Source organism: Arthrobacter sp. SDTb3-6 (genome assembly GCF_013376095.1).
In the GTDB taxonomy this organism is placed as follows: domain Bacteria; phylum Actinomycetota; class Actinomycetes; order Actinomycetales; family Micrococcaceae; genus Specibacter.
The window spans coordinates 1-46,474 of sequence record NZ_JAAMFN010000034.1; the positions used below are offsets into that span (position 1 = coordinate 1).

Sequence of the window (46,474 nt, forward strand, 5' to 3'; positions counted from 1 at the left end):
CACCGGTGTTACATCGGGTGTAGACACAAAAACCCCTCTGGGAAGGAACGAAAAATTTTCTGCCCGCGAACGTGGCATGCCACACGGGTACGCCCATTCTATTCCCGGAAGCGGCCGGCGTTGAAACCCGTGTCAACGCCCCGCGGGCAGATTGCCGTTCAGCGCCTGGCGGCGTACAGTGGCGACCCGCTGGATGATGGTCACCAGGCTGGCGACCGCCAGCAGGACCAGGACGACGGCGAGCACGGCCTGCGGGATGCCCAGGCCCACCAGCCCGGTCGCCACGAGCACCACCACGAGGCGGTCCGAGCGCTCGGCGATGCCGACATTCGCCGTCATGCCCAGGCCCTCGGCGCGCGCCTTGGCGTAGGAAACGATTGAGCCCAGGACCAGGCAGGTGAGGGCCATGGCTGCGATGAAGTGGTTGTGCCCGCCGGTGTAGAACCAGACCACGATCCCGGCAAAGACGGCGCCATCGCCCACCCGGTCAAGGGTGGAATCCAGGAAGGCCCCCCATTTGCCGGACCGGTCCAGCATGCGGGCCATGAGCCCGTCGAGGATGTCGGAGAAGACGAAGACCGTGATGACCACGGTGCCCCAGAACAACTGCCCCATGGGGTACCCGATGAGGGCGCCCGCCGCCACGCCCAGGGTGCCGATGATGGTGACGGCGTCCGGTGACACCTTCAGGCGCACCAGCAGCGCCGCAACCGGTGTAAAGATGGCTGCGAACAGCGCGCGGGCGTACTTGTTCAGCATTGATGGTTCCTCGTCCTGGTAGGTGCCTGCTAGCCGATTCCGCCCCAGGCGCCGGCGATCTGCCCACGCGCGTCTCCGAGGGTCTGGGTGATGGCCTTGGTCCCGGCGATGATGGGCAGGAAGTTTCCGTCCCCGCCCCAGCGCGGCACAATGTGCTGGTGCAGGTGAGAGGCAATGCCTGCACCTCCCGTGACGCCCTGGTTCATCCCCAGGTTGAATCCCGACGGGTTGGACACGGCCCGCAACACGCGCATGGCCTGTTGGGACAGCTCGGCGAACTCCGCCGTCTCGGCCACGGTCAGGTCCGTGTAGTCGGGCACGTGCCGGTACGGGCACACCAGCAGGTGGCCCGGGTTGTACGGAAACAGGTTCAGCACCACATAGGCCAGGCTGCCGCGGTGGACAATGAGGGATTCCTCGTCGCTTCGCCCCGGGGCCTCGCAGAACGGGCAGTTGTGCGTGCCGGTGACCTGCTCCTGCCCGCCCTTGACATAGGCCAGGCGGTGCGGCGTCCAGAGCCGCTGAAAGGCATCCGGCACACCTGGAAGCTCAAAGTCGTCCTGCATGGACGCCACACCCTGTTCACTCACGCCGTGCGGTTCCTGACGGCTTCAACGATGCGGCGCACGGCTTCGTCAACGGCCACGCCGTTGTCCTGGCTGCCGTCGCGGAAGCGGAAGGAGACCGCGTTGGCGTCGGCGTCGTCGCCGCCGGCGATCAGCACAAACGGCACCTTTTCCTTGCTGGCCGTGCGGATCTTCTTGGGGAACCGGTCGCTGGAGGTGTCCACCTCGGCACGGATGCCCTGCTGCTTGAGCTTGGCCACGACGTCGAACATGTAGTCGTTGAATGCCTCGGCAACCGGGATGGCCACCACCTGGACGGGCGAAAGCCAGGCCGGGAAAGCGCCCGCGTAGTGTTCGGTCAACACGCCCATGAAGCGCTCCACCGAGCCAAAGAGGGCGCGGTGGATCATGACCGGGCGCTGGCGGGTGCCGTCGGCCGCCTGGTACTCCAGTTCAAAACGCTCGGGCAGGTTGAAGTCCAGCTGGATGGTGGACATCTGCCAGGTGCGGCCCAGCGCATCCTTGGCCTGGACGGAGATCTTCGGTCCGTAGAACGCCGCGCCGCCGGGATCGGCCACCAGTTCGAGCCCGGAAGCCGTGGCAACGTCGGCCAGCGTCTGGGTGGCTTCCTCCCAGACCTCGTCGGAGCCGACGAACTTTTCCGGGTCCTTGGTGGAGAGCTCCAGGTAGAAGTCGTTCAGCCCGTAGTCCTTCAAGAGGGACAGCACGAAGTTCAGCGTCTCGGTGAGCTCGTCCTTCATCTGCTCCTTGCTGCAGTAGATGTGGGCGTCGTCCTGTGTCATGCCGCGCACGCGGGTGAGGCCGTGGACCACGCCGGACTTCTCGTAGCGGTAGACCGAGCCGAACTCGAACAGGCGCAGCGGCAGTTCGCGGTAGGACCGTCCGCGGGAGCGGAAGATCAGGTTGTGCATGGGGCAGTTCATGGGCTTGAGGTAGTAGTCCTGGCCGGGCTTGCGCACCGTGCCGTCCTCATTGAGTTCGGCGTCCACGTGCATGGGCGGGAACATGCCGTCCTTGTACCAGTCCAGGTGGCCGGACACCTCGTACAGGTGGCCCTTGGTGATGTGGGGGGTGTAGACGAAGTCGTAGCCGGCCTCCACGTGGCGCTTGCGCGAGTAGTCCTCCATCTCCTTGCGGATGATGCCGCCCTTGGGGTGGAAGACGGGCAGGCCGGAGCCCAGCTCGTCGGGGAAAGAGAACAGGTCAAGTTCGACGCCGAGCTTGCGGTGGTCCCGGCGCTCGGCCTCCGCGATGCGTTCCTGGTAGGCCTTCAGCGCCTCCTTGGTGGGCCACGCCGTGCCGTAGATGCGCTGCAGCTGCTGGTTTTTCTGGTTGCCCAGCCAGTACGCGGCGGAGGTGCGTGTCAGGGCAAAGGCGTTGGAGATCAGCTTGGTGTTGGGCAGGTGCGGGCCGCGGCACAGGTCGCACCAGACCTCCTCCCCGCTCTTGCGGTCAATGTTGGAGTAGATGGTGATGTCACCGGCTCCCACCTCGACGTTGACCCCTTCGCCGGCCGTGTCGGCGTCGGAAGCCTTGCCCAGCAGTTCCAGCTTGTAGGGCTCGTTGGCCATGGCTTCGCGGGCCTCGGCCTCGGAGACGACGCGGCGGGCGAACCTTTGGTTTTGGTTGACGATCTTCTGCATCATCTTCTCAAGCGTCTTCAGGTCCTCGGGCGTGAAAGGCTCGGCGACGTCAAAGTCAAAGTAGAAGCCGTCGGTGATGTAGGGGCCGATGCCGAGCTTGGCGTCGGGGCGCAGCTGCTGCACGGCCTGGGCCATGACGTGGGCCGTGGAGTGGCGCAGCACGTTCAGCCCGTCCGGGGAGTCCACAGTGACGGGTTCAACGACGGCGCCGTCGGCCAGCGGGGTGGCCAGGTCCGTCAGGACGCCGTCCACGCGGGCCACGACAACCTCGCGGCGGTCAAAGAACAGTTCCGCACCGGTGGTGCCGGTGGCCACCGTCGTCGTCTCGCCGTCGACTTTAATGGTGATCTGTGTATCCACTGGCACGGGTAACTCCTTGATTTGTCATGTATGGCCCCTTGTCCAAGCAACATACGGGGGTTGCTGTGGGCCTCCTTGATCGTATCGGTTTCGCGCAGCGCCAACCAACCCGGCCGGGCACGCACCTTCCGGCGCCGCTTGGCCGGTCCGGTGGTCCAATCCCTCGGACTCCATGAGCCGGGCCAGGCCGGCGACGGTCGGTTCCGGCTTTCCCGGCGCGGGGTGCCGGGAGTCCTGCGGCCTTCGCGGGTCCTGGAGGCAGCCCGGGCCCGGCAGGGTTTCCGGCCGGCCCAGGTCCCAGGCCTCCAGTGCCTGCAGGCTGATGCCGCGCGGGCCGGTGCGCCGGGTCAGGCCCCGGATCAGCAGCATCCGGGTGCCAAACAGCAAGGGACCGGAGCGGTCCTGGGCTTCATGGAAGAACGTGGCATCAACGCAGCCGGTGCCGTCGTCGATGCTGATGAACACCACGCGCCGCCCGCCGCGCATGGGCGGGGTCTGGGTGGCCACGCGCACCCCGGCCACCAGCACCTCGGAGTTGTTGCGCAGCCCCAGCAGCCGGTCCGAGGTCGTCACGCCAAGTTCGGCCAGCAGCGGGGCATAGCTGTCCATCAGGTGCGCGCTGGCGTCCAGTGCGAGCAGGTCCAGCTCGGTGCGCACGGTCTCCGCCTGGGTGGGTGCGGGAAGCCTGGCCGGCAGGGTGCCCAGCTCCAACTCCCCCAGCGGCAGGTGCAGCTGCCCTTCCATCGGCTCGTTGTGCCTGCCGGATTTCGGTGCCGGCAGGCTGTTGACATGGGCCACCAGGTCCGCCCGGTTGGCCGTGTTGCCGGTGGCCTGCTGGGCGCTGCGCTGCAGGGAGTCCAGGGCACCGAGCTGGGCCAGCCGCTTCAGGACGGGCCGGGACACCCGGGCCCGGCTGCGCAGGTCCGCCAGGGAGTCGTAGGGCTGCCCGGCCACAATCCGCTTCAGTTCCGTGCCGGACAGCCCGTACACGTCCGCCAGGCTCAGCCGGATCCCCGTCACTTCCTCCCCGGCCGCTTCCCTTCCGGCCGTTGCGCAGCCAGTTGCGCCGCCCGTTGCTCCGCCGCTGTTCCCGCCGCTCCCGCCAGGAACGGCCCGCGTGCGTTCGGCCCGGTAGGAGCCGGTGCTGGCGTTCACGTCCAGGGGCAGGATGGGGATGCCCATCCGCCGGGCCTCCGCCACGAGCAGCCGGCGCGGGTACATGCCGGGGTCGTGTTCCCACAGCCCGGCCAAAAACTCCGCCGGGTGGTGGGCCTTCAGCCAGGCCGACTGGTAGGTGGGCATGGCGAAGGCGGCGCCGTGGGCCTTGCAAAAGCCGAAGCTGCCGAAGGCCTTCAGCGTCTCCCACACCTCCTCGATGGTCTCCGGGCCGTATCCCTTGGCGCGGGCGCTGGTGCGGAAGAAGGCCTCCACGGCCGGTTCCTGCTCCGGATTGCCCAGCCGGCGTCGGTGCTCGTCGGCGTGGGACAGGGAGCAGCCCGTCATGACGTGGAAGGTGCGCAGCACCTGCTCGTGGAACACCGTCACCCCGTGCGTTTCGGCCAGGGCGGGCTTGAGATCCGGGTGCGCATAGTGTTCGGGGGCAAAGCCGTGCCGGTTTTCCAGGTAGGGCTTGACCATGTTCGACTTCATGGGGCCGGGGCGGAACAGGGAGATGTCAATGATGAGGTCGTTGAACTCGCGCGGGGCCATCTTGCCCACCAGCTCGCGCTGGCCCGGGGATTCGATCTGGAAGCAGCCCAGCGTGTGGGTGCTGCGGATCAGCTCAAAGGTGGGTTCGTCGTCGAGCGGGACGGCGTCAAGGTCAATCCGGCCGTCCTCCCCCACGTAGTCCGGGCCCCGCCCGTCGGGGCCCGCCGGGTGGCGCCCCGCAGCCACCACCTCCGCCTTGGAGGGGTGCAGCCGGACCACTTCGCGCACAGCGTAGGCCATGGCGCTTTGCATGCGCACGCCCAGCACGTCCAGCTTGAGCATGCCCATCGGGTCCATGTCGTGTTTGTCGAACTGGCTCATCGGCAGGCCCAGCCCGCTGGGCTGCACCGGGGTGCGGTCCAGCAGGGTGGCATCGCCCAGGATCACCCCGCACGGGTGCATGGAAATGTGCCGGGGCAGCCGGTCCAGCCGTTCGGTGAGGTCCACCAGCAGGTCCAGCTGCGTGCCGCCGCCCAGCTCGTGGGCCTGCTCCACCCGGGCGGCAAAGTCGCGCAGCTCCGGCTTTTCCACCAGGGCCTCCCGGAAGGAGCGTGCCGAGAAGCGCCACAACTGCTTGGCGATCCCGTCCACGTCCTCCGGGTCCATGCCCAGGGCCAGCCCGGCGTCGCGCACGGCCCCGCGGGCCCGGTAGCCGTTTTGCATGCTCATCAGCGTCACGCGCCGGGGACCGAACCGTTCAAAGATGCGGTGGTAGACGTTGTGCCGTTCGGCGCTTTCCACATCGAGGTCGATGTCCGGCAGCGTGGAGCGGTCCCGGGAGAGGAAGCGTTCAAAGAGGAGGTCGTTGGCGATGGGGTCCACCGCGCTGATGCCCAACAGGTAGTTCACCAGCGACGACGCCCCGGACCCCCTCGCGGCCCGGCGCACCCCCATGCCGCGGATCATCTCCGAGACCTCGGCCACGGTCAGGAAGTAGGAGGCAAAGCCGAGGTCGTTGATGGTGTCCATTTCCATGGTGAGCCGGTCCCGGACGGCGGCCAGCCTGCCCCCGCCAATTCCGGGGAAGCGCAGGCTTAGCCCGGCCTCGGCCCGCTGCCACAGTTCCCTGGCCGGGGCCTGGGACAGGCCGAGCACGGCCGCCTCGGGGGTGACCGGCCTTTTCCAGCCCAGGTCCGCCGCCGGATCCAGCCGGCACTTGTCCGCCACCTTGAGCGTGTTGGCCCACAGCTGCTCCAGTTCCGCCGTGCCGTAGCCGCCCTGGCCAACAATCTCCCGCCCCGCCCGGTGCATGTCCGCACCGCTTTTCAGCCAGCCCTGCCCCGTGGGCTGGAGGCCGGGCAGCCGGCCCAGGGGGGTGATGGCCCGGGCGGCGTCCAGCACGTCGGCGGTGGGGGCGTCGTCCGCGGTGCAGTACCGCACGGCGTTGGCCAGCACCGCGGGGACGCCAAATTCCTCGGCCAGTTTGAGCATGCGCACCGCGCGGGTGGTGCTCAAGGGTCCCCCGGGCTCGCTGAAGTGGCTCACGACCTCAACGGCCAGGGTGCCGGCCGGCATCGCGTGCAGCCAGGCCGCAAACCTGGTCCGGGGCGCCAGGTACCGCCGCCCGCCCATGGCCCCGGCGACGTCGGAGAACGGGCCCACCAGCACGGTCAGGGCCGGTTCACCGGTTTCCGGGTCCAGCACGCCGCCGGCCAGTTCCGCCAGGGTCAGGCCCACGGGGCCCTGTTGCCGGGCGTGCGCGGCGGAGACCAGCCGGCACAGGGCCGCATACCCCGCACCGGCACGCAGCGCCCGGCCGCCGTGGGCCAGGACCACCACCCGCCCGGTCTCCACGGGCGCCGGGCGGGAACGGGACGGGCCCGCCCCGCTTCCCTGGCCGGCGTCGTCCAGGATGGCGAGGTCGACGCCCAGGATGGGGTCTATCCCGGCAGCCATGCAGGCCTGGACGTGCTTGATGGCACCATAGAGCCCGTCGCGGTCGGTGGCGGCCAGCGCGTCGGCGCCGTCGGCGGCTGCGGCCTGCACCAGGTCATCGGGCCAGGAAACCCCGTAGTGGGCGCTGTAGGCGCTGGCGGCATGCAAATGCACAAACTTAGGCACCGGGTTCCAGCTCTTCCACCGTTTCGGTTAACGCATCGTGAATTTTTATGACCCGCCACCGGCCGGACGGCAGGTACCTGACCAGGTCCAGGGTCAGCAGCGGTGCGTTGCGGGATCCGCCGTCGCGGCGGACCTGCACCCGCCAGATTTCCCTGTCCACCAGGCCCGCCCCCGTTCCCGGGGCGGCGCGGGTTTCCTCATCCCACCAGTTGCGCCGCCGGTACCAGCGCAGGGGCTCGGCGGCGAGCGTGTAGCGCCCGCCGCGCCAGGCCAGGTGCAGCGGCAGCCCGGCGGCGGTCTCCACCACCTCGATGCCTTCACTGAAAGTGCCCATGCGTGCCTGCCACCTCCGCCTGCCACACCACGCGCCATGCAGCATGTACATGGCGCCCGTTTAGTACTAGGAAATATATTCTAATAAATGTAGTGTACGCTCACTTCACGCGGCAAGAAAGTCGCCAATTGGGAAGAATTTCGCCTCGGACGGGCATTTACCGGCCCCGCCGTACGTTAAGCAATTACCTGCCACGGCACCGGCACCGGGGATCCGCCGGATCCCCGGTGCACCTTGCACTGTTGGCCCCGCAACGACATAAGGAGCGTTCCATGACAGACATGGTCACCCTCATCGCCAGGACCACGCCGCTTGAGCGGGAACTCAAAACCGCCTCCCGCACCGTGGAGGATTCCGACCTCCCCCGGCTCGGGGAGCTCTACTTCACCGCCTATGACCCGGGCCTGGCGGGCGAAACGCTGCAGGTTGCCATGGACAACATGCGTGCCTCGCTGGCCGGCAAGTACGGGCAGTTCCTGCCCAAGGCGTCCCACGTGGCGCTGGATGAAAACGACAGGATCGTGGCCGCGGTGCTCGTCGTCGAACGCGCCCTGGGTGACGACACGCCCGAGTCGCCGTTCATCATTGAACTCATTACGGACCGCAACCACCGCCGGCAGGGGCTGGCCGAGGACCTGGTCCTGGCCACGATGGACACCCTGTTCAACGAAGGGCACCAGGAGGTGGCCCTGCGCGTGGAGGAAAGCAACTCGGCCGCACTGGCCCTCTACCTGTCCCTCGACTTCCGCCGGTGGACCCCCGAGGACAGCGACGACTAGGCTGCCGGGACCGTGGAACAACGGCTGAACTTCATCACCCTGGGAGTCCGCGATGTTGCCCGCTCCCGCAGCTTTTACGTGGACGGGCTGGGCTGGACCCCGCGGCTGGAGGTGCCCGGCGACGTCCTCTTCCTGCAGGTCAACCACGGCCTGGTCCTGTCCCTGTGGAAGCGCGCCCAGATGGCCGCCGAGCTCGGGGTCCCGGAAGACGGGCTGCGCGCTGACATTGCCGCCCTCACGCTGAGCCACAATGTGAGCAGTCCCGCCGAGGTCGACGCCGTGGTGGGCCAGGCGCGGGAGGCGGGGGCCGACGTCGCAAGTCCGCCCAGGCAGCAGCCCTGGGGCGGGTACAGCGGCTACTTCGCCGACCCGGACGGCTTCCGCTGGGAAGTGGCCTACAACCCCACCTGGGCCGTGGACGACGCCGGGCACGTGACGGTCTGAGCCCTGCCGCGGCCCGGCCGGTTTTTAGGCCGCTCCCGCCGCGTGCGGGTGCTGCGACGCGGCAGCCTCGCTGCCAAGGTCTGCCAGTGCCAAGGGGAATGCGGGGTGCTCCGGCAGCGGGAACGTTGACGTGACTGCCAGTCCCGCGTCCACCTGGAGCATCTCCCCCGAACCCAGCAGGCGCCAGCCGGGGTCGGCGTCCATGGGCTCGCTGGCAACCACCAGGGACGCCTGGTTGGCGAGGCTTGGGCTGTGGGCATGGATCCGGGGGCTGCCGGCCTGCAGCTGGGCACCGCGCCCGTGGCCGCCGGGGCGGCGCTCCAGGACGTAAAGCCCATGGGTTTCGGGGTAGCGCAGCGCCCACAGGCCGGTGCCGGTCGTGATGATGAGGTTCAGGCTGTACACGGGCAGCGCCGCCACCACCCACGCCATGGCCGCGGCGAGCCCGGCGCCGAGGTCGCCCCCGGCGAGCCGCGTCTCGGCCGTGATGAGGGCGAACAGCCGCTCGCTGTCCGTTTCACCGCGGACAAGCCCCGCCCCGCCCCGTTCAAGAATGCGCGCGTCCAGCCGGTCCAGGCCGTGCACCACCCCGTTGTGCGCGAACAGCCGCCCGTCGAGTTCGAACGGGTGGGTGTTTTCCAGGGTGTGCGCCCCGGTGGACGCGTACCGCACGTGCGCCAGGAAGGTGGTGCCCTCCAGGGTCCGTGCCGACGAGGCAAAGGCGGCATCGTGCCAGGCGGCCATGGGCTGTTTGCTGACCACGGGCGTCCCCGGGCCGTTGAACACGCCGATCCCCGTCCCGTCCGGGGCGCGGTGGCTCTGCGCCTGAAGGCTGTCCGGCGCCTTCAGCAGCCAAAACGTGGCCGTGACGGCGTCCCTGCCTGCATGCAGCCCAAAAAGCCGGCACATGTCCCCCGCCCTCCCCTCCGCAGCGCAGCCACGATGTGTGCGCCCGTGCCTTGAGTATGGCAGGGCGGGCGGGCACCTGTCGGGAACCGCACGCGGCCGTCCCCGGCCGCCCCTGCCCGCGGCTGTGAATCCGCTGGGACTTCCCGGGAAATTGGGCCGTTTGGGCCTGGCCGCCAGGCGCGCCGTGTGACGATGGGAGCCGGGGCCCGGAGCAGTGAGGGCCAAGGATTCACCGGGCGTGGGGCACCGGCAAGGAGCAAAGCCATGGGCCTGTACGAGCAATTGATTCTGCGTGACCGCCGGCGGCTGCGCCGTCGGCGGATCACGCTCGCGGTGCTGGCGGCGGTGGTGGCCGCCGTGATGGTGGCGGTGGCCTTCGTTGTCGCCACCGTGGTCCAGGCCAACGACAACATCCTGCGTTCCCGGGCCCTGGACGGGGCCCAATCGGTGGCAAAGCTGACCAAGGACACCAACATCCTCGTGATGGGCCTCGACTCACGTGTTGACGAAAAGGGCAAACCACTCTCCGCTGCCGTCTACAGCGCCCTGGACGCCGGCAACCAAAGCACCGGAGGCTACAACGCCAACGTGTTGATGCTGGTGCACATTCCGGCCGACGGTTCCAAGGCCACGGCCATGTCGATCCCCCGCGACGACTATGTGCACCTCGCCGGCATTCCCGGCCAGGACCTGCATGCAAAGATCAAGGAAGCCTACGGCTATGGGCTGGCTGCCGAACAGACCGCACTGCTGGCCGCCGGCAAGCCCAACGACCAGGCCACGTACCAGCAGGCCCGGGAGGCCGGGCGCAGGGCCGAGATCGCGACGGTCTCCCAGTTCCTGGGCAGCGTACACATCGACCACTTCGTGGAGGTGACCATGGCGGGCTTCTATGAGGTGGCCCAGGCCGTGGCCCCGATCACTGTCTGCGTCAACCAGGCCACCCAGGACACATACTCGGGCGCCAACTTCGTCAAGGGCGTGCAGCAGATCAACGCCAAGCAGGCCATGGCCTTCGTCCGCCAGCGCCGGGACACCACCAACCCGAACTACAGCTTCACCGACCTGGACCGGGAGCGCCGCCAGCAGGCGTTCATCGTCTCAGTCATCCACCAGCTCAAGCAGGCGGGCACGTTTACGGACATCCCCAAGATGCAGTCGGTGCTGTCCGCCGTCAGCAGCAACCTGGTGGTGGACTCCGGGCTGAACCTGCTGGACATGGCCCGGCAGGCCGGCGCCATCACCTCCGGCAACATTTCCTTCACCACCCTGCCGATCACCGGCTTCGGGACGTCCCCCACGGGGGAATCAATCAACACGGTCGACGTGGCCCAGGTCCAGGCGACCGTCAAGGAACTGCTCTCCCCGGCCCGGAAGCCCGCCGCGAAGGCCGCAACCCCGGGACATTCCAAGCCCGCCGGCAGCGCTTCCTCAGGGTCCGGAGCTTCACACGGGTCCGGCTCCCCGTCCGGAAGCGCCGCAAACGCGCCGTCATCGGGCACTGCCCCCAAGGCAGCCAAGACCCCGGCCACCACCACCTATTCCGACTGGACCGGCGCCCTTCAGGGCGGTTCAGTGACATGCGTCAAGTAAAGGTGCCCACGTGTTGATCCAACTGCTGCTTGCCGCACTGCTTGCCGGGGCCCTGGTGCTGGGCGTCGTGCTGGCCACAGCACCCCGCCGGCTCCCTGCCGGGGGCCGGCCCCCCGGGCGGGCGGCGGCCCGCGTGGATGCGCTGGCCGTGTGGGCAGCCGCGCTCGTTCCGTCCGCAGTGTTCCTCGGCTGGCACGACGCCGGCCTGGCGGTCCTGGTGCCTCTGGGGGCGGTTGCGCTGTGGTTCCTGTACCGTGTGGCCGCCCCGGCGCCGGCCCCCGTTGCCGTCCCTGCGCCCCACGCCGGGGCGGCCTCCCCGGCCGGTCCGGTTGACGGTGCGGCCCCAGGTTCCGGTGCGGGCAGGGGGCGGGCCCTGTACCACCTGATCATCACGGTGGTGGCCACCTGGGCCGCCGTTTCCCTGGCTGGCGCCCTGGGGCCGCACCCGGCCGCCCGGCAGCTGGGCACCCTGATTCAACACGTCATTGCCTGGATCGTGCTGCTGCTGGCCTGCGTGGGCTGGCTGCTGGGTGCTTTCGCGACACCCGGAAAAGCATCGGAGCGGCCATCGCGCGTGCTGGGGGTTTTTGAAGCGTTCCTCGTTGCGGCCCTTGCCGTGTGCTTCTACGCGCTGTCCTGAGTCCCGGCACGCCGGCTAGCTGATGCGTGCCGTCAGTCCAGGCGAATCGTTGCGCACGTTGCCCACGGCCGCACCCACCGGGTCCAACTGCCATCCGGCGGCAATGCCGTAGGCCCCGGACAGGACCGCGTCCAGCAGGGTGGCAGGATCCCCTGCCGCCGGATTGAGCCATTCGGCCAGGCCGTCGCGGCCCAGGGGCACCGGCAATCGGTCATGCAGGGTGGCCAGTTCGCCGTCGGGCGGGGCAGCCATGGTCAGGATGGTGCAGGAGAGCAGCCACTGGTCCCCGTCACCGTCCGCCTTGGCCGGGTCCTTCCACCACTCATAGAGGCCGGCGAAGGTGGTCAGTGCCCCGTCCGGACGGTGAATGAAATAGGGCTGCTTCGTGCCATCCGGCAGCTTCTTCCATTCGTAATAGCCCTCCACCGGCACCCCGCAGCGGCGCTTCCTGGTGGCGGTGCGGAACGTGGGCTTGTCCAGGACGGTCTCGCTGCGGGCATTGAACGAGCGCACCCCGACGGCAGGATCCTTCGCCCAGCCCGGCACCAGGCCCCATTTGGCCACGTGCACCTGCCGGTGGACCGCGCCGTCGAGCAGACGCTCAAGCACTATGGGCACGTCCGTGGTGGGGGCCACGTTCCAGGAGGCGCGCAACTCCAGGTTCGCATCCGCCTCGGCTTCGAGTTCGGCCACGAGGTCGCCCACGGCCCGGGCCATGACGTATCTTCCGCACATGGCTCCATCGTGCCACAGGCCGGGCCCGCCACACCGGGAATACCCCGGACAGGCGGTAGCGTTGTGCCTACTGAAGCCCAGGCGTGGCGCAGCGTGCGCCCGCCCCTCCCCGACCGTCAGGAGCCCGCCTTGCAGTACACGCCCGAATCCGGCACCATCACCATGTTCTCCACCGTCTGGTGCGGCTACTGCAAGCGCCTGAAGAAGCAGCTGGACGCCAAGGGGATCGGCTACACGGAAATCAACATCGAGGACACGCCCGGCACGGCCGAACTCGTTGAAAAGCTCAACGACGGCAACCAGACCGTTCCCACCGTGATCTTCCCGGACGGCTCCTCCGCCACCAATCCCTCGCTCAATGACGTCATGGAAAAACTGGGCGTATAGCCGCCGGGGCGCATCCCCCACCGAGTTTTCCGCTTCGCCGCCGCAATCCCGAATGTCACGGGCCGCGGCGGCGATGGGTTTTTAACGGCCCCCATGATAGACAAGCCATGGCACATTCATCTTTCCCAAGGAGCAAGCAAGTGGTTCACAAAGTTCAAGGCGCCGTGGTCCTGTCAAAGGACGCCCCCGTCACGATCGAGACGATCCTGGTCCCGGATCCCGGCCCGGGGGAAGCCCTCGTGGACATCCTCACGAGCGGTGTGTGCCACACCGACCTGCACTACAAGCAGGGCGGCATCAACGACGACTTTCCGTTCCTGCTGGGGCACGAGGCCACGGGCGTGGTCAGCGCCGTCGGGCCCGATGTGACCAACGTGGCCCCCGGGGACCGGGTGATCCTCAACTGGCGGGCCGTGTGCGGCACCTGCCGCGCATGCGCCAAGGGCCAGCCGCAGTACTGCTTCAACACGGCCAACGCCACCCAGAAGATGACCCTGGAGGACGGCACCGTCCTCTCGCCCGCACTGGGCATCGGCGCGTTCATTGAAAAGACCCTGGTGGCGGCCGGCCAGTGCACCAAGGTGGACGCCGACGTCGATCCCGCGGCGGCCGGGCTGCTGGGCTGCGGCGTCATGGCCGGGCTCGGTGCCGCAATCAACACCGGCGGGGTCAAGCGCGGGGACTCCGTGGCCGTCATTGGCTGCGGCGGCGTGGGTTCGGCGGCGATTGCCGGTGCCGCGCTGGCCGGGGCCACCACGGTCATCGCCGTGGACCGTGATCCGCGGAAGCTGGAGATGGCCAGGACGCTGGGTGCCACGCACACGGTGAACTCGTCGGAGCAGGACGCCGTGGCCGCCGTCCAGGAACTCACCGGCGGCTTCGGCGCCGATGTGGTGATTGACGCCGTCGGGCGCCCGGAAACCTACAAGCAGGCGTTCTATGCACGTGACCTGGCCGGCACCGTGGTCCTGGTGGGCGTGCCCACCCCCGACATGCAGCTGGAGCTGCCGCTGCTGGACGTGTTTGGCCGCGGAGGGTCGCTGAAGTCGTCCTGGTACGGCGACTGCCTGCCCTCGCGTGACTTCCCCATGCTCATTGACCTGTACAAGCAGGGGAAGCTGGACCTGGACGCCTTTGTCACCGAACGCATCACCATCAACGACGTCGAGGCGGCCTTCGCGAAGATGGGCGAAGGGTCCGTGCTGCGGTCGGTCGTGGTGCTCTGATGGCCGCGCGCATTGACCGGCTGGTCACCTCCGGGACATTCTCGCTCGACGGCGGCACCTGGGAGGTGGACAACAACGTCTGGATCGTGGGCGATGACGCCGAGGTGTTCGTGATCGACCCCGCCCACGACCCGCAGGCCGTCCTGGCAGCCGTGGCGGGGCGCACCGTGAAGGCCGTGCTGCTCACGCACGGCCACGACGACCACATCCGCCATGCCCGCGAATTCGCCGCGCTGGCCGGGGCGCCGGTGTTCATGAACCCGGCCGACCAAATGCTGTGGGAAGACATCTATCCGGGCACCACCCCGGACGGCCCCATTGCCGACGGACAGGTGTTCGAGGTTGCCGGCACGCAGCTGACAGCCCTGCACACACCGGGGCACTCCCCCGGTTCCACCTGCTTCTACGCGGGGTCCCTGGCCACGGTGTTCTCCGGCGACACCTTGTTCAACGGCGGGCCCGGGGCCACGGGGCGGTCCTTCAGCGACCACCCGACGATCCTGCGCTCGATTGCCGGGCGCCTGTTGGTGCTGCCGGCCGAAACCGTGGTCAACACCGGCCACGGCGACTCCACGACTGTTGGCGCGGAGGCCGGCCGGATCAGCTGACCGGCTGCTCAGGCAAGCTGGACGTGGGAGCCGTAGGCCGCGAGGACTGCGGCTTCCACGGCGTCGACGGTGGTGCCGGGGACCAGGTCCTCGGCGGCCCCCGCCGTGCGCGGGTCCCAATCCAGGCCCAGTGCGGCATAGGTGTCGACGAGGACCTCCCGGATCGGGGCGGAGTTTTCCACCACAATCACCGAGCTGAACAGCCAGGCGCCGGCAACCACCCGTTGGGCCGTGCCCACCAGCTTCAGGCGGCCGGCCGCCCCCCGGCCGAACACGCTGAACTCCCCGGGACAGTACTCCCCCGGTATCTCTCCGACCCCGGCATCCACGCCGAGGGACCTCAGCGCGTCGGTGAACAGCCCACCGAAGAAACCAAAACGCGCCTTCGCATCGGCGATGGAATCCTCCTGCGGCTGGATGTGGTCCACCACCAGGGTCCCCTGGTGGTACGCGGCAGCGCGCCCGCCGGCCCGACGGACGGCGGGCACAAAGCCGCGGGCCAGGGACGCCTCGCGGGCCTCCGCAAAACGGGGCAGCCGGGTGTCGCGCTGGCCGAAGGCCACGGTGGGTTCCGGGCGGTAGAGCCGCAGCGTGGCGGGCAGGCGCCCGGCCTTCACGTCCGCCAGCAGGTCCAGGCCGCGGTTGAGGTCGGCTTCGGCACCCAGCGACTCCACCTGGCGGTGGACGGCCAGCCGGGGGGCGAGGAAGCGGTTCACTCGGCGTGCGGGATGGGACGCACCGTCAGGATCTGCTCCGCGCGGCCGAACGGGCCCTCCTCGTCGTGCAGCACCGAGGATGTCAGGCCGATGCCGTCGCCGGCAAAGGTGACCTTGGTATCCAGTCCCAGCCATTCCCCTGTGGGCTCCCGGTAGACATGCACGGAAAGGTCCACGTTGGGGAACATGTAGCTGCCCTGTCCCGGGGGCACGCGCGCGGCAATGCCGTTGGCGCTGTCCACCAGGCCCATCAGGCGCACCAGCGCCGAGGTGGGTTCACCGTCGACCATGTCATGGGGGGTGCGCAGCCAGGCTCGCCCGCGGCCGGGCCGGTGGCCTGCAATGTTCCGGCCTTCAAGGGAGGCAATAAAGCCGCCCGGCCACACGTTCAGCCCGTGCCAGCGCTCCGATTCCTCCAGCGAGGGGAAGGGTTCGTCTTCCAGGGCCGCCACGGCCGTGGTGTCCAGGGTGAGCATGCGCCACGCCGTCACGCGCACCGCGGTCCGGCCGCCGGCCACCAGCTCCGCCTGCAGCAGCTCGATGGTGCGCCCGGGACGCAGCACGGTGGTTTCAATGTTGAACTCCCCGGCCGGGATCAAGCCGAGGATGTCAAAGTTGAACCGGGTCAGGCGCATGTCCGCGCGGGGCTGGAACTGCTCCAGCGCCCGGACCATGAGGCCTGTCACGGGGGCCATGTGCTGTTCGTGGTCGTTCCAGGCACCCTGTGCGTGGACGGTGGACGCATAAAGGTTGCCGCCCAAATGCCGGTAGTAAGCCTGTGTTTGGGTGGCCGTGGTGGTTTCCTGCATGGCTAAGACTTTACCGCCGTTACGGTTGGGTCAAAGACCGTGCCGCGCCGGGTTCAGGATTCAGGGCCGGGCAGTCGGCGACGGCGGCGCGGTCCAGCCTGCGCCGGCGGGAAACCCGGAAGAGGTGGATGCCCACCAGCGCGGCGCCGCCGGCCGCCAGCAGGGCAACGAGGGCAACCGGGGAGCCTGCCGCGGCGGCAAGGGCGGCGTCGAAGGCGGCCAGGCCGACAGTGGCGTAGATGGCCGCCCACGCCATGGCGCCCACCACGGTGGCGGGGATGTATCGGCGCAGGGGCATGCGCCCGACCCCGGCTGCGAGGTTGGCGGCCGTTTGGAAGCCGATGGTCAAAAAGCTGGCGCTGACGGCGGGTGCGCCCCACCGGGCGATGGCCTTTTCAGCCCGGGCCACGGAGGGAGAATCAAGGTAGCGTTGCAGCCTGGTCCGGCGGCCCCCGGCGGCGATGCCGCGCCCGGCCCAGTACGTGGCGTTGGAACGGAGCATCACGATGACGAACAACACCAGGTAGGCCCACATGAACGGCAGGGAGCCAATGGTGTCCATCATGCGTGTTCCACCCCCACCAAGCCAGGAAATCGGCCCGGCCCATGTTCGGGACCAGGCGCCACGCCATCAGGATACCCGGGCAAACGTTGGTTCCCCCAATCCACGGGGTCCCTTCGCATCCGGCCAGGGGAAGGACCCCCACAGGGCCGGGGCCCGCCTTTCCGCGAGGCCCACCGGGCAGGCAGACGGGAACAGCGGACGGGGCGCGCCACGGGTCTTCCTGTGGAGGGCAGGCCGGGTTCCGCCGCCTGTAAGCCGGGTTGTCCGCCCTGTTTGGAACGGGCCCCGCGGCGTAGCATACGAAGGACACCGACCGTTTCGCCCAGACCGGAGGCCCCTGATGCAGGAAACCACGCGGGAGACGACGTGTTGCATTGTGGGTGGGGGACCGGCGGGCGTGATGCTGGGGCTGCTGCTGGCCCGGGCAGGGGTGGACGTCACCGTCCTGGAGAAGCACGCCGATTTCTTCCGGGACTTCCGCGGCGACACCATCCATTCCTCCACCCTCGACTTGATCGACGGGCTCGGGCTGCGTGCCATGTTTTTGCGGATTCCCCAAACCAGCATCACCACGCTGGACATCGTGGTGGGCGGCACGCGCCTGACGCTGGTCGACTTCAGGACCCTGCGGGGGCCGAACAGGCGGATTGCGCTGATGCCCCAATGGGACTTTCTGGACCTCCTGGCCCAGGAGGCCCGGACCCTGCCCAACTTCAAGCTGCTCATGGAAACCACGGCCACCGGGCTGCTCCACGACGCCCCGGGTGCCGCCGTCACCGGCGTCCTGGCACAGGGCCCGGGCGGGCCGTTGCGGATCAACGCGACCCTGACCGTGGCAGCCGACGGGCGCGACTCCCTGGCCCGCAGGGCCGCTGGCCTGCAGCCGGAGGGGCTGGGCGTTCCCATCGACGTGTTGTGGTTCCGGCTCCCCACTCCCCCGTCGCCGCCGCCGGACACGCTGGGGTACCTGCGCAACGGCACCCTGCTCATCACCATCCCGCGCACGGACTATTACCAAATGGGCATGTTGATCCCCAAGGGCGGCTTTGAAGCGATCCGGGCCCAGGGGCTGGCGGCCTTCCGCCGGCAGGTCCGCACGAGTGCCCCGTTCCTTTCCCAGGCGGTGGAATCGCTCCACGACTGGGAGGACGTCAAGCTGCTGTCCGTGCAATTGGACCGTCTCAGGCAATGGTCGGCCCCCGGGCTGCTGTGCATCGGCGACGCCGCCCATGCCATGAGCCCGGTCTTCGGCGTGGGTGTCAACTACGCCGTTCAGGACGCCGTTGCTGCCGCCCGGCTGCTGGCCCCGCCCCTGCTGGCGGGCCGGGCCGTGGACCAGGCCATGCGGCAGTTCCAGGGCCGGCGGGAGTGGCCGGTGCGCCTGATGCAGCCGTTGCAGCAGCAGGTCCACAAGGCCATCTCCGGTGCGGCGTCGGCCAAACATGGGGAGATGGCGCCCTGGCAGGCGCGCCTGGCAACGCTCGGCTCAAAGGCCGCCCGCCCGGTCGTGGCCAGGCTGGTGGGTCGCGGCTTCCTGCCCGAGCGGCTGCCCGGTCCTGCGGCCGCGAAAAGTTCCCCAGTGAGTTAGTGCACATTAACCGGTTTCGGGCATTACCATCAAACCATGACCAACGACGTTCAAGCCTCATACACCTCCGGAACCTCCACCATCCCGTTGCTGGGCGACACGATCGGGGCCAACCTTGCCCGCACCGCCGCCCGCTTTCCGGACCGTGAGGCCCTCGTGGACGTGCCGTCCAGCCGCCGCTGGAGCTACGCCCGGCTGGACCACGACGTCGATGCCCTGGCCCGGGGGCTCCTTGCCGCCGGGGTGGCCAAGGGCGACCGTGTGGGCATCTGGGCGCCCAACGTGCCCGAGTGGGTGCTCATCCAGTACGCCACGGCCAAGATTGGCGCCATCCTGGTCAACGTCAACCCGTCCTACCGCCAGCACGAGCTGAAGTACGCCGTGCGGCAGTCCGGGATGCGCATGATCGTGGCGCTGCCGGAATTCCGCAGTTCCGACTATGCGGCCATGATCGACGCCATCCGGCCCGAGTGCCCCGAACTGACGGAGACGGTCTACATTGGCACCGCCTCCTGGGATGCGCTGGTGGCGGGCGGGGAAGTGGTGCCGGCGGACGCCGTCGAACGTGCCATGGCTGGCCTGGGCACCGACGAACCCATCAACATCCAATACACTTCCGGCACCACGGGCTCGCCCAAGGGGGCCACCCTCAGCCACCACAACATCCTGAACAACGGCTACTTCGTCACCGAAACCATCAAGTTCACGCAGGAGGACCGGCTGTGCGTGCCGGTGCCGTTCTACCACTGCTTCGGCATGGTCATGTGCAACCTTGGCGCCACCTCGCACGGGGCGGCGATCGTCATTCCGGCGGCCTCCTTCGACGCGGCCGCAACGCTGCGGGCGGTCCAGGACGAGCGCTGCACCACGCTGTACGGCGTGCCCACCATGTTCATTGCCGAGCAAAATTTGCCCGACTTTGCCTCCTACGACCTCTCCAGCCTGCGCACGGGCATCATGGCCGGCTCGCCCTGCCCCGTGGAGGTCATGAAGCGCTGCATGACGGACATGCACATGGAACAGGTCTCCATCGCCTACGGCATGACGGAGACCTCGCCGGTGTCGATGCAGACCCAGACGGACGACGACGTCGCCCACCGCACCGAGACCGTGGGCCGGGTACACCCGCACCTGGAAGTGAAGATCGTGGATCCGGCGACCGGGCTGACCGTCCCGCGCGGGGAGGCCGGCGAATTTTGCACGCGCGGCTACTCGGTCATGCTGGGCTACTGGAACGATCCTGGGAAGACCGCCGCCACCATCGACCCGGCCCGGTGGATGCACACGGGAGACCTCGCCGTCATGTACGACGACGGCTACGTCAACATTGTGGGCCGGATCAAGGACATGGTGATCAGGGGCGGGGAAAACCTGTACCCGCGCGAGATTGAGGAGTTCCTGTATTCGCACCCGGACATCGCCGACGTCCAGGTGATCGGCGTCCCGGATGAAAAGTACGGCGAGGAGCTGTGCGCCTGGCTGCTGATGAAACCCGGCGCCGCTCCCCTGGATGCGGCCGGCGTGGCCGCCTTCTGCGAGGGGCACCTGTCCCGCCACAAGGTGCCGCGCTATGTGCTGGTGGTGGACGAATTCCCCATGACCGTCACCGGCAAGGTGCGCAAGATGGACATGCGGCAACGGAGTGTTGAACTGCTGGGACTCGGCTAGGATCCCAGACGGCTGCGAAGCCCGGGCCAGGCCCTGCCGAACCCCGGGTGCAGCGGCCGCCGGGCAACATCGTCAAACGAAACCCATTCCAGGGCCAGGCTTTCGGGGTCGCTGATGACCGGCTCAAACGGGACCACCGCGGCCACGGCCACCGTGGTGTAGCGCCAATAGCCGACGTCGTACACGGAGGTGAACAGCAGCTCCACGTTTTCCCGGGGCACGCCGGCTTCCTCCCAGGCTTCGCGCAATGCGCCGTCCACGGCGGCCTCGCCTTCGTGGAGGGCGCCGCCGGGCAGGCCCCACGTGCCGCCGTGGTGCGACCAGACCGCCCGGTGCTGCAGCAGGACGCCGCGTCCGGCGTCGGACACCAGGAGGCCGGCGGAACCAAAGCGGCCCCAGAACTTCCCCTGGTCCCCCTCCACCCAGGCGTCGCCGGGGTCCCGGGGCCCGCTGAGGTGGCCGGGACGCACCACAGCCGCGGCGTCCCGGACGAACCGGGCTGCCGCGGCTGACCAGCCGGGCTGTGGCGGCTCAGGCGTGGACAAGGGCTAGAAGTCCCAGTCGTCGTCTTCGGTGTTGACGGCCTTGCCAATCACGTACGACGAGCCGGAGCCGGAGAAGAAGTCGTGGTTCTCGTCCGCGTTCGGGGACAGGGCCGAGAGGATGGCCGGGTTCACGTCGGTGACGGCGGAGGGGAACATGGCCTCGTAGCCCAGGTTCATCAGGGCCTTGTTGGCGTTGTAGTGCAGGAACTTCTTGACGTCTTCGGCCAGGCCCACGGAGTCGTAGAGGTCGTGCGTGTACTGGACCTCGTTTTCGTACAGCTCGTACATGAGCTCGAAGGTGTAGTCCTTCAGCTCGGCCCTGCGCTCCTCGGAAAGCCCCTCCAGGCCCTTCTGGTACTTGTAGCCGATGTAGTAGCCGTGCACTGCCTCGTCGCGGATGATCAGGCGGATCAGGTCGGCGGTGTTTGTCAGCTTGGCGCGTGAGGACCAGTACATGGGCAGGTAGAAGCCCGAGTAGAACAGGAAGGATTCCAGCAGCGTGGAGGCAATCTTGCGCTTGAGCGGGTCGTCGCCGTAGTAGTACGACTCAATGATCTGCGCCTTCTTCTGCAGGTTCACGTTTTCCACCGACCAGCGGAACGCCTCGTCGATTTCCTTCGTGGAGCACAGCGTGGAGAAGATCGAGGAGTAGCTCTTGGCGTGCACCGACTCCATGAATGCGATGTTCGTGTAGACGGCCTCCTCGTGCGGGGTGATGGCATCCGGGATGAGCGAGACGGCGCCTACGGTGCCCTGCAGCGTGTCCAGCAGGGTCAGGCCCGTGAACACGCGCATGGTCAGCAGCTGCTCGTCCGGGGTCAGCGTGGCCCAGGACTGGATGTCGTTGGACAGCGGCACCTTTTCGGGCAGCCAGAAGTTGTTCACGAGGCGGTTCCAGACTTCCACGTCCTTCTCGTCCTCGATGCGGTTCCAGTTGATGGCCTTCACATGGCTCGCCAACTTCAGCTTCTCCGGTGTCATCGCTCTTCTCTCTCCACTAAATCTTGGGGCCCGGGGGCCTAATCAATCTTAAGCCAAAGGCACGACGGCGGGAGGCGCCCGCCGTCGTGCTCTTCAGTTTTGCTGTTTCAAGCCAGGATCCATCCGATGGCTAGGCACAACGGTTGCTACAGCATGCAGGAAACGCAGCCTTCCACCTCCGTCCCTTCCAGCGCGAGCTGGCGGAGACGGATGTAGTAGATGGTCTTGATGCCCTTGCGCCAGGCGTAGATCTGGGCCTTGTTGATGTCGCGCGTGGTGGCGGTGTCCTTGAAGAACAGCGTCAGGGACAGGCCCTGGTCAACGTGCTGGGTGGCGGCCGCGTACGTGTCGATGATCTTCTCGTAGCCGATCTCGTACGCGTCCTGGTAGTAATCCAGGTTGTCGTTGGTCAGGTACGGGGCCGGGTAGTACACCCGGCCCAGCTTGCCTTCCTTGCGGATTTCGATCTTCGACGCCACCGGGTGGATGGAGGACGTGGAGTTGTTGATGTAGCTGATGGAACCCGTGGGCGGGACGGCCTGCAGGTTCTGGTTGTAGATGCCGTGCTCCATGACGGACGCCTTCAGCTCACGCCAGTCATCCTGGGTGGGGATGTGGATGCCTTCGAACAATCCTGCGACCTTGGCGGTCTGGGGAATCCATTCCTGCTCGGTGTACTTCTCAAAGAACTCGCCGGAGGCGTACTTGGACTTTTCAAAGCCAGCGAAGGTCGAGCCGGTCTCCTTCGCGATCAGGTTCGAGGCCCGGATCGCGTGGTAGAGCACGGAGTAGAAGTAGATGTTGGTGAAGTCCAGGCCCTCTTCGGAGCCGTAGTGGACCCGCTCGCGGGCCAGGTAGCCGTGCAGGTTCATCTGCCCCAGCCCGATGGCGTGCGACTGGTCATTGCCCTTCGCGATGGAGGGGACGGAAGCAATGTGGGACATGTCGGAGACGGCGGTCAGCGTGCGGATGGCCGTTTCGATGGTGCTGCCAAAGTCCGGGGAATCCATCGTCTTGGCGATGTTCAGCGAGCCCAGATTGCAGGAAATGTCCTTGCCGGTCTCGTCATAGGAAAGGTCGTCGTGGTAGCTGGTGGGCGCGGAAACCTGGAGGATTTCCGAGCACAGGTTGCTCATGATGATCTTGCCGTCGATCGGGTTGGCCCGGTTGACGGTGTCTTCAAACATGATGTACGGGTAGCCGGACTCGAACTGGATCTCGGCGAGGGTCTGGAAGAACTCGCGGGCCTTGATCTTGGTCTTCTTGATGCGGGCGTCGTCCACCATCTCGTAGTACTTCTCGGTGACCGAGATGTCGGAGAACGGCACGCCGTAGACCCTTTCGACGTCGTACGGGGAGAACAGGTACATGTCCTCGTCGCGCTTGGCCAGCTCGAAGGTGATGTCCGGAACCACGACGCCCAGCGAGAGGGTCTTGATGCGCACCTTCTCGTCGGCGTTCTCGCGCTTGGTGTCCAGGAAGCGGTTGATGTCCGGGTGGTGGGCGTGCAGATACACGGCCCCGGCACCCTGGCGGGCACCGAGCTGGTTGGCGTAGGAGAAGCTGTCCTCAAGGAGCTTCATGACGGGGATCACGCCCGAGGACTGGTTCTCGATTTGCTTGATGGGGGCGCCCACCTCGCGGATGTTGGTCAGGGCGAAGGCCACGCCGCCGCCGCGCTTGGACAGCTGCAGGGCCGAGTTGATGGAGCGCCCGATGGACTCCATGTTGTCCTCGATGCGCAGCAGGAAGCAGGAGACCAATTCGCCACGCTGCTTCTTGCCGGCGTTCAGGAATGTCGGCGTGGCGGGCTGGAAGCGGCCCTCGATGATTTCGTCCACCATCTTGACGGCCAGCTGCTCGTTTCCGCGGGCCAGGTGCAGGGCCACCATGCAGACGCGGTCCTCGTAGCGCTCCAGGAACCGGTTGCCGTCAAACGTCTTCAAGGTGTAGGACGTGTAGAACTTGAACGCACCCAGGAACGTCTCGAAGCGGAACTTTTTCTTGTAGGCGTGGTTGTAGAGGTCGCGGATGAAGTTCATCGTGTACTGGTCAAGCGTTTCGCGCTCGTAGTATTCGTTCTTGACCAGGTAGTCCAGTTTCTCTTCCAGATCGTGGAAGAACACCGTGTTGTTGTTCACGTGCTGCAGGAAGTACTGGCGGGCGGCGGCGCGGTCGGCGTCGAACTGGATCTTGCCCTCGGAGTTGTACAGGTTGAGCATGGCGTTCAGCTCGTGGTAACCGAGTCCTTCCCATGCTGCCGGCATGTCCTTGTTCGACTTCACGGCTGCGTCTGCTGCTGAGACAATCGTGTCCAAAATTCTTCCAATCCTTCGTGAACGCGGTCCACGTCATCCGACGTGCCCATCAATTCAAAACGGTAGAGATGCGGTACTTGGCATTTGACCGAGATGATGTCCCCGGCCAGACAGTAGGTTTCACCAAAATTTGTGTTGCCGGCGCCGATGACGCCGCGGATCAGTGCCCGGTTGCCGGGTACGTTGAGAAACTTGATGACTTGCTTGGGGACGGCTCCGTGCCCTGAATCCCCGCCGTAGGTGGGCAGGACCAGGACGTATGGCGCATGCGCCACCAGGGTGTCCTCGCGGGTGTGGATCGGCAGGCGCGCCGCCTCCATGTTGAGTTTGCCAACAAAGCGGTGCGTGTTGGCGGAAATTGACGAAAAGTAGATCAGGCTGCTGCCGGTATGCCTTCCGGTTTCCCGGCTCGCAGCTGGTGTTGCTGCAACGGCTGACATGGTCATCGCTTCCTGGTGTGTTTCCTTGCTGTTGTGGGGCCGACCATTCGACGGTCAGCCCCACCCTTGTGCCCATGCGGCACATGAAATTTTGTGGTCCGGGAGGCACCTGGCCCGCCGGAACTCAAGCTACGTTCGACGCTTCGCTCCCACCGGCCTGGGCGATGGCGGCGATCTTGTCCGGACGGAAGCCGGACCAGTGGTCGGCATCCGTAATCACGACGGGCGCCTGCTGGTAGCCCAGGCTGAGCAGGCGTTCCAGCGCCGCGGGATCCTCAGTGATGTCCACGCTTTGGTACGTGATGCCCTTTTTGTCCAGTGCACGGTAGGTGGCGTTGCACTGAACACAGGCGGGTTTGGTGTAAACCGTGACGGTCATGATCGAGGTCCCCTTGTCATAAAAAACGGTGTGGAATTGGCATTCGCGTCCCGCGTACGGCGCGCCCGCTGTCGGAGGGGCCTGACAGCTGTTGCCCTTGGCCTCGCCAGCGTTCCGGATGACTTTCCGAACTGCTTGAATTGCTGTACTCGATACTACATGTAGTGCACGCTCCCGGGAACGACCCCAAGATGATGTATTACAAGTATGTCATTTTATGCACCGGTAGTCCACAGGCCCGGCGGATTAAAAGCGCAGGATTCCAACGTTTAAGGTCCCTCTGTCCACAGGCTGTGGAGTAGTTGAGCACTTAAATCCAGGCGGCGTGTCGTGCGGGTCCGGCGTGTCGTGCCGCAAGGTGTGCGGGACGGTGTGGACCGGGGCACGGCGCACATATGCTTGCAGGACCGGCCGGCCCAGCGAAGACGTCGCTGCGCGAAATCACCGGGCGCCCTGCGCGGTGCGGGAAGGGACATGGAGTGATCAACCCGATCCACCTGAAGACGCTGCTGGAGGTGGTCCGCCGCGGTTCCTTTGCCGCAGCCGCCACCGTGCTGGGGTACACGGCGTCCGCCGTCTCCCAGCAGATGTCGGCCCTGGAGCGCGACGCCGGCGTGTCCCTCTTCCAGCGCACCGCCCGCAGTGTCACCCCGACGGAAGCCGCGCTGGTGATGAGCCGGCACGCCGCCAAGGTCCTGACCGACATCGATGCCCTGCTGGCCGCCAGTGCCCGCACGGAGCAGGGAACCAGCCAGGAACTGCGGCTGGGCATTTTTCCGTCGCTGGCAACATATGTGCTCCCCCGCCTGCTGCGCAGCCCCGACTGGCCCGGCCTGGGCATCAATCTCCACGTTTCGGTGGGCGAGCCGCAGCAAACCATCTCCGGGCTGCGCAGCGGCGGCGAACTGGACGTCGCACTCGTCTACCAGGTGGGCCAGTCCGGGCTGGCGTGGCCGCACACGATCAACCGGCAGTGGGTGGGCGACGACAATTTCCGCGTCGTGCTGCCCAAGTCCTGGGGCATCCGACCCGGCGCCAGCGTGGAAGCGGGACAACTTTCAGACATGCCCTGGATCATGCACCACCCGGGCACCTCCGACGCGACGGTGATCGAGCGGCTTTTTGCCAGCTGCAACCTGCATCCGCGCGTGGCGGCCTACAGCGACGACTTCAATGCCAGCCTGCAGCTGGCCTCCGTTGGCCTGGGCGCGGCCCTGGTCCCGGAATTGGCGCTGACCCGCCGGCCGGATGACGTGGTGGTGCTCGACGTCCCGGAAATCCGCCTGGCGCGCAATATATTCGCCCTGCTGATCAATGACGGGCACACGCCGCGGACCGAGGTGTTCATGGACAAAATATCCGGCATCCTCGGCGAACTGACACGCACCAGCTCGCTGGACACTCCCGCATAGGCACACGTTCCATGCTGGATCGACGCCGTGCCGCAGCCGGCATGCTACCTGGCGCGCAGTCGTCTCTTCGCAGGGGCCACGAGGCGCGTGATGACCTGCCGCTTCAAGGCACCATAGGGTGGATAGACCAGGGCGAGGGTGTCCGGCGACAGCGGCTTGTCCAGCACAGGCTTCCGGTGGGAGAAGGTGTGCACTGAATGTTGTCCGTGATAATTGCCCATGCCGCTGGCCCCCACCCCGCCAAAGGGCAGTCCTGGAACTGAAAGGTGGGCCACGGGCACGCCGAAGTTCAGCGCGCCGGATGACGTCCGTTGCGTAAAGGCCGCCCGCACGCCGGTGTCTGAACTGAAGACGTACAACGACAGCGGCTTGTCGCGGACGTTGATGAAGTTGATGGCGTCCTGCGCCGACTCCACGGTGACCAGTGGCAGGACGGGCCCGAAGATCTCCTCCTTCATGAGTGCGGCGCCGGATCCCACATGGACCACGGTCGGCTCGATGTACCGGGTGGCTGCCTCATGGCGTCCGCCAATCACCAGCCGGGAACCTTCCCCGTGCCTCAGGTCCTGTTCCAGCATCCCGGCTACACGGGCGAAGGCGGCGTCGGTGGCCATGCGTCCATAGGCAGGGCTGTGGGCAGGATCATCCCCGTGCTGGGCCAGGATGGCCTTGCCAAGCTCCCTGGCCAGCCGGGCCAGGGCACCGGGCGTGCCCAGGACGTAGTCCGGCGCCACGCACGTCTGGCCCGCGTTCATGAACTTCCCCCACGCAATTCGTGCAGCTGCAGCCTTCATGTCAACGGTGTCGTCAATGTACACCGGGGACTTGCCGCCCAGTTCCAGGGTCACCGGGGTCAGGTGCCTGGCCGCGGCCTCCATGACAATCCGTCCCGCCCGCCCGTTTCCGGTGTAAAAAATATGGTCGAACCGTTCCGCCAACAGCTCCGTGGTTTCCGGCACCCCGCCTTCCACCACGGTGACGGCACCGGAGAGGTACTCAGGGACCCACCGCGCCAGGGCGGCGGAACAGGCGGGCGCCATTTCGCTCGGCTTGGCCACCACCGTGTTACCGGCTGCGAGCGCACCGATAACGGGGGCCAGGAGCAGCTGGATGGGGTAGTTCCACGGTGCAATGACCAGCACAACGCCCAAAGGTTCGAGCACGGTGTGGGCCTTGGCCGGCTGGAGTGCCGGCGGGACCTCCACCCTTTGCGGCGCGAGCCACCGTTGCAGATGCTTGGCGGTGTGGGAGATTTCGGCGGTGAGGAAGCCAATCTCTGTCAGCCAGGCCTCGGCTGGATGCTTGCCGAGGTCGGCTGCGAGCGCGGAGCTGAAGTCGTCCCGATGGTCCAGGAGCATTTGGTTCATTGCCTTGAGCCGGTCCAGCCGCCAGGCCAGGGGTTTGCTTGCCCCCGTGGCGAACAGTGACCGCGCGGCAGTGACGGCGTCGCGGATGCTCCCTGGGCGGGATGCCTGTGTGCTCATGGTCTCAATGTACCCGTGCTACGGCCCTTGAGCTGGTGGATCGGAGGCGGTGGAGGCTGCACTCCCCGGGGGCCTGCCACGACGGACCGTTCCCGGCAGCACCGGCTTGGCCGAGCTGTAGCTGTGGCCGGTGGGCGTCCGCGTGACGGTAACGGGCCGCCCGTCGGCCCCGGTGGCGGCCTCGCTGCTCCATCCGGGCACTTCCTTGGCCAGGTTGCAGCGTTGGCACAGTCCCTGGCCGTTGGAAACGGTGGTGGAGCCTCCCGCCATGAACGACTTGATGTGGTCGTAGTCCCTGATGGGCGCGCCACACCACGGGTTGGCGCAGAACTGGTCCTGGTCGAACAGGAACCGCTTCATGACCTCGGGGAACAGCCTGCTCCGGGAATCCATGGACATGAGGCTGCCGGATTCCGGATGCGTGTAAAGCCGTCGCAACCATACCTGTGCCTGGCCCGCCGTGTTGGTGACCATTGCCCTCGCGGCGGCCGCGGGAACGGGGCTGAAGCCGGTGAGGATCGCGGGGTCGTCCGCGCCGTCGAACAAGGCCCTGTCCGTCATGATCAGGTCGAGGTGGATTTCGGCCTCCCCTGCCGTGAGGCATCCGCTGTCCCCTGCTGCCCGTGGTTTCTTCTCCGGTGCGCCCTCTGCGCCCTGACAGGGAAGGTGCTGCCGCAGCCGGTGTGTGAGCACGTCCGCCATGAGCTGCCCCTGGGTGCGCTTGTCCCCGGCATTGCGGGCCGAGTCCGCCACGGCTTTCAGTGCCTTCAGGACTGCCACCCCCTGCTTGAGCGGCAGGAAGGCCTTCAACGCGGCCATGCCGTCCGCCTCCGGCTTCAGGCTGACATGGCGTTCCGACTCCGCCTTGTGCAGGCGCTTGGTGAAAGCGTTGCAGTCAAACTCGTACGCCATCTGCTTGACGGCGGCATCCAGTTCCCTGTCCCCCATGGATTCGAGCGTCGCCGCGTCACCGGCAATGGCCTCGTCCACGGCGTGCCGCTGGTCCGGGGTGAGAAATTCGGTGCCCGCTTCAATGATGGCAGCCCTGCGCTCTGTTAGAACGCCGTTCGAACATGCTTCGAGCGTCCGGGGCATTTCCCGCACAATCCGGGTGGCCGAGGCGACATGCCTGCCGGCTGTCCATTGGGACTCCCTGCGGGCCAGTGCCACGGCCAACACGGTCCCCCTGCCCAAGGCACTCCCCCTGATCCCCAGCTGCGCCTGCCGGGTCGCTTCGATGACCCCGAACAAGACCTCGGCCTTCGCCTGGGCCCCGGCTGCCGCGTTCTTGACGTTTTCCAGCTCCCGGATGGCATCTATCAAGGCTGCACCTGCGGCGCCGACGGCGTCCCGCACCTGCCCGTCCACGGCAATCGGGTCCCCGGGGCGGGCCTGGGCTGCCAGCTGCACCGCATCCGCGAACTGATGGTCCGTCAGCTCCAGCAGCGGTGCGCCGAGCCCCTCCGCCACGGCCGCGGTGAAGTGGCGGGCATGTTCCACCAGGGCGGCCGCCGAACCGGGCAGGGACCACGCGTCCGCCTCTTGTGCTGCACCGGCGGCACCGACCGGGGAAACACCGGCTCCCCCGCCGTCCCAGCCCGCTTCTTCCAGCCACCCAGGCACCTCCACGCCGCACACCTCCTTGGTTCCCTGCGGTTCACGAACCACCCGCCATCCAACATTGCCGCACGCGGTGCGGCCCGGAAGCCCCCGTCCCCCGTTCTGTGCACAACTGCCATGCCGGCACCGGCTGGGGAGGCGGCGCCCCTGCTGAATGCCCGGGGCCCATTAGGCCCGTGAATGCACGACGGCGGCCCGTGACTCCCCCACGGGAGGCACGGACCGCCGTCGTATGACAGGCCCGGGTGCCTACACCAGCTGGGCGCGGACCTCCCGGGTGGCGGCGACCAGGTTGCGCAGGGACTCCTCGGTCTCGGCGTAGCCGCGGGTCTTCAGGCCGCAGTCCGGGTTGACCCAGAGCTGGCGGGCGGGCACGTGGCTGACCGCCTTGCCGAGCAGTTCGGCGACCTCCGCCTGGCCGGGGACGCGGGGGCTGTGGATGTCGTACACGCCCGGGCCCACGCCGCGGCCAAAGCCGTGGCTTTCCAGGTCGTTGACAACTTCCATGCGCGAGCGGGCGGCCTCGATGGAGGTGACGTCGGCATCCAGCCCATCGATGGCGTCGATGACCACGCCGAATTCCGAGTAGCACAGGTGAGTGTGGACCTGGGTGCTGTCGGCGGCGCCCGCGGTGGCCAGGCGGAAGGCGTTCACGGACCAGTCCAGGTAGTCGGGCTGGTCGGCGCGGCGCAGCGGCAGCAGCTCGCGCAGGGCGGGCTCGTCAACCTGGATGACCTTGATGCCGGCCGCCTCGAGGTCCGCGATCTCGTCCCGCAGTGCGAGGGCCACCTGGTTGGCGGTCTCGCCCAGCGGCTGGTCGTCGCGGACAAAGCTCCAGGCCAGGATCGTGACGGGGCCGGTGAGCATGCCCTTCATGGGCTTGGCCGTCAGCGACTGCGCATAGGCGGCCCATTCCACCGTAATTGCCTTCTCGCGGGTGACGTCGCCCCACAGGATGGACGGGCGCGTGCAGCGGCTGCCGTACGACTGCACCCAGCCGTGCACCGTGACGTCGAAGCCCTCCAGGTTTTCGGCAAAGTACTGGACCATGTCGTTGCGTTCGGGTTCGCCGTGCACCAGCACGTCAAAGCCGAGCTCCTCCTGCAGGCCCACGACGCGCTTGATCTCGTCCTTCATCAGCTGCGTGTAGGTTTCGCCGGTGATGGTGCCCTTGTGGGCGCGGGCGCGGGCGCCGCGGATTTCGCCTGTCTGGGGGAAGGATCCGATGGTGGTGGTGGGCAGCGGCGGAAGTTGCAGCGATTGCAGCTGCGCCGCCTCGCGCACGGCGTAGTCGGAGCGGTTGAAGTCCGCCGTCGTCAGGGCGGCGAGCCGGGCGCGCACGGCGGGACGCTTAACGCCGGTGGCTGCGGCGCGGGAGGCGATCACGGCGGAGGCTTCGGCAATGGCGGTGGCGGCCGACGCCGGGTCCCCCACATAGGCGGCGAGCGTCACCACTTCGCCGGCCTTCTGGTCAGCGAATGCCAGCCAGCTGCGCAGTTCGGCCGAAAGCTCGGTCTCCTCCTCGACGTCATGCGGGACGTGCTGCGTGGAGGTCGAGGTGGAGACGGCCACCACAAGGCCGGCGGCCTTGAGCGCATCCAGCCTGGCTGCGGATTCAGCCAGGTCGTTGCGCCAGATGTTGTGGCCGTCCACCACGCCGGCAACCACGGTCTTGCCGGCCAGCAGGGCCAGGTCCGCAGCGGGTGGCAGGGCGCCCTTGAAGACGTCGAGGTGGATGGCCTCGACGGCGGTGGCGGCGAGCGTCGGCAGCAGTTCGCCCAGTGCGCCGTAGGGGGTGGAGACCAGGATGGCCGGGCGTTCGGGCGCCGAGGCCAGGACCTCGTAGGCCCGAACCACGGCGGCCTGGAGTTCCGCGACGGGCACGTCCTGGTCGGCAACGAGGGCCGGCTCGTCCAGCTGGATCCAGGTGGCGCCCGCTGCCGCCAGCCGCGTGAGCAGTTCGGCATACACGGGCAGCAGGTCTGCCAGGCGGGACAGCGGTGAGAAGCCGGCCGGCGCGTCGTCGGAGGCCTTGCTCAGCAGCAGGTACGTCACCGGGCCCACCAGGTAGGGCCGGGTCTCAATGCCGTTGGCCCGGGCCAGCTCAAACTGCTCCACAATGCGGTTGGATGTCACGGAGAAGGTGGTTTCCGGGCCGATTTCCGGCACCAGGTAGTGGTAGTTGGTGTCGAACCATTTGGTCATTTCCAGTGGCTGCTGTTCCTTGGTGCCGCGGGCCAGGGTGAAGTAGGCGTTGAGGTCCAGTTCGCCGGCGGCGTTGCGCAGCTCGCCGAAGCGGGCCGGGACGGCGCCGACGTGTGTGGTGGCGTCGAGCACCTGGTCGTAGAAGGAGAACGTGCCGGGGACGGCGGCGGCTTCGGTGAGGCCCAGGTCCAGGAGGCGGCGGGCGGCGCCGAGCTGGATGTCGCGGGCGGCGGCGTCCAGGGCGGCTTCATCGATCTGGCCGGTCCAGTACGCTTCGACGGCCTTTTTCAGTTCGCGGCGGCGGCCGATGCGCGGGTAGCCAAGCAGGGAGGCGGCGGGGAAGGCGGGGGTGTTGCTCATGGGAGGTTCCTTAGGGTAAATGGGTTGTCAATGCCAAGGCGGGGGTGCACAAAGGGTTTTATGCCCGCACAAGTTCAGGCTGTGCCGGCCGCCGCAGCGGCGCAGGGCGCGGCAGCTGGAGCTTGTCCAGCACGTCCAGCGCGGCGGCGTGTTCGTTGAAGGTGTACAGGTGGATGCCGGGCGCCCCGGCATCGAGTGCGGCCCGGGCCAGGTCCACCGTGGCCGCCACCCCGATCCGCCGCGCCGCGGTGGCGTCGGCGGCGCGCCCCAGCGCGTCCAGCAGCCCCGGGGCGGGCTCGACGCCGGTCAGCTCGGCCAGGCGCTTGAGGCGCCGCAGGCTGGTGAGCGGCATGACGCCGGGAATCAGGGGGATGGTGACGCCGGCCCGGCGGGCGCGGACCACCAGGTCGCGGTACTGCTCGGCGTGGAAGAACACCTGGGTGATGGCAAAGTCGGCACCGGAGCGCTGCTTGGCCAGCAGCACTTCCAGGTCGTGTTCCACGGACGGGGACTCCGGATGCTTGGCCGGGTAGGCCGCGACACCGATGGCCACGCGGCCGGCGCACAGCAGGGCGGACCGGCCCTGCTCAACGCGGCGGATCAGTTCGACCAGGTCCTGGGCGTAGCGTGGGGATCCGGCCTGCGGAATCCCGGCGGGGTCGCGGGGCAGGTCCCCGCGCAGGGCGAGGATGCCGCGCACGCCGTGGTCCAGCAGTTCGGAGATGATCCCGGCCAGCTCGGCGGCCGTGTTGCCGACGCACGTCAGGTGGGCCAGCGGCCGCAGGGTGCTTTCGGTCAGGAGCCGGTTGAGCAGTTCGACCGCGGTGTCCCGGTTGCTGCCGTTGGCCCCGTACGTGACGGAGACGTAGTCCGGCCTGGTTCCTTCAAGTTCGCGGATGGTGTCCCACAGGGACGCCGAGGCCGTTGGGTTGCGGGGTGGAAAGAGCTCGTAGGAGAGCGCGATGGGTGCACTTGCGCCAGGGGGCGCCAGTGCTGGAGGGGGTGGGGACATTTGCTGTTCCTTGGCGAGGGGTCGGCCCAACCCTGTGGTGCCTAGAACACCGGGGCAGGACGGTTTGTCGTTGAAGTGGCGGCGGAGACACGGCGCTGCACCCACGAGGGGTGCAATGCGCGGCGGTGTTCCGTCAAGCAAATGTCAGGCCCACATGGGGGCACCCACACCCTTGCTCATGCGAAGGGTCGCTGACACACGTTGAGAAAAGTACGCACTGCCAACACTATGCAGCCAAACGGCCGGCGACAAGGCGGATGCCGAATTTTTCCTGCTTTTTACCGATTGTGACCAATAATTTGGACCGTGGACCGGCCATGGCAGGCGGTGTAACCGAATTAAGTACGGATTTCAATGCCTGCGCACACTGTCGAAAGAACTTTCGCCAGGCCCTGTCCACCCCGCCGGGCCGGCGCTACTGTGGGGTCATGAAACAGTTACCAGAGTCATACCTGGCGTACCTTGAGGGCAAGGACGAGGATTTCACGGCAACCGTGCTGCCCATCCTGCGGCAGTCGGCGGCGGACCAGCTCCACGGGGTGAAGGTGGTCCAGCTGCCGCACGGCGTCCAGGCGCACCTGGATGACGCCATCCCGTTTGGGCAGGTCCGCGAGGATTCGGACTAGGAGCCTCAGCCCTTGGCGTCCAGGAGCAGCCGGGCCGCGTTGGGGCTGAAGGTCTTTTCCATGACGAGGCAGGCCGCGCCCACGGCCTCCTCGCCGGGGCACAGCTGCGTGCCGGCGATGTCGAGGGCGTGGACGTCGCTGGTCACGCTGAGCTGCTGCACGATTTCCGGCACCTGCGCCAGGTAGGTGGCGGCCAGCGGCGGCCAGAACGGCCCGCCAAAGACCACCCTTTCCACGTCCAGCAGGCTGGCCAGCACCGAGACGACGCCGGCCATGCGGCGGGCGGAGCGGGCCAGGACGCCGGCGGCACCGGCGTTGCCGTCCTGGGCGGCTGCCGCGACGGCAGCCAGGTCCGCCTGCAGTCCGGCCGGGTTCTGCGGGTCGACTGCGGGCAGCACGCCCAGCGCCCGGGCTTCGGCCACAAGCGTTTCAGGCATGCAGGTGGCCTTGACGCAGCCGCGGCGCCCGCAGTCGCATTCCGCGCCGTCCGGGTCGGTGATGATGTGGCCAATCTCGCCCACGTTGCCCGAGGAGCCGCGGACCACCTCGTCGCCCAGGATGAGCCCGGCGCCGATGCCCGTGCCGATGTAGATGTAGACGAGGCTTGCCGCGGTCCCCGTGGCCCCGGTCCACAGTTCGGCCACCACGGCGGCCGTAACATCCTTGTCCATGACGACGGGCAGCCCCGTGGCCTCCTGCAGGATGCTGCGCACCGGCACCCTCAGCCAGCCGGGCATGTGCGGCGGATCCACCACGGTGCCGCTGGCCGCGTCGATGGGGCCCGGCGTGGCCACCCCCACCCCGGCGATGCGCAGCTGGTCGACGCCGGAGCGCTCAATGATCGCCCGGATCTGCCCACCCATGGCGGCGACAGCGGCTTCGGGTGCGCTGTCAAGGTCGGTGGGCTGCTCCAGGGATTCGACCACCGTGCCGGCAGCATCCACCAGGGCGAAGCTGGTGACGGCCGGGTCGATGTGGACGCCGACGGCGAACATCCCCTTCGGGTTCAGCCGCAGGATGGTGCGGGGCTTGCCGGGGCCCGAGGCTTCCTTGCCGGCCTCCATGATCAGCCCGGCATCGAGCAGCCGGCGGCAAATGTTGGAGACGGTTTGGGCGGCGAGCCCGGCCGATCCTGCCAGCTCCACCCGGCTCAGCCCCTCCGCCGAGCGCCGGATGGAGTCCAGGATGACGGCCTGGTTGAAATCGCCCATTTTGGGCAGGTTGGTGCCGCGGCGCCGCTGCGGCGCCGTGGCCTCGGGAACACCCAACATTGACTCCTTGAGAATGACGGAACGGGTTGGCGGCGAGGCCCCAACTCCCTCCGCTGAAACACTACCTCCTCGCATGAAGGCTGTGCTGCACGCCACGGCCCGGGGTCCTCAGCCCCGGGATCCCCAGCCGGCCACGGAGCGCGCCACCGTGAACTTGCTGTTGCGCCCCATCACCTCCGTGGCACCCACGCGGCCCTGCAGCTGGGGGCGGTAGTCAAGGTGCCGGTTGTACACGGTCCACAGCTCGCCGCCGGGCGCCAGGACCCGGCCCGCCGCGTCAAAGAGCTTCAGTGCGATCCCGGCATGGACGGTGGCACCGACGTGGAACGGCGGGTTGAGCACCACCAGCTCCGCCGAACCGGCCGGGAAGCGTGCCAGGGCATCGTCGCGGACCACCGTGACCTGCGCCCCCAGCCCGTTGGCCGCTGCCGTGGCCGCTGCAGAGGCCACGGCAGCGGCCGACTGGTCCGTTGCCCAGACCTGCAACCCGGGGCGCGCCGTCGCCAAGGCCGCGGCGATGGTGCCGTTGCCGCAGCCAAGGTCGACGGCGGTGGCGGCGGGGCGCATCCGGGGCAGGAAGTCGAGCAGGAAGCGGGTGCCCAGGTCGAGTTTGGTGCCGCCGAACGTTGCCCCGTGGGCGCACAGCCACAGGCCCAGGTGAGCGTTGAACTCCTTGCGCGGAAAGTCCGGTGCCGGCACCCCCTCCCGCGGCCCGTCCACCATGAGCAGGCGGGACTTGTGCCAGGCCCGGCCGGGCACTACGTGGTGGAAGTGGCTGCCCAGGACCTCGTTCATGGCAAGGGTCATGTGCTTGACGCGTCCGCCCGCCACCACCTGCACGCCCGGTGCGGCGTGGGTGCGGATCAGTGCCGCCGTCTCGGCCAGCTCGTCCAGGCTCCGCGGCAGCTGCCACAGGACCACCGTGGCTCCGGAAAACAGGCCGGGCACCAGCGGCATGGACACGTGGCGGCCTCCGAGCCCCAGCCGTTCGGCGTTGTTGGCCGCTGCCAGCTCACCGGACAGCGCATCCTGGTGGACACGGATGCCGGCCAGGCCGTGCCGGGCCGCCGCGCCCAGGGCCAGCGCACCGTAACGGTCGCCCACAACGGCCAGGGAACCGCCGTCGTGTGTGCCGGCGAGTGCCGCCAGGCGGTCCGCGGCCCCGGCCAGGATCAACTCATCCGTGGCGTCGTGCGCGTAAAGGTTGGGGGCCTCAATGTCCGGAAAGCGCCGCAATGCGGGGAAATCAAAGCTCGCGGTGGCCGGTCCGCCCGGGCCGGGATCCTGCATGCTGCTCATGGTGCCCCTTCACAATGGCCCCGGCGCCGGGGCCCGCACCAAGTTTAGCCGCGCCGCCCGCCCGGCCCCGTGTGACAAAGTCGACATGTGCAATACATCACATCCGTCCTAGAATCAAATCAGTCACTCAAGCACTCAAGTCAACAGCGATGTCGCCGTCAAAGACGACTTAAGGGGTTACCATGAGCGAAATCACGCCACTGCGAAACACCGTACGCAACGGCAGCGGGCTCAAGCGTGTGGGCGGTTTGTGGGGCGAATGCCTGGCCGAGTTTCTTGGCACCTTCGTCCTGATACTTTTTGGCGACGGTGTGGTCGCCATGGCCGTGGCCGCACTGCCTGGCAGCGGGCGCACCGCCGGCGCCAACATCTTCTTCCAAGGCGCCGGAGACTGGCTGCTGATCACCTGGGGCTGGGCCCTGGCCGTGACCATGGGCGTTTATGTGGCCGGCGGCGTGAGCGGGGCCCACATCAACCCTGCCGTCACGCTGGCCTTCGCCGTTCGGCGGAAATTCGCCTGGAACAAGGTCATTCCCTACATCGTCTCCCAGGTGGTGGGCGCGTTTGCCGCCGCCGCGTTGCTGTACCTGGTGTACTACAACGCCATCGACGCGTTTAACAAGGCCCTTGGGGACCAGCCCAGGGACTCCGGAAAGGGCTTCATCACCTTCTCCATCTTCGCCACCTTCCCGGCACCCTACTTCAACGGCAACCTCACCATCCCGTTCATCGACCAGGTGGTCGGCACCGCCCTGCTGGTGATCCTCGTCGTGGCCATCGTTGACGCCCGGAACGCAGCCGTCAAGGCCAGCATGGCGCCGCTCATGATCGGCCTGGCCGTGGCGGCCATCGGCATGTCCTTTGGTGCCAACGCCGGATACGCCATCAACCCGGCCCGTGATTTTGGGCCGCGGCTGTTCGCCTGGATGGCCGGCTGGGGCGACGTGGCCCTGCCGGGGACGGCAAGCGGCATTCCCGGTGCGTACAGCTGGTACTTCTGGGTGCCGATAGTCGGCCCGCTCGTGGGCGGCGTGGTCGGCGTCATCCTCTACGACTGGTTCATTGGCGACATCCTGCACGCCCGCCGGGCGCTGGCCGAAGCCCCGGAGACCGGACGCAACCCCGAGACGGGCCGCTCCACCGACACCGGGGGCACCGCCGAAGAGGACTGACGCCCGGAGCTACAGGGCGTCCACGTACAGCCACTGCCTGCCGATCCGCACAAAACGGCTGGTTTCCAGGAGGCTGTCCCGGGCGCCCCCGGCGCGGAAGTGCGCCCGGAACGCAACAATGCCGTCGTGGTCCAGGGGGCCGCCGCGGACGGTGTCAAGGATGTCCAGCCGGTACCACTGCTGGCCCGGGTCCAGGCCCACGCTCCCCGGGCGGGTGTCCGGGTGCCAGGTGCGCAGCAGGTACGCTGCGTTGCCGGTGGCAAAGGCCGTATAGCGTGAGCGCATGAGGGCCCCGGCCGTGGGGGCAAACCGTGTGCCGGCCGGCGCGTCAAGGAACCTTCCACAACACGCCTCAAGCGTGTCGCCGCTGTTGCAGGGGCACCTCACGGCAGGCACCGGGCGGGGGGAACCTGCTGGGGAAGGAAGCCGCTGGTTGGGGTGCCGGGGGCCGGCCGGGGCGCAAGTGCACATGGCCACCATTCTTCCATTGTTTGAATGCGCGCCCCGGCGGGCGGCGCTACGGCTTGCAGCGATGCCGGTGACGGCACCCGGTGCGCGGCAGACAAAAAAGTCCGCATGCCGGGGACAGCATGCGGACTTCCTTGATTTGGTGGAGCTGAGGGGACTCGAACCCCTGACCCCCTGCATGCCATGCAGGTGCGCTACCAGCTGCGCCACAGCCCCAAACATTGGATATTCAATTGCAAACCACCCCGGATTCCGTGGTGTGTTTGGTGGAGCTGAGGGGACTCGAACCCCTGACCCCCTGCATGCCATGCAGGTGCGCTACCAGCTGCGCCACAGCCCCAAACACTTGCTTTTTCCTTGACCTTTCGGTCTTGGCCGAAGCAACTTGTCTATCCTAGAACACGTTTCTTCAGGTTGCCAAATCGGGCCGCAATCCCCCGGAACCCCTCCGGTTTTGGCCCGTCATGGAGCTAATCCTCGACGGGTTCGGCCAGGTCTTCGGGCGCCTCGAACGGCTGGGGCAGGGTGCCCACGTTGTGTTCAGTCAGGCGCCAGTGCCATTCGCTGGCCCCGGCCAGCGACGGCTGGGACTGCTCCACCACGGACCAATGGCAGTTGGACAGCCCCGAGAGGGTGCGCCACAGTTCCTCGGGCAGTCCCAGCAACTTGGCCAGGCCCACGCGGGTGGCCCCGCCGTGCGTGGCCACCACCAGGGTGCCGCCTTCGGGCATGGCGTCAATCCCGTCCAGGATGGCCGCCACCATGCGCCCGGCCACCTCCCGCCTGGTCTCGCCGCCGCCCGCGCGCACGTTGGGTTCATCGAGCTGCCAGAGCTTGATCTCCGCCGGATAGGCCCGCTCAATCTCCTCGAAGGCGAGCCCCTCCCAGCGTCCGCCGTACGTTTCACGCAGGCGCGCGTCCACCGTGATGGCTTCCCCGGTCAGCGACGCAAGGGCCTGCGCCGTGGCGAAGGCCCGGGACAGGTCGGAGGAGACAATCCTTACCGCGCCCGGGCCGGGCAGGGCGGCCAGCTTGCCGGCCAGCAAGGCCGCGGAGCGCTCTGCCTGGCCGGCGCCCACCTCGTCAAGGGGGATGTCGCTCTGGCCCTGAAAACGCCGCGCCGCATTCCAGCTGGTGCGCCCGTGCCGCCAAAAGATCACCCTGCGGCGTGGGCCGGCGGGCTGAAGGACGGATTGTGCCGGTGTCCGCAGGGCAGGCTCCTGCCCCGGTGCGGCGGCGGGCTCCGGTACGGCGGACGCCCCAGGTTCGGTGTTGATGGGAACTACCCGGCGTCCACACCCTGGGCGGCGTCCTGCTTGACCGAGGGATCGGACTCGGGCAGTTGCAGGTCCACCACGGGGCAGTCGGCGTAGAGGCGCTCCAGGGCGTAGAAGATCCTGTCTTCCTCATGCTGGACGTGCACCACGATGTCGGCGTAGTCCAGCAGCACCCAGCGTCCCCCCGAGCGGCCTTCGCGGCGTACGGGGCGCAAGTCAAACTTGTGCAGCTCGTCCTCGATGCCGTCCACGATGGCGTTGACCTGGCGTTCGGTGGGGGCGGAGGCGATGAAGAAGATGTCCGTAATGGCCAGCCGGTCGCTCACATCCAGGGCGATGAGGTCCTGGGCGAGCTTGTCCGACGCCGCCCGCGCTGCTGCCCGGGCCACCTCGATCGAGTGTTGTGTTGCGGTCACTAAATTGTCCTTTGGTCGGTCCGGCGCTAGTGTGCCAGCGCGGTGATGAACATGACGGCACCGACAACCAGTGCCGCACCGCCAAGAATGATGCTGCCCCATTGGATGAGCAGGTTGCGCTGGGTGCGTCCCAGGCCGGCGGTGACGGCGTCCAGCGGCTCCAGCCCGTGGGCGTAGTCGGCGGGCATGGGGGGCATCTGTGTCCGGGTCACGGCAGCCGCCTGCACCGCCGCCCCTGGACGGACGACGCCGGCCATCGCCTCCGCACGCTGAAGCGTGCCGCTGCGCCCTCCCGTGAGCGGGCGGCTGCCCGGCCCCGGCCGGTGCACGGACCGGGCGGCCAGGGCAGCGTCAAAACGCTCCGCGTTGGGGTCCGGCGCTTGGTTTGTTGTGCCTGCGGCAGGCTTACCCGCGGCCGCCTTGCCGGCTGCCTGCTTGCCGGCCTGGGGCCTGCGGGACGGTGCCAGCCTGGGCGTGGAACGGGTGACGATGGGCACGTGGGTGGTCGACGGCGGGCGCATGACGGGCCTGTCTGCCCCTGGCACCTCGACAAACTCGATGGGTGTGACCATGGCCAAGTTGTTGGTGGCCGTGGGGTCGGCCGGCTCGCGCCGGGACTTTGCGCTCTCCTGCGCCAGCCGTTCGCGGGCTTGGGCGCGCTGGTCCAGGATGGCGGCACGGTCCGACTGTGCCCGCTGTTCGGCCAACAGACGCAGTTCCTCGGTGCTCGGCGCCTGGCCGGAGGGTGTCCGGGGACCTACGGAGACCGAGGGGTAGGGCATTCCCGGCACGGGCCGGGCCGGGCGCTGGGCCGGGACCGAACCGGTGGCGGGATTCTGCCGGGCCGGGAGGGCACCCGTGTCCGGGCGCTGGGCCGGCGGGCGGCCCGCCGTGGGGGCGGCGCCCCGCGTCCCGGCGGCGGGCGCCGGCGAGTCCGGGGCGGCGGCGGAGGCCCTGCGGCCCATGCGGGCGCGGTGCGGCGCCTCGTTCCCGGGGGCTGCGGCGTCAGGGGCTGCTGTTCCGGCTCCCGGGGCGGCCTTGGCGGCGGGCGCACCGGCGGGCTTGCCCACGGTCCCCGGGGCAGGCTTGCCGCCAGGCTTGGGGGCGGCGGTGGCTGCGGGCCGGGCAGGTCCTGCCGGCCCGGCTGCGGGTGCGGTGGGCGGCACGGCCTTGGCCTGCGCGGGCGCTTTGGCGGGCTGGACGACGGGGGTGATGCTGGTGACCGGCGCGCGCTCGGCGTCGAGCTGGGCCTGGCGCAGGGCGCGGCGTGAGGGAAGCGGATTCTGCTGCGCCGGCGCCGCGTCCACGAGCTCCTTGTAGGCCCGCAGGGCCGCCCGGTCACGGGCGCGGGTCTGGGACTGGCGTTCGCGCGGGGCGGGTGCGGCACCGCGGTTGGCGGGGGTGGCCTGCGCAGCACTTGGTGCGGGTCCCCCGGCCGCGGGCGTCCCCTTCGCTCCCGCATCAACAGGCGCACCGGGTTGGGTACGCCGGCCGCGGCGCTCCACATCGGCGGTCGAGGGGGCAGCCACAATGGGCACCGGGGCCTTCCCCGGTGCGCCCTGCGTTTGCGCCACGTTCGCCTCCCGCAGTTGCCTGCGGCTGCGAACCGGCTCCTGATCCTTGCTCATCACTTACTCATTCAGTACTAGAAGTCACCGGCAGGGCCCTTGCGCCCGTATCGCTGTCCGGCTGGACGTACAGCCCGTATTTGGCAATGTATTGCACCACCCCGTCCGGCACCAGGTACCAGACCGGATTGTGTTCCTTGACCCTGGTGCGGCAGTCCGTGGACGAGATGGCCATGGCGGGCACTTCCAACAAACTTACGTCGGACCTGCCCATGTCGTCGAGTACGTGACCCGGCCGGGTCACGCCGACGAAGTGTGCCAGGTTCCACAATTCCTCGTTGTCCTTCCATGACATGATCTGCGCCATGGCGTCCGCACCGGTGATGAAGAACAGGTCCGCCTGCGGGCGCATCCGCTTCAGGTCGCGCAGCGTGTCAATGGTGAAGGTGGGCCCCGGCCGGTCAATGTCAACCCGGCTGACGGTGAACTGGGGGTTTGCGGCGGTGGCAATCACCGTCATCAGGTAGCGGTGTTCGGCCGCACTGACCTTTCGCTTCGCCTTCTGCCACGGCTCCCCCGTGGGCACAAAAATTACTTCGTCCAGCTTGAAGACGCTCGCAACCTCGCTGGCTGCGACAAGGTGTCCATGGTGGATTGGATCAAACGTGCCACCCATGACTCCAACCCGGAGACGGCCGCCGCTGCCCCCTGCAGGGGGCAGCGTGCGCGGGTCCTCAGTGATCGGAGGACACCTGGCCCTCGTGGTGCATGTGCTTGTTGGTGTGCTGCTTGTGGGGGTTGTCCGCAGCCTCAACGGGCTCATGGCGGTTTCCGAGGTTCATGAAGGAAACACAGATGAACATCAGCACCAGCAGGATGGCCAGAACGGTCCCGCCGATCACATACGGAGGCGCAATCAACGGCCACGGCTCTTCATGTGCGGCTGCTTCGGCAAGGACGACGCCGGCAAGCTGGGTCAGCATTATTTCTCCCCTAGGGTTGGTGGCCGGATGCCCTTGAAAAGTGCACCCTGCCGTTCGTTGCGTGGATTCCCTCTAATGGTACGTGGTATCCGCTGCCGCTGCCGCACCGGCCACGCTGTCCGGGCCGATTTCCCGGTTCCGGGACCCCGTTGTCAGCCGCGGACCTGCCCCTCGCCCTGGACAATCCATTTGGTCGTGGTCAGTTCGCTGAGCCCCATCGGGCCCCGTGCGTGGAGCTTCTGGGTGGAAATCCCCACCTCGGCGCCGAGTCCCAGCTCCCCGCCGTCGGTGAAGCGGGTGCTGGCGTTGACAATGACGGCGGCCGAGTCAATCTCGGCAATGAACGTCTCGGCGTTGGCGAGGTCGTTGGTGAGGATGGCCTCGGTGTGCCCCGTGCTCCATTGGCGGATGTGCGCGACGGCCTCCGGCAGCGAGTCCACCATCTTGACGGCCAGGTCAAGGTCCATGTACTCGGTGGCCCAGTCCTCGTCGGTGGCCGGGAAGCTGGTTGCCCCGGCGGGGACCAGCGGGGCGATGCGCCCGTCCACGTGGAGGCGCACCCCGGCGTCGGACAGGGCCTTCAGGACGGCCGGGGCCACGGTGGAGTCCTTGTGGACCAACAGCGTCTCGACGGTGTTGCAGACGCTGGGGCGCTGGGTCTTGGCGTTGAGGAGGATGTTCACGCACATTTCCTCCTTGGCGCTGGCGTCGATGAAGATGTGCACATTGCCTTCGCCGGTTTCAATGACCGGAACGGCAGAGTTCCGCACAACGGTCTGGATGAGCTCGCGCCCGCCGCGGGGAATGAGCACGTCCACCTGGCCGCGGGCCTTCATGAGCAGGTTGGCACCCTCACGGCCGTACTTGTCAACGGACTGGACGGCGTCGGCCGGCAGCTTGACGGAGTCGAGGGCGTCGCGGAGGATGTCCAGCAGCGCTTCATTGGTGTGCGCCGCGGCGGTGCCGCCGCGCAGGATCACGGCGTTGCCGCTCTTGAGGGCCAGCCCGGCGATGTCCACGGTGACGTTGGGCCGGGCCTCGTAGATGGCGGCCACCACGCCCATCGGGACATTGACCTGGCGCATGCGCAGGCCGTTGGGCAGGGTCTGGCCGCGGACCACGTTCCCCACGGGGTCCGGCAGGGTGGCGAGGTTTTCCAGGGCCGCTGCGAGCCCTTCGATGCGCTGGGGGGTCAGTGACAGCCTGTCGAGCATGGCGGCGGAGGTCCCGTTGGCACGCCCGGCGGCCACGTCCTTGGCGTTGGCGGCCAGGATGTTGTCCTGGTTTTCCAGCAGGGCCGCGGCAATGGCGCGCAGCCCCCTGTCCTTCCAGGCGCGGTTGGCTCCGGCCATGCGTCGCGAGGCGCGGCGTGCCCGTTCGGTGATGCCGCGCACCTCGGCGGCGGCCGCCGACGCGTTCCCGTCCGAGGCGTCCGTCATCTGTTCAACAATCTGCTCGCTCATGCCACCAGTCTAGGGCACGGCGGCATACGTTACGCGGCCCGCTCCACAGGCGGCCGGCCGGCCCCCATGGGGAAGGCAAGCAGCGGGCCATCCGGCGGGGTGCTCAGGCGTGGACCTGGACGAGGTCGTCCACGTGGACCACCTCGCGTTCGTACTCCCGGCCCAGTTCCCTGGCCAGCGACTTCGTGGAGCGGCCCAGCATCTGTGGCAGGTCCGCGCTCTGGTAGTTGACCAGGCCGTGGGCCACCACGGTGCCGGCCGAGTCGGCGAGCTCCACGGCGTCGCCGGCCTCAAAGTCGCCGCTGACGGCGGTGATGCCGGCGGGCAGGAGCGATTTGTGCCGTTCGCACACGGCACGGACGGCGCCGTCGTCAAGCACCAGGCGCCCGCGGATGTCGGCGAGGTGGGCCAGCCACAGCAGCCGGACGGGGCGCTTGCTGCCGTTGATGCTGAACCAGGTGCCGACGTCGTCCCCGGCCAGGGCGGCGGCGGCGTTTTCGGTGGACGTGACGAGGGCCGGGATGCCGGTCTCTGCGGCGATCAGGGCGGCCTGGACCTTGGTGGCCATGCCGCCGGTGCCCACGCCTGCCTTGCCGGCGCTGCCGATGACAATGCCTTCGAGGTCTTCGGGCGAATCCACGTGGCTGATGCGCCGGGCGCCGTCGGCGGGCGGGCCGTCGTACAGGGAGTCGACGTCGGAGAGCAGCACGAGGGCGTCGGCCTTGACCAGGTGGGCCACCAGCGCGGCCAGGCGGTCGTTGTCGCCGAAACGGATTTCGTGGGTCGCCACGGTGTCGTTTTCGTTCACCACGGGCACCACCCCAAGGTGGAGCAGGCGTTCCAGGGCACGGTGGGCGTTGACGTACTGGCTGCGCCGGGTGAGGTCCTCGGAGGTCAGCAGCACCTGGGAGACCGTGACGCCGTGGCTGATGAAGGCCCGGTTGTAGTGGGCCATGAGCAGGCCCTGGCCCACGCTGGCCGCCGCCTGCTGCGTGGCCAGGTCCTTGGGGCGCCGCGAGAGGCCCAGCGGCAGCAGCCCGGCGGCGATGGCGCCGGAGGAGACCAGGATGACCTCGGTGCCCTCCAGGCGACGGCGCGCCAGCACGTCGACCAGGTTTTTCAGCGCCACCTCGGAGATGCCGCCGGCCACGGACGTGAGCGACGAGGAACCCACCTTGACCACAATCCTTGCCGCGGAGGCGATCGCCCGGCGGGTGCCGGCGTTGGCCCGTGCGGCCAGCCCGCTAGAGCTCATCGTCGTCCGATGCACCGCCGTTGGCGTCAAGGTCGGATTGGATGACGGCGTCCCTGGCGTGCTTGCGGTTGGTCGATTCGGTCCAGATGCCGGCCTTGCGCTCGGCTTCGAGCTCGGCACGGGCGGCGGCCTTGGCGTCGCGGCGTTCCTGCTGCTCTTCACGCTTTTGGGCGCGGGTGGGCCGGTCGCCCAGGTCCAGCAGGCGCAGGTCGGTGCCGCGGGGCGCGGCCAGGTGCTCGGCACCTCCCATCATGGTCGGTTCCCAGTCAAAGATCATGCCGTCGTCCTCGCCGATGACCACGGTGTCACCGGGCGTGGCACCGGCCTTGAACAGGCCTGTTTCCACCCCTGCCTTGGCCAGGCGGTCGGCGAGGTAGCCGATGGCCTCCTCATTTTGGAAGTCGGTCTGGCGGACCCAGCGTTCGGGCTTTTCGCCGATGACCCGGAACAGCGGCTCCAGGTTCTTTTCTTCACGGCGGATCGTGAACGGGGTGGCGTTCACGGCGCGCGGCCGCAGCACCACGGGGGCGGCCTTGACGGGGGCGGCGGCCACGGCGTCGCGGGCTTCCTGGACAATCTCGGCCATGGCAAAGCCGAGCTGGCGCAGGCCCTCGTGGCTGGCCGCGGACACCTCGAACACGCGGTATCCGCGGGCTTCCAGGTCGCCCTTGACGAACTCGGCCATGTCGCGCCCGTCCGGGGCGTCCACCTTGTTCAACGCCACCAGGCGCGGCCTGGCGTTCAGTGGCACCACCTCGCCGTCGGGGCCGGCAAAGCCCATGTCCACGGCGTAGCGGTCAAGTTCCGCCTCGATGACGGCCAGGTCGGAGATGGGGTCGCGGTCCGGTTCCAGCGCGGCACAGTCCAGGACATGGACCAGGGCGGCGCAGCGTTCCACGTGGCGCAGGAAGTTGTGGCCCAGGCCCTTGCCTTCGCTGGCGCCCTCGATCAGCCCCGGGACGTCGGCGATGGTGAAGCGGACGTCACCGGACTGGACCACGCCGAGGTTGGGCACCAAGGTGGTGAAGGGGTAGTCGGCAATCTTGGGCCGTGCGGCGGACATGGCGGCGATCAGGCTGGACTTTCCGGCCGAGGGAAAGCCGACCAGGGCGATGTCGGCGATGGACTTCAGTTCCAGGACGATGTCCCGCTGGTCCCCCTCCACGCCGAGCAGGGCGAAGCCGGGGGCCTTGCGCTTCTGGGAGGACAGGGCCGCATTGCCCAGCCCGCCCTGCCCGCCGGCCGCGGCAATGTACTCGGTGCCGACGCCCACGAGGTCGGCCAGGACCGTTCCGGCCTTGTCCTTGACCACGGTGCCGTCCGGCACGTCGAGGACGAGGGTCTCGCCAATCCTGCCGTCGCGCCAATCGCCCATGCCCGGGCCCCCGTTGCCGGCATTGCGGTGGGGGGCGTGGTGGTAGTCCAGCAGGGTGGTGGTCTGGGCGCTCACGCGCAGGATGACGTCCCCGCCGTCCCCGCCCTTGCCGCCGTCGGGCCCGCCCAGCGGCTTGAACTTCTCGCGTTTGACAGAAACGCAGCCATGGCCGCCTGTCCCGCCGGATACATGCAAAACAACCCGGTCAACAAAGCTGGCCAATGGGATCTCCTTGATTAGTACTGCCGTTGCGCAGTTACATTCTAGTCTGCGCCTCTTTGGCGGCGCCGACGCCGGCAGGCCGCGTTGGGCGCTGGCTGCCACACGCGCCAGGCAGCGTGTCACACGCTGCCTGTTAAAAACTCTGCCTGTTAAAAAGCTGCCTGTTAAAAACACAGTGGAGCGGGGCGGCCGGCCCGCGCCC

The 46,474-nt window shown here is 68.1% G+C and carries 42 protein-coding genes and 2 tRNA genes; 12 read left to right on the top strand and 32 right to left on the bottom strand.

Going from position 1 to position 46,474, the window contains the following annotated elements; translation table 11 throughout:
* Nucleotides 1–132 precede the first annotated feature (132 nt).
* Genes pgsA through G6035_RS15140 form a run of 5 tightly spaced genes read right to left on the bottom strand, consistent with a single transcriptional unit; the run spans nucleotide 133 to nucleotide 7,454 of the window.
* The gene (pgsA, locus tag G6035_RS15120) at nucleotides 133–759 is read right to left on the bottom strand and encodes a phosphatidylinositol phosphate synthase (protein WP_176617933.1); all 627 of its coding nucleotides are present in this window, start codon (nucleotides 757–759) and stop codon (nucleotides 133–135) included.
* A 29-nt stretch (nucleotides 760–788) separates the two neighbouring features.
* Nucleotides 789–1,325, bottom strand: a complete 537-nt coding sequence (locus tag G6035_RS15125) for an HIT domain-containing protein (RefSeq protein WP_176617967.1) — start codon at nucleotides 1,323–1,325, stop codon at nucleotides 789–791.
* A gap of 20 nt (nucleotides 1,326–1,345) precedes the next feature.
* Nucleotides 1,346–3,355: a threonine--tRNA ligase gene (gene thrS / locus G6035_RS15130; protein WP_176617934.1), complete on the bottom strand. Its 2,010-nt coding sequence runs from the start codon at nucleotides 3,353–3,355 to the stop codon at nucleotides 1,346–1,348.
* An 18-nt stretch (nucleotides 3,356–3,373) separates the two neighbouring features.
* Nucleotides 3,374–7,120: a DNA polymerase III subunit alpha gene (locus G6035_RS15135; protein WP_176617935.1), complete on the bottom strand. Its 3,747-nt coding sequence runs from the start codon at nucleotides 7,118–7,120 to the stop codon at nucleotides 3,374–3,376.
* Entirely contained in the window at nucleotides 7,113–7,454 is a 342-nt protein-coding gene (locus G6035_RS15140; RefSeq protein ID WP_176617936.1) for a DUF6504 family protein, read from the bottom strand. The genes G6035_RS15135 and G6035_RS15140 overlap by 8 nt, the downstream gene beginning before the upstream one ends.
* Nucleotides 7,455–7,726: 272 nt before the next feature.
* On the opposite strand from G6035_RS15140, the gene G6035_RS15145 reads away from it, so the two are divergent.
* Together G6035_RS15145 and G6035_RS15150 are read left to right on the top strand one after the other, a co-directional pair.
* Nucleotides 7,727–8,233, top strand: coding sequence for a GNAT family N-acetyltransferase (locus G6035_RS15145; RefSeq protein WP_176617937.1), 507 nt, complete (start codon nucleotides 7,727–7,729; stop codon nucleotides 8,231–8,233).
* 12 nt (nucleotides 8,234–8,245) lie between these two features.
* The gene (locus G6035_RS15150; RefSeq protein ID WP_176617938.1) at nucleotides 8,246–8,677 is read left to right on the top strand and encodes a VOC family protein; all 432 of its coding nucleotides are present in this window, start codon (nucleotides 8,246–8,248) and stop codon (nucleotides 8,675–8,677) included.
* Nucleotides 8,678–8,701: 24 nt separating this feature from the next.
* Here G6035_RS15150 and G6035_RS15155 read toward each other — a convergent pair whose 3' ends face one another.
* Nucleotides 8,702–9,586, bottom strand: a complete 885-nt coding sequence (locus tag G6035_RS15155; protein ID WP_176617939.1) for a class II glutamine amidotransferase — start codon at nucleotides 9,584–9,586, stop codon at nucleotides 8,702–8,704.
* Between the two features lie 264 nt (nucleotides 9,587–9,850).
* Between G6035_RS15155 and G6035_RS15160 the strand changes: the two genes are divergently transcribed.
* Together G6035_RS15160 and G6035_RS15165 are read left to right on the top strand one after the other, a co-directional pair.
* Nucleotides 9,851–11,179, top strand: a complete 1,329-nt coding sequence (locus G6035_RS15160; protein ID WP_176617940.1) for an LCP family protein — start codon at nucleotides 9,851–9,853, stop codon at nucleotides 11,177–11,179.
* A gap of 10 nt (nucleotides 11,180–11,189) precedes the next feature.
* Nucleotides 11,190–11,819, top strand: a complete 630-nt coding sequence (locus tag G6035_RS15165; RefSeq protein WP_176617941.1) for a hypothetical protein — start codon at nucleotides 11,190–11,192, stop codon at nucleotides 11,817–11,819.
* A 15-nt stretch (nucleotides 11,820–11,834) separates the two neighbouring features.
* On the opposite strand, the gene G6035_RS15170 is transcribed toward G6035_RS15165, so the two are convergent.
* Nucleotides 11,835–12,554 carry an SOS response-associated peptidase gene (locus G6035_RS15170; protein ID WP_176617942.1) on the bottom strand — a complete coding sequence of 240 codons (720 nt, stop codon included), beginning with the start codon at nucleotides 12,552–12,554 and terminating at the stop codon, nucleotides 11,835–11,837.
* Between the two features lie 129 nt (nucleotides 12,555–12,683).
* Here G6035_RS15170 and G6035_RS15175 point away from each other — a divergent pair, with 129 nt between their 5' ends.
* From G6035_RS15175 to G6035_RS15185, 3 genes are all read left to right on the top strand, one after another.
* The gene (locus tag G6035_RS15175; RefSeq protein WP_256128035.1) at nucleotides 12,684–12,941 is read left to right on the top strand and encodes a mycoredoxin; all 258 of its coding nucleotides are present in this window, start codon (nucleotides 12,684–12,686) and stop codon (nucleotides 12,939–12,941) included.
* Nucleotides 12,942–13,081: 140 nt separating this feature from the next.
* Nucleotides 13,082–14,167 carry an S-(hydroxymethyl)mycothiol dehydrogenase gene (locus tag G6035_RS15180; RefSeq protein ID WP_176617943.1) on the top strand — a complete coding sequence of 362 codons (1,086 nt, stop codon included), beginning with the start codon at nucleotides 13,082–13,084 and terminating at the stop codon, nucleotides 14,165–14,167.
* Nucleotides 14,167–14,775, top strand: coding sequence for an MBL fold metallo-hydrolase (locus G6035_RS15185; protein ID WP_176617944.1), 609 nt, complete (start codon nucleotides 14,167–14,169; stop codon nucleotides 14,773–14,775). Before G6035_RS15180 ends, G6035_RS15185 begins: the two co-directional genes overlap by 1 nt.
* 8 nt (nucleotides 14,776–14,783) lie before the next feature.
* Here G6035_RS15185 and G6035_RS15190 read toward each other — a convergent pair whose 3' ends face one another.
* Genes G6035_RS15190 through G6035_RS15200 form a run of 3 tightly spaced genes read right to left on the bottom strand, consistent with a single transcriptional unit; the run spans nucleotide 14,784 to nucleotide 16,865 of the window.
* A complete protein-coding gene (locus G6035_RS15190; protein ID WP_176617945.1) occupies nucleotides 14,784–15,491 on the bottom strand; it encodes a lipoate--protein ligase family protein in 708 nt (235 codons plus the stop codon).
* Complete coding sequence (locus G6035_RS15195) at nucleotides 15,488–16,300, bottom strand: thioesterase family protein (protein ID WP_176617946.1); 813 nt, start codon at nucleotides 16,298–16,300, stop codon at nucleotides 15,488–15,490. Before G6035_RS15195 ends, G6035_RS15190 begins: the two co-directional genes overlap by 4 nt.
* 19 nt (nucleotides 16,301–16,319) lie before the next feature.
* The gene (locus G6035_RS15200; RefSeq protein ID WP_256128031.1) at nucleotides 16,320–16,865 is read right to left on the bottom strand and encodes a DedA family protein; all 546 of its coding nucleotides are present in this window, start codon (nucleotides 16,863–16,865) and stop codon (nucleotides 16,320–16,322) included.
* Nucleotides 16,866–17,205: 340 nt separating this feature from the next.
* Between G6035_RS15200 and G6035_RS15205 the strand changes: the two genes are divergently transcribed.
* On the top strand, nucleotides 17,206–18,453 hold the full coding sequence (locus tag G6035_RS15205) for an FAD-dependent oxidoreductase (protein WP_176617947.1): 1,248 nt from the start codon (nucleotides 17,206–17,208) through the stop codon (nucleotides 18,451–18,453).
* A 36-nt stretch (nucleotides 18,454–18,489) separates the two neighbouring features.
* Entirely contained in the window at nucleotides 18,490–20,121 is a 1,632-nt protein-coding gene (locus tag G6035_RS15210) for an AMP-binding protein (RefSeq protein WP_176617948.1), read from the top strand.
* Here G6035_RS15210 and G6035_RS15215 read toward each other — a convergent pair.
* The 5 genes from G6035_RS15215 to nrdH all read right to left on the bottom strand — a co-directional run bounded on the left by G6035_RS15215 (nucleotide 20,118) and on the right by nrdH (nucleotide 24,784).
* The gene (locus tag G6035_RS15215; RefSeq protein ID WP_218063272.1) at nucleotides 20,118–20,666 is read right to left on the bottom strand and encodes an NUDIX domain-containing protein; all 549 of its coding nucleotides are present in this window, start codon (nucleotides 20,664–20,666) and stop codon (nucleotides 20,118–20,120) included. The two genes, G6035_RS15210 and G6035_RS15215, sit on opposite strands and share 4 nt — an antisense overlap.
* A 3-nt stretch (nucleotides 20,667–20,669) precedes the next feature.
* On the bottom strand, nucleotides 20,670–21,647 hold the full coding sequence (nrdF, locus tag G6035_RS15220) for a class 1b ribonucleoside-diphosphate reductase subunit beta (protein ID WP_176617949.1): 978 nt from the start codon (nucleotides 21,645–21,647) through the stop codon (nucleotides 20,670–20,672).
* Between the two features lie 146 nt (nucleotides 21,648–21,793).
* A complete protein-coding gene (gene nrdE / locus G6035_RS15225; RefSeq protein WP_176617971.1) occupies nucleotides 21,794–23,914 on the bottom strand; it encodes a class 1b ribonucleoside-diphosphate reductase subunit alpha in 2,121 nt (706 codons plus the stop codon).
* A gap of 14 nt (nucleotides 23,915–23,928) precedes the next feature.
* On the bottom strand, nucleotides 23,929–24,405 hold the full coding sequence (gene nrdI / locus G6035_RS15230) for a class Ib ribonucleoside-diphosphate reductase assembly flavoprotein NrdI (RefSeq protein WP_176617950.1): 477 nt from the start codon (nucleotides 24,403–24,405) through the stop codon (nucleotides 23,929–23,931).
* 124 nt (nucleotides 24,406–24,529) lie between these two features.
* Complete coding sequence (gene nrdH / locus G6035_RS15235; protein WP_176617951.1) at nucleotides 24,530–24,784, bottom strand: glutaredoxin-like protein NrdH; 255 nt, start codon at nucleotides 24,782–24,784, stop codon at nucleotides 24,530–24,532.
* Between the two features lie 479 nt (nucleotides 24,785–25,263).
* Between nrdH and G6035_RS15240 the strand changes: the two genes are divergently transcribed.
* Entirely contained in the window at nucleotides 25,264–26,196 is a 933-nt protein-coding gene (locus G6035_RS15240) for a LysR family transcriptional regulator (protein WP_176617952.1), read from the top strand.
* A 44-nt stretch (nucleotides 26,197–26,240) separates the two neighbouring features.
* Here G6035_RS15240 and G6035_RS15245 read toward each other — a convergent pair whose 3' ends face one another.
* The 4 genes from G6035_RS15245 to G6035_RS15260 all read right to left on the bottom strand — a co-directional run bounded on the left by G6035_RS15245 (nucleotide 26,241) and on the right by G6035_RS15260 (nucleotide 32,877).
* The gene (locus G6035_RS15245) at nucleotides 26,241–27,680 is read right to left on the bottom strand and encodes an aldehyde dehydrogenase family protein (RefSeq protein WP_176617953.1); all 1,440 of its coding nucleotides are present in this window, start codon (nucleotides 27,678–27,680) and stop codon (nucleotides 26,241–26,243) included.
* A gap of 18 nt (nucleotides 27,681–27,698) precedes the next feature.
* Nucleotides 27,699–29,348 (bottom strand): HNH endonuclease signature motif containing protein, encoded by a 1,650-nt coding sequence (locus G6035_RS20670; RefSeq protein WP_176617954.1) that lies wholly within the window; start codon nucleotides 29,346–29,348, stop codon nucleotides 27,699–27,701.
* A gap of 201 nt (nucleotides 29,349–29,549) precedes the next feature.
* Complete coding sequence (gene metE / locus G6035_RS15255) at nucleotides 29,550–31,865, bottom strand: 5-methyltetrahydropteroyltriglutamate--homocysteine S-methyltransferase (protein WP_176617955.1); 2,316 nt, start codon at nucleotides 31,863–31,865, stop codon at nucleotides 29,550–29,552.
* A 58-nt stretch (nucleotides 31,866–31,923) separates the two neighbouring features.
* Entirely contained in the window at nucleotides 31,924–32,877 is a 954-nt protein-coding gene (locus tag G6035_RS15260; RefSeq protein WP_176617956.1) for a methylenetetrahydrofolate reductase, read from the bottom strand.
* A gap of 428 nt (nucleotides 32,878–33,305) precedes the next feature.
* Between G6035_RS15260 and G6035_RS15265 the strand changes: the two genes are divergently transcribed.
* Nucleotides 33,306–33,503, top strand: a complete 198-nt coding sequence (locus G6035_RS15265; RefSeq protein ID WP_176617957.1) for a hypothetical protein — start codon at nucleotides 33,306–33,308, stop codon at nucleotides 33,501–33,503.
* Nucleotides 33,504–33,508: 5 nt separating this feature from the next.
* On the opposite strand, the gene G6035_RS15270 is transcribed toward G6035_RS15265, so the two are convergent.
* On the bottom strand, nucleotides 33,509–34,774 hold the full coding sequence (locus G6035_RS15270) for an ROK family transcriptional regulator (protein WP_256128032.1): 1,266 nt from the start codon (nucleotides 34,772–34,774) through the stop codon (nucleotides 33,509–33,511).
* 108 nt (nucleotides 34,775–34,882) lie between these two features.
* Complete coding sequence (locus tag G6035_RS15275) at nucleotides 34,883–36,073, bottom strand: class I SAM-dependent methyltransferase (protein ID WP_371131030.1); 1,191 nt, start codon at nucleotides 36,071–36,073, stop codon at nucleotides 34,883–34,885.
* Between the two features lie 182 nt (nucleotides 36,074–36,255).
* On the opposite strand from G6035_RS15275, the gene G6035_RS15280 reads away from it, so the two are divergent.
* Nucleotides 36,256–37,245 (top strand): MIP/aquaporin family protein, encoded by a 990-nt coding sequence (locus tag G6035_RS15280; protein WP_176617958.1) that lies wholly within the window; start codon nucleotides 36,256–36,258, stop codon nucleotides 37,243–37,245.
* Nucleotides 37,246–37,254: 9 nt separating this feature from the next.
* Here G6035_RS15280 and G6035_RS20230 read toward each other — a convergent pair whose 3' ends face one another.
* The 11 genes from G6035_RS20230 to obgE all read right to left on the bottom strand — a co-directional run bounded on the left by G6035_RS20230 (nucleotide 37,255) and on the right by obgE (nucleotide 46,272).
* Nucleotides 37,255–37,893, bottom strand: a complete 639-nt coding sequence (locus tag G6035_RS20230; RefSeq protein ID WP_371131032.1) for a YchJ family protein — start codon at nucleotides 37,891–37,893, stop codon at nucleotides 37,255–37,257.
* A tRNA-Ala gene (locus G6035_RS15290) sits at nucleotides 37,854–37,929 on the bottom strand. The genes G6035_RS20230 and G6035_RS15290 overlap by 40 nt, the downstream gene beginning before the upstream one ends.
* 48 nt (nucleotides 37,930–37,977) lie before the next feature.
* Nucleotides 37,978–38,053 (bottom strand) — tRNA-Ala (locus G6035_RS15295).
* Between the two features lie 130 nt (nucleotides 38,054–38,183).
* Complete coding sequence (locus tag G6035_RS15300; protein WP_371131031.1) at nucleotides 38,184–38,873, bottom strand: histidine phosphatase family protein; 690 nt, start codon at nucleotides 38,871–38,873, stop codon at nucleotides 38,184–38,186.
* Between the two features lie 122 nt (nucleotides 38,874–38,995).
* Complete coding sequence (gene rsfS, locus G6035_RS15305; protein ID WP_176617960.1) at nucleotides 38,996–39,406, bottom strand: ribosome silencing factor; 411 nt, start codon at nucleotides 39,404–39,406, stop codon at nucleotides 38,996–38,998.
* Between the two features lie 26 nt (nucleotides 39,407–39,432).
* Entirely contained in the window at nucleotides 39,433–41,034 is a 1,602-nt protein-coding gene (locus G6035_RS20415) for a hypothetical protein (protein ID WP_176617961.1), read from the bottom strand.
* 7 nt (nucleotides 41,035–41,041) lie between these two features.
* Nucleotides 41,042–41,695: a nicotinate-nucleotide adenylyltransferase gene (nadD, locus tag G6035_RS15315; RefSeq protein WP_256128038.1), complete on the bottom strand. Its 654-nt coding sequence runs from the start codon at nucleotides 41,693–41,695 to the stop codon at nucleotides 41,042–41,044.
* 13 nt (nucleotides 41,696–41,708) lie between these two features.
* Nucleotides 41,709–41,957 (bottom strand): hypothetical protein, encoded by a 249-nt coding sequence (locus G6035_RS15320; RefSeq protein ID WP_176617963.1) that lies wholly within the window; start codon nucleotides 41,955–41,957, stop codon nucleotides 41,709–41,711.
* A gap of 152 nt (nucleotides 41,958–42,109) precedes the next feature.
* Entirely contained in the window at nucleotides 42,110–43,396 is a 1,287-nt protein-coding gene (locus tag G6035_RS15325; RefSeq protein WP_256128039.1) for a glutamate-5-semialdehyde dehydrogenase, read from the bottom strand.
* A gap of 127 nt (nucleotides 43,397–43,523) precedes the next feature.
* Nucleotides 43,524–44,675, bottom strand: coding sequence for a glutamate 5-kinase (gene proB / locus G6035_RS15330; protein ID WP_176617965.1), 1,152 nt, complete (start codon nucleotides 44,673–44,675; stop codon nucleotides 43,524–43,526).
* Nucleotides 44,665–46,272, bottom strand: coding sequence for a GTPase ObgE (obgE, locus tag G6035_RS15335; RefSeq protein WP_176617966.1), 1,608 nt, complete (start codon nucleotides 46,270–46,272; stop codon nucleotides 44,665–44,667). The genes proB and obgE overlap by 11 nt, the downstream gene beginning before the upstream one ends.
* Nucleotides 46,273–46,474: the final 202 nt, after the last annotated feature.

What these genes read in the sequence shown, in the direction of transcription:
- pgsA (WP_176617933.1), bottom strand. Translation starts at nt 759, where the DNA reads ATGCTGAACAAGTACGCCCGCGCGCTGTTCGCAGCCATCTTTACACCG.
- G6035_RS15125 (WP_176617967.1), bottom strand. Translation starts at nt 1,325, where the DNA reads ATGCAGGACGACTTTGAGCTTCCAGGTGTGCCGGATGCCTTTCAGCGG.
- G6035_RS15140 (WP_176617936.1), bottom strand. Translation starts at nt 7,454, where the DNA reads ATGGGCACTTTCAGTGAAGGCATCGAGGTGGTGGAGACCGCCGCCGGG.
- G6035_RS15145 (WP_176617937.1), top strand. Translation starts at nt 7,727, where the DNA reads ATGACAGACATGGTCACCCTCATCGCCAGGACCACGCCGCTTGAGCGG.
- G6035_RS15155 (WP_176617939.1), bottom strand. Translation starts at nt 9,586, where the DNA reads ATGTGCCGGCTTTTTGGGCTGCATGCAGGCAGGGACGCCGTCACGGCC.
- G6035_RS15160 (WP_176617940.1), top strand. Translation starts at nt 9,851, where the DNA reads ATGGGCCTGTACGAGCAATTGATTCTGCGTGACCGCCGGCGGCTGCGC.
- G6035_RS15170 (WP_176617942.1), bottom strand. Translation starts at nt 12,554, where the DNA reads ATGTGCGGAAGATACGTCATGGCCCGGGCCGTGGGCGACCTCGTGGCC.
- G6035_RS15185 (WP_176617944.1), top strand. Translation starts at nt 14,167, where the DNA reads ATGGCCGCGCGCATTGACCGGCTGGTCACCTCCGGGACATTCTCGCTC.
- G6035_RS15195 (WP_176617946.1), bottom strand. Translation starts at nt 16,300, where the DNA reads ATGCAGGAAACCACCACGGCCACCCAAACACAGGCTTACTACCGGCAT.
- G6035_RS15200 (WP_256128031.1), bottom strand. Translation starts at nt 16,865, where the DNA reads ATGATGGACACCATTGGCTCCCTGCCGTTCATGTGGGCCTACCTGGTG.
- G6035_RS15205 (WP_176617947.1), top strand. Translation starts at nt 17,206, where the DNA reads ATGCAGGAAACCACGCGGGAGACGACGTGTTGCATTGTGGGTGGGGGA.
- G6035_RS15210 (WP_176617948.1), top strand. Translation starts at nt 18,490, where the DNA reads ATGACCAACGACGTTCAAGCCTCATACACCTCCGGAACCTCCACCATC.
- nrdF (WP_176617949.1), bottom strand. Translation starts at nt 21,647, where the DNA reads ATGACACCGGAGAAGCTGAAGTTGGCGAGCCATGTGAAGGCCATCAAC.
- nrdE (WP_176617971.1), bottom strand. Translation starts at nt 23,914, where the DNA reads ATGCCGGCAGCATGGGAAGGACTCGGTTACCACGAGCTGAACGCCATG.
- nrdI (WP_176617950.1), bottom strand. Translation starts at nt 24,405, where the DNA reads ATGTCAGCCGTTGCAGCAACACCAGCTGCGAGCCGGGAAACCGGAAGG.
- nrdH (WP_176617951.1), bottom strand. Translation starts at nt 24,784, where the DNA reads ATGACCGTCACGGTTTACACCAAACCCGCCTGTGTTCAGTGCAACGCC.
- G6035_RS15245 (WP_176617953.1), bottom strand. Translation starts at nt 27,680, where the DNA reads ATGAGCACACAGGCATCCCGCCCAGGGAGCATCCGCGACGCCGTCACT.
- metE (WP_176617955.1), bottom strand. Translation starts at nt 31,865, where the DNA reads ATGAGCAACACCCCCGCCTTCCCCGCCGCCTCCCTGCTTGGCTACCCG.
- G6035_RS15260 (WP_176617956.1), bottom strand. Translation starts at nt 32,877, where the DNA reads ATGTCCCCACCCCCTCCAGCACTGGCGCCCCCTGGCGCAAGTGCACCC.
- G6035_RS15265 (WP_176617957.1), top strand. Translation starts at nt 33,306, where the DNA reads ATGAAACAGTTACCAGAGTCATACCTGGCGTACCTTGAGGGCAAGGAC.
- G6035_RS15270 (WP_256128032.1), bottom strand. Translation starts at nt 34,774, where the DNA reads ATGTTGGGTGTTCCCGAGGCCACGGCGCCGCAGCGGCGCCGCGGCACC.
- G6035_RS15275 (WP_371131030.1), bottom strand. Translation starts at nt 36,073, where the DNA reads ATGAGCAGCATGCAGGATCCCGGCCCGGGCGGACCGGCCACCGCGAGC.
- G6035_RS15280 (WP_176617958.1), top strand. Translation starts at nt 36,256, where the DNA reads ATGAGCGAAATCACGCCACTGCGAAACACCGTACGCAACGGCAGCGGG.
- G6035_RS20230 (WP_371131032.1), bottom strand. Translation starts at nt 37,893, where the DNA reads ATGCAGGGGGTCAGGGGTTCGAGTCCCCTCAGCTCCACCAAATCAAGG.
- G6035_RS20415 (WP_176617961.1), bottom strand. Translation starts at nt 41,034, where the DNA reads ATGAGCAAGGATCAGGAGCCGGTTCGCAGCCGCAGGCAACTGCGGGAG.
- G6035_RS15320 (WP_176617963.1), bottom strand. Translation starts at nt 41,957, where the DNA reads ATGCTGACCCAGCTTGCCGGCGTCGTCCTTGCCGAAGCAGCCGCACAT.
- G6035_RS15325 (WP_256128039.1), bottom strand. Translation starts at nt 43,396, where the DNA reads ATGACGGACGCCTCGGACGGGAACGCGTCGGCGGCCGCCGCCGAGGTG.
- proB (WP_176617965.1), bottom strand. Translation starts at nt 44,675, where the DNA reads ATGAGCTCTAGCGGGCTGGCCGCACGGGCCAACGCCGGCACCCGCCGG.